The sequence below is a fragment of the Rhodobacter capsulatus SB 1003 genome (assembly GCF_000021865.1).
Taxonomy (GTDB): domain Bacteria; phylum Pseudomonadota; class Alphaproteobacteria; order Rhodobacterales; family Rhodobacteraceae; genus Rhodobacter; species Rhodobacter capsulatus_B.
Map to the genome: position 1 here is coordinate 607,598 of NC_014034.1, position 56,208 is coordinate 663,805.

At 66.7% G+C, this 56,208-nt stretch carries 52 protein-coding genes (2 of these 52 only partly in view); 30 read left to right on the top strand and 22 right to left on the bottom strand.

All coding sequences use genetic code 11. The features are described 5' to 3' along the window. From nifA to fdxD, 7 genes are all read right to left on the bottom strand, one after another. Positions 1-487 carry the 5' end (the start) of a nif-specific transcriptional activator NifA gene (gene nifA / locus RCAP_RS02860; RefSeq protein WP_013066311.1) on the bottom strand. It extends 1,262 nt beyond the left edge of the window, so the window shows 487 of its 1,749 coding nt (coding positions 1-487); its start codon is at positions 485-487; its stop codon lies off the left edge, out of view. A 293-nt stretch (positions 488-780) separates the two neighbouring features. Beyond that, entirely contained in the window at positions 781-2,067 is a 1,287-nt protein-coding gene (rpoN, locus tag RCAP_RS02865; protein ID WP_013066312.1) for an RNA polymerase factor sigma-54, read from the bottom strand. Between the two features lie 138 nt (positions 2,068-2,205). Beyond that, a complete protein-coding gene (locus RCAP_RS18255; protein ID WP_013066313.1) occupies positions 2,206-2,634 on the bottom strand; it encodes a NifU family protein in 429 nt (142 codons plus the stop codon). 228 nt (positions 2,635-2,862) lie between these two features. Then, complete coding sequence (gene nifK, locus RCAP_RS02875; RefSeq protein ID WP_013066314.1) at positions 2,863-4,401, bottom strand: nitrogenase molybdenum-iron protein subunit beta; 1,539 nt, start codon at positions 4,399-4,401, stop codon at positions 2,863-2,865. A gap of 93 nt (positions 4,402-4,494) precedes the next feature. Then, complete coding sequence (gene nifD, locus RCAP_RS02880) at positions 4,495-6,000, bottom strand: nitrogenase molybdenum-iron protein alpha chain (RefSeq protein WP_013066315.1); 1,506 nt, start codon at positions 5,998-6,000, stop codon at positions 4,495-4,497. Between the two features lie 65 nt (positions 6,001-6,065). Continuing rightward, the gene (gene nifH, locus RCAP_RS02885; protein WP_013066316.1) at positions 6,066-6,953 is read right to left on the bottom strand and encodes a nitrogenase iron protein; all 888 of its coding nucleotides are present in this window, start codon (positions 6,951-6,953) and stop codon (positions 6,066-6,068) included. Between the two features lie 264 nt (positions 6,954-7,217). After that, the gene (gene fdxD, locus RCAP_RS02890; RefSeq protein WP_013066317.1) at positions 7,218-7,589 is read right to left on the bottom strand and encodes a ferredoxin FdxD; all 372 of its coding nucleotides are present in this window, start codon (positions 7,587-7,589) and stop codon (positions 7,218-7,220) included. Positions 7,590-7,728: 139 nt separating this feature from the next. Here fdxD and RCAP_RS02895 point away from each other — a divergent pair, with 139 nt between their 5' ends. Both RCAP_RS02895 and cowN read left to right on the top strand, forming a co-directional pair. Continuing rightward, a complete protein-coding gene (locus RCAP_RS02895) occupies positions 7,729-8,355 on the top strand; it encodes a Crp/Fnr family transcriptional regulator (RefSeq protein WP_013066318.1) in 627 nt (208 codons plus the stop codon). Between the two features lie 57 nt (positions 8,356-8,412). Then, complete coding sequence (gene cowN, locus RCAP_RS02900; RefSeq protein ID WP_013066319.1) at positions 8,413-8,691, top strand: N(2)-fixation sustaining protein CowN; 279 nt, start codon at positions 8,413-8,415, stop codon at positions 8,689-8,691. 58 nt (positions 8,692-8,749) lie between these two features. Here the strand turns inward: cowN and RCAP_RS02905 are convergent, their stop codons facing one another. The 4 genes from RCAP_RS02905 to RCAP_RS02920 form a co-directional block, all read right to left on the bottom strand. After that, positions 8,750-10,993, bottom strand: a complete 2,244-nt coding sequence (locus tag RCAP_RS02905) for a VWA domain-containing protein (RefSeq protein ID WP_013066320.1) — start codon at positions 10,991-10,993, stop codon at positions 8,750-8,752. Between the two features lie 8 nt (positions 10,994-11,001). Continuing rightward, on the bottom strand, positions 11,002-11,805 hold the full coding sequence (locus RCAP_RS02910) for a CbbQ/NirQ/NorQ/GpvN family protein (RefSeq protein ID WP_013066321.1): 804 nt from the start codon (positions 11,803-11,805) through the stop codon (positions 11,002-11,004). Between the two features lie 99 nt (positions 11,806-11,904). Further along, positions 11,905-12,261, bottom strand: a complete 357-nt coding sequence (locus RCAP_RS02915) for a ribulose bisphosphate carboxylase small subunit (protein WP_013066322.1) — start codon at positions 12,259-12,261, stop codon at positions 11,905-11,907. A gap of 22 nt (positions 12,262-12,283) precedes the next feature. Then, positions 12,284-13,705 (bottom strand): form I ribulose bisphosphate carboxylase large subunit, encoded by a 1,422-nt coding sequence (locus RCAP_RS02920; RefSeq protein ID WP_013066323.1) that lies wholly within the window; start codon positions 13,703-13,705, stop codon positions 12,284-12,286. Positions 13,706-13,814: 109 nt separating this feature from the next. Between RCAP_RS02920 and RCAP_RS02925 the strand changes: the two genes are divergently transcribed. Continuing rightward, positions 13,815-14,711 carry a LysR family transcriptional regulator gene (locus RCAP_RS02925; RefSeq protein WP_013066324.1) on the top strand — a complete coding sequence of 299 codons (897 nt, stop codon included), beginning with the start codon at positions 13,815-13,817 and terminating at the stop codon, positions 14,709-14,711. A gap of 191 nt (positions 14,712-14,902) precedes the next feature. Beyond that, the gene (locus RCAP_RS02930; protein ID WP_013066325.1) at positions 14,903-15,454 is read left to right on the top strand and encodes a DUF2087 domain-containing protein; all 552 of its coding nucleotides are present in this window, start codon (positions 14,903-14,905) and stop codon (positions 15,452-15,454) included. Here RCAP_RS02930 and RCAP_RS02935 read toward each other — a convergent pair. Both RCAP_RS02935 and RCAP_RS02940 read right to left on the bottom strand, forming a co-directional pair. Next, a complete protein-coding gene (locus RCAP_RS02935; RefSeq protein ID WP_013066326.1) occupies positions 15,451-15,771 on the bottom strand; it encodes a DnaJ family domain-containing protein in 321 nt (106 codons plus the stop codon). The genes RCAP_RS02930 and RCAP_RS02935 overlap by 4 nt on opposite strands. After that, the gene (locus RCAP_RS02940; RefSeq protein WP_013066327.1) at positions 15,768-16,385 is read right to left on the bottom strand and encodes a TetR/AcrR family transcriptional regulator; all 618 of its coding nucleotides are present in this window, start codon (positions 16,383-16,385) and stop codon (positions 15,768-15,770) included. The genes RCAP_RS02935 and RCAP_RS02940 overlap by 4 nt, the downstream gene beginning before the upstream one ends. A gap of 210 nt (positions 16,386-16,595) precedes the next feature. Between RCAP_RS02940 and RCAP_RS02945 the strand changes: the two genes are divergently transcribed. From RCAP_RS02945 to RCAP_RS02980, 8 genes are all read left to right on the top strand, one after another. Further along, positions 16,596-18,212 carry a sigma-54-dependent Fis family transcriptional regulator gene (locus RCAP_RS02945; RefSeq protein ID WP_013066328.1) on the top strand — a complete coding sequence of 539 codons (1,617 nt, stop codon included), beginning with the start codon at positions 16,596-16,598 and terminating at the stop codon, positions 18,210-18,212. Between the two features lie 263 nt (positions 18,213-18,475). Next, on the top strand, positions 18,476-19,303 hold the full coding sequence (nifH, locus tag RCAP_RS02950; protein WP_013066329.1) for a nitrogenase iron protein: 828 nt from the start codon (positions 18,476-18,478) through the stop codon (positions 19,301-19,303). 56 nt (positions 19,304-19,359) lie between these two features. Next, positions 19,360-20,943, top strand: coding sequence for a nitrogenase iron-iron protein, alpha chain (gene anfD, locus RCAP_RS02955; protein ID WP_013066330.1), 1,584 nt, complete (start codon positions 19,360-19,362; stop codon positions 20,941-20,943). A 7-nt stretch (positions 20,944-20,950) separates the two neighbouring features. Next, a complete protein-coding gene (anfG, locus tag RCAP_RS02960; RefSeq protein ID WP_013066331.1) occupies positions 20,951-21,298 on the top strand; it encodes a Fe-only nitrogenase subunit delta in 348 nt (115 codons plus the stop codon). Positions 21,299-21,311: 13 nt separating this feature from the next. Continuing rightward, positions 21,312-22,694 carry a Fe-only nitrogenase subunit beta gene (gene anfK, locus RCAP_RS02965; RefSeq protein WP_013066332.1) on the top strand — a complete coding sequence of 461 codons (1,383 nt, stop codon included), beginning with the start codon at positions 21,312-21,314 and terminating at the stop codon, positions 22,692-22,694. Positions 22,695-22,764: 70 nt separating this feature from the next. Continuing rightward, a complete protein-coding gene (anfO, locus tag RCAP_RS02970; RefSeq protein ID WP_013066333.1) occupies positions 22,765-23,445 on the top strand; it encodes a Fe-only nitrogenase accessory protein AnfO in 681 nt (226 codons plus the stop codon). After that, complete coding sequence (locus RCAP_RS02975) at positions 23,442-23,963, top strand: gamma-glutamylcyclotransferase family protein (RefSeq protein ID WP_013066334.1); 522 nt, start codon at positions 23,442-23,444, stop codon at positions 23,961-23,963. Before anfO ends, RCAP_RS02975 begins: the two co-directional genes overlap by 4 nt. Before the next feature lie 11 nt (positions 23,964-23,974). Then, positions 23,975-24,625 (top strand): pyridoxamine 5'-phosphate oxidase family protein, encoded by a 651-nt coding sequence (locus RCAP_RS02980; protein ID WP_013066335.1) that lies wholly within the window; start codon positions 23,975-23,977, stop codon positions 24,623-24,625. A gap of 35 nt (positions 24,626-24,660) precedes the next feature. Here the strand turns inward: RCAP_RS02980 and RCAP_RS02985 are convergent, their stop codons facing one another. Together RCAP_RS02985 and RCAP_RS02990 are read right to left on the bottom strand one after the other, a co-directional pair. After that, positions 24,661-25,434 (bottom strand): TIM barrel protein, encoded by a 774-nt coding sequence (locus tag RCAP_RS02985; RefSeq protein ID WP_013066336.1) that lies wholly within the window; start codon positions 25,432-25,434, stop codon positions 24,661-24,663. Further along, complete coding sequence (locus RCAP_RS02990; RefSeq protein ID WP_013066337.1) at positions 25,431-26,018, bottom strand: DUF1285 domain-containing protein; 588 nt, start codon at positions 26,016-26,018, stop codon at positions 25,431-25,433. The genes RCAP_RS02985 and RCAP_RS02990 overlap by 4 nt, the downstream gene beginning before the upstream one ends. A gap of 72 nt (positions 26,019-26,090) precedes the next feature. Between RCAP_RS02990 and RCAP_RS02995 the strand changes: the two genes are divergently transcribed. From RCAP_RS02995 to RCAP_RS03010, 4 genes are read left to right on the top strand one after another with little or no spacing between them, the layout of a single operon-like run. Beyond that, positions 26,091-27,104, top strand: a complete 1,014-nt coding sequence (locus RCAP_RS02995) for an AAA family ATPase (protein WP_013066338.1) — start codon at positions 26,091-26,093, stop codon at positions 27,102-27,104. Beyond that, on the top strand, positions 27,101-28,009 hold the full coding sequence (locus RCAP_RS03000; protein WP_013066339.1) for a DUF58 domain-containing protein: 909 nt from the start codon (positions 27,101-27,103) through the stop codon (positions 28,007-28,009). The genes RCAP_RS02995 and RCAP_RS03000 overlap by 4 nt, the downstream gene beginning before the upstream one ends. Continuing rightward, positions 28,006-30,750 carry a DUF4159 domain-containing protein gene (locus tag RCAP_RS03005; RefSeq protein WP_013066340.1) on the top strand — a complete coding sequence of 915 codons (2,745 nt, stop codon included), beginning with the start codon at positions 28,006-28,008 and terminating at the stop codon, positions 30,748-30,750. Before RCAP_RS03000 ends, RCAP_RS03005 begins: the two co-directional genes overlap by 4 nt. Then, positions 30,747-32,846, top strand: a complete 2,100-nt coding sequence (locus tag RCAP_RS03010; RefSeq protein ID WP_013066341.1) for a membrane protein — start codon at positions 30,747-30,749, stop codon at positions 32,844-32,846. The genes RCAP_RS03005 and RCAP_RS03010 overlap by 4 nt, the downstream gene beginning before the upstream one ends. On the opposite strand, the gene RCAP_RS03015 is transcribed toward RCAP_RS03010, so the two are convergent. After that, positions 32,834-33,985, bottom strand: a complete 1,152-nt coding sequence (locus tag RCAP_RS03015) for an amidohydrolase (RefSeq protein WP_013066342.1) — start codon at positions 33,983-33,985, stop codon at positions 32,834-32,836. The two genes, RCAP_RS03010 and RCAP_RS03015, sit on opposite strands and share 13 nt — an antisense overlap. Beyond that, complete coding sequence (locus RCAP_RS03020) at positions 33,985-34,407, bottom strand: DUF1489 family protein (RefSeq protein WP_013066343.1); 423 nt, start codon at positions 34,405-34,407, stop codon at positions 33,985-33,987. Before RCAP_RS03020 ends, RCAP_RS03015 begins: the two co-directional genes overlap by 1 nt. A gap of 194 nt (positions 34,408-34,601) precedes the next feature. Between RCAP_RS03020 and RCAP_RS03025 the strand changes: the two genes are divergently transcribed. Then, positions 34,602-36,869 (top strand): adenosylcobalamin-dependent ribonucleoside-diphosphate reductase, encoded by a 2,268-nt coding sequence (locus RCAP_RS03025; RefSeq protein WP_013066344.1) that lies wholly within the window; start codon positions 34,602-34,604, stop codon positions 36,867-36,869. 433 nt (positions 36,870-37,302) lie between these two features. Here the strand turns inward: RCAP_RS03025 and RCAP_RS03030 are convergent, their stop codons facing one another. Beyond that, the gene (locus RCAP_RS03030; protein ID WP_013066345.1) at positions 37,303-38,598 is read right to left on the bottom strand and encodes an Nramp family divalent metal transporter; all 1,296 of its coding nucleotides are present in this window, start codon (positions 38,596-38,598) and stop codon (positions 37,303-37,305) included. Positions 38,599-38,751: 153 nt separating this feature from the next. Here RCAP_RS03030 and mntR point away from each other — a divergent pair, with 153 nt between their 5' ends. Beyond that, entirely contained in the window at positions 38,752-39,180 is a 429-nt protein-coding gene (gene mntR / locus RCAP_RS03035) for a manganese-binding transcriptional regulator MntR (RefSeq protein ID WP_037096522.1), read from the top strand. Between the two features lie 208 nt (positions 39,181-39,388). Here the strand turns inward: mntR and RCAP_RS03040 are convergent, their stop codons facing one another. After that, positions 39,389-40,873: an alpha/beta hydrolase gene (locus tag RCAP_RS03040; RefSeq protein ID WP_013066347.1), complete on the bottom strand. Its 1,485-nt coding sequence runs from the start codon at positions 40,871-40,873 to the stop codon at positions 39,389-39,391. 145 nt (positions 40,874-41,018) lie between these two features. Continuing rightward, the gene (locus RCAP_RS03045) at positions 41,019-42,008 is read right to left on the bottom strand and encodes a TerC family protein (protein WP_013066348.1); all 990 of its coding nucleotides are present in this window, start codon (positions 42,006-42,008) and stop codon (positions 41,019-41,021) included. A gap of 330 nt (positions 42,009-42,338) precedes the next feature. On the opposite strand from RCAP_RS03045, the gene RCAP_RS03050 reads away from it, so the two are divergent. The 7 genes from RCAP_RS03050 to nikR all read left to right on the top strand — a co-directional run bounded on the left by RCAP_RS03050 (position 42,339) and on the right by nikR (position 46,583). Then, entirely contained in the window at positions 42,339-44,252 is a 1,914-nt protein-coding gene (locus RCAP_RS03050) for a potassium transporter Kup (protein ID WP_013066349.1), read from the top strand. Positions 44,253-44,379: 127 nt separating this feature from the next. Next, positions 44,380-44,835 (top strand): hypothetical protein, encoded by a 456-nt coding sequence (locus RCAP_RS03055; RefSeq protein ID WP_013066350.1) that lies wholly within the window; start codon positions 44,380-44,382, stop codon positions 44,833-44,835. A 219-nt stretch (positions 44,836-45,054) separates the two neighbouring features. Then, a complete protein-coding gene (locus tag RCAP_RS03060) occupies positions 45,055-45,261 on the top strand; it encodes a cold-shock protein (protein ID WP_013066351.1) in 207 nt (68 codons plus the stop codon). Between the two features lie 69 nt (positions 45,262-45,330). Further along, on the top strand, positions 45,331-45,492 hold the full coding sequence (locus tag RCAP_RS19135) for a hypothetical protein (protein ID WP_013066352.1): 162 nt from the start codon (positions 45,331-45,333) through the stop codon (positions 45,490-45,492). Between the two features lie 45 nt (positions 45,493-45,537). Beyond that, a complete protein-coding gene (locus RCAP_RS19140; RefSeq protein WP_013066353.1) occupies positions 45,538-45,744 on the top strand; it encodes a hypothetical protein in 207 nt (68 codons plus the stop codon). 116 nt (positions 45,745-45,860) lie between these two features. After that, positions 45,861-46,037: a hypothetical protein gene (locus RCAP_RS19495; RefSeq protein ID WP_013066354.1), complete on the top strand. Its 177-nt coding sequence runs from the start codon at positions 45,861-45,863 to the stop codon at positions 46,035-46,037. A 75-nt stretch (positions 46,038-46,112) separates the two neighbouring features. Then, positions 46,113-46,583, top strand: a complete 471-nt coding sequence (gene nikR, locus RCAP_RS03065; protein WP_013066355.1) for a nickel-responsive transcriptional regulator NikR — start codon at positions 46,113-46,115, stop codon at positions 46,581-46,583. 3 nt (positions 46,584-46,586) lie between these two features. Here the strand turns inward: nikR and RCAP_RS03070 are convergent, their stop codons facing one another. Together RCAP_RS03070 and RCAP_RS03075 are read right to left on the bottom strand one after the other, a co-directional pair. Next, positions 46,587-47,033 carry a YaiI/YqxD family protein gene (locus RCAP_RS03070; RefSeq protein ID WP_013066356.1) on the bottom strand — a complete coding sequence of 149 codons (447 nt, stop codon included), beginning with the start codon at positions 47,031-47,033 and terminating at the stop codon, positions 46,587-46,589. After that, positions 47,030-47,659 (bottom strand): TetR family transcriptional regulator, encoded by a 630-nt coding sequence (locus RCAP_RS03075; RefSeq protein WP_013066357.1) that lies wholly within the window; start codon positions 47,657-47,659, stop codon positions 47,030-47,032. Before RCAP_RS03075 ends, RCAP_RS03070 begins: the two co-directional genes overlap by 4 nt. Positions 47,660-47,764: 105 nt before the next feature. Between RCAP_RS03075 and RCAP_RS03080 the strand changes: the two genes are divergently transcribed. The 5 genes from RCAP_RS03080 to rbbA all read left to right on the top strand — a co-directional run. Next, a complete protein-coding gene (locus tag RCAP_RS03080) occupies positions 47,765-49,177 on the top strand; it encodes an efflux transporter outer membrane subunit (protein WP_023910968.1) in 1,413 nt (470 codons plus the stop codon). A gap of 26 nt (positions 49,178-49,203) precedes the next feature. Further along, positions 49,204-50,304, top strand: a complete 1,101-nt coding sequence (locus tag RCAP_RS03085) for an efflux RND transporter periplasmic adaptor subunit (RefSeq protein ID WP_013066359.1) — start codon at positions 49,204-49,206, stop codon at positions 50,302-50,304. A gap of 1 nt (position 50,305) precedes the next feature. Then, complete coding sequence (locus RCAP_RS03090; protein ID WP_013066360.1) at positions 50,306-53,431, top strand: efflux RND transporter permease subunit; 3,126 nt, start codon at positions 50,306-50,308, stop codon at positions 53,429-53,431. A gap of 151 nt (positions 53,432-53,582) precedes the next feature. Further along, on the top strand, positions 53,583-54,587 hold the full coding sequence (locus tag RCAP_RS03095; RefSeq protein WP_013066361.1) for an HlyD family secretion protein: 1,005 nt from the start codon (positions 53,583-53,585) through the stop codon (positions 54,585-54,587). A 4-nt stretch (positions 54,588-54,591) separates the two neighbouring features. Beyond that, positions 54,592-56,208: the 5' portion of a ribosome-associated ATPase/putative transporter RbbA gene (gene rbbA, locus RCAP_RS03100; RefSeq protein ID WP_013066362.1), read on the top strand. The gene runs 1,092 nt beyond the window's last position; 1,617 of the gene's 2,709 nt are visible here — the first part of the coding sequence; its start codon is at positions 54,592-54,594; the stop codon falls past the right edge of the window.

The following is a 56,208-nucleotide window of genomic DNA, read 5'->3' on the forward strand; positions in this document are numbered from 1 at the left end:
TGCGATAGGCGGCCAGGACGCCGAGGACGAAATGGCTGCGTTCGGGGTCGCGCAGCGGCACGGCGATCAGCGTCTGGCCCGCGTCGCGCAGCCGTTTCGGCACCGCCTCGGCGCCGAATTCGGCGGCCAGATCAAAGCTGACGAAAGGCACGCCGGAGCGAAAGACGATCCGCGCCACGGCATCGGGCAGCACATCCGCGGCGGGGGCCTCGGGGCTGCGCTGAAAGGCCGTCGCGGCGATGACATAGGGGTTCACCCCCGCGCCCTCGCCCGGCTCGGCCAGAAGCGCCAGCACCCCATGGCGCAGATCGAGGAAAGACGACAGCACGTTGAAGATCTGCGGCACCTCCGCCACCGGATCCGGCGCCGCCGCAAAGGTCTTCGCGATCTCGTAAAGCGCATCCAAGGCAAGGCGGTCGGCCGTGGCCCGCGCCGAGCGATGTCTTGCCTGCGGTTGGGGGACGAGCCGGTCCCGGATGTCGATCATCACTGTTCTCCCTCGCTTGCCCGGCGCCGGGGGATCAAACGACGATCACCCCCTCCCATGGGGTGCCGCAGTCTGCGCTGCGTGGATCGTTCGATCGCGGTTGGGTGCCGTGGCGGACATGTCGAGACTTGGTCAAGCTTGCGCCCGGATGCACGGCGCAAACAGTCTCAGGTGCCAATATGTCGCAACTTGGGGGTGATTGAGGCTTCGTTAAGATCAACTTTGAGGCGGGAATGGCCGGAGCGCCGAAAAAAATGGCGCTTCCGGTCTGGCAGAGGTCGCGTTTCGCAGACTCAGCGCGCGGCGGCGGCGCGGCGACGCTCGTAGGAGGAGGCAAGGCCCAGCGTCGAGCGGTATTTCGCCACCGTCCGCCGCGCGATCCGCAGCCCGGCGCGTTCGGCGAGCGTCACGATCGCATCATCCGACAGCGGGTTTTGCGGATCTTCGCCGCCCACGGTGCGCTGCACGAAATCAAGGGCGCTGTCGCGCGACACCGCCTCGCCACCGCCCTGGGTCGAGACCGCGCGGGAAAAGAACGCCCGCAGCGGCAGCGCCCGGGTCTGGGTCTGGATCATCCGCCCCGAGACCGCGCGCGAAATCGTCGAGGCATGCAGGCCCAGTTCCGAGGCCACATCCTCCAGCGTCAGCGGCACCAGATGGGCGGGCCCCTTGTCGAGGAAGGCCGATTGCCGCGCCACCAGCACGGCGGCGGTGCGCAACAGCGTATCGCCGCGTCGCTCCAGCGCCTGCGCCAGCGCCCGGGCCTCGGCCAGCGCCTTGCGCCGTTCCGCGCGCGCCTTCGCATCGGCGGTGCCATCGGCGAAACGATCTTCGCGCACGGTGATCGTGGGCGAGGTGGCGCGGTTGAGTTCCACCGTCCAGCCCTCGGCGCCGCGCACGGCGATCAGATCGGGCGGGAAAACGGGCGTCGGCTGATGGTCGAAAGCAAGCCCCGGCTTCGGGTTCAAGTGCCGGATCTGCTTGATGATTTCGGGGATGTCGCCGATGTCGCAATCGCAAAGATCGGCCAGATCGGACAGCCGGTTTTCCGCGATCAGCCGAATGTTGCGGATCAGCGTTTCGACTTCCCAGGTCAGGATGTCGGCCTCGCGCGCCTGCAGGATCAGGCAATCCGACAGGTCGCGGGCGAAAAGGCCGGTAGGCTCGAAGCCCTGCAGGACCGCCAGCATCGATTCGGCGCGCGAAAGCGACACGCCCGCCGCCAGCGCGATGCTGTCGAGGCTCTGGCCCAGCCAGCCGCTCGGCTCCAGCGCCTCGGCAAAGCGCAGCGCCAGCAGCCGGTCGGGGGTCTCGGTGAAGGCCATCTCGATCTGATCGACCACATGGGCCATCAGGCTGGGCTTGTGCGCGGCCACCGCGGCCACGGCGTCGAAATCCTCGCCGCCGCGGGCGATGAAGGCGGGCGGGGCGCGGTAGGTCAGAAAGGGGTTCGATGTGGCCTGTTCGGTCAGATGCTCGGACAAATCCTGCGACGACATGCCAAGGATGGCGAGGGAATGGAGCATCTGCCCCGCCATCTGCATCGTCTGTCTTTGGGAAAGCGTCTGCGCGAGTTCCATGGGGACAACCTATCTCAAACTCGGGTCATTGCGTGGGGCGGCAGGGCGCCGCAGGTGAAGAAAGGGTCAGGTGCCGAAATCCGCGCCGCGCCACCCTGGGTTGTGCCGTGTTTTTGGGCGGGGCGGCGGGCGATCATCTCAGTGCCGGATCTCGGGGACGACCCGGACCGGGCGGCCCAGGGTTTCGATCAGCTGGTGTTGCACCGTGGAAAGCGTGCGCGCCGACATCATGCAGCCCGCGCAGCTGCCCGAAAGCCGCACCTGAACGGTGGCGCCGGTGAGGCCGATCAGCTCGATGTCGCCGCCGTCGCGCTGGAACATCGGGCGCATCTCGGCGATCAGCTCGGCGACGACCGCGGCTTCTTCCTCGGGCGGAAACAGCGGCGCGGCCGGGGGTTTCGGGGCGGCGATCTCTCCGATCCTGACGAAATTCGCAAGGAAGGCGGCGGTGTCGGGGGCCTTGCCGCCCGCGGCCTGCCGGGCGGCCAGGGCCGCGGCGGCGGGCGGTGCCTGGGGCCGCGGCAGCGCGGTGTCCAGCGTCAGGCTTTCGTCGAAGAGATCCTTCATCGCATCCCCCTTTTTGATCGGTTGAGGCTTCAGAAATGATCCAGCAAGAAGCGTGCCAACCGTAACGGGCCCCGCAAGCAAGCTTCAGGCCCACATTGGGGGATTTGCGACAGACATTGTTGTAAATGCGGAAAATCGGGTCGGGGGCGGTGGACCTTGCCGAACGTCGGGCCGAAACGAAAAAAGCCGGCAGTCGAAACTGCCGGCCCAGGTCGAGAGAAAGCGTGCTCAGCGGGTCAGATCGAAGCTGATGTCGGTCTTGCCCCAGTCACCGGCGCGGGCGTCGGCTTTGACGAAGATCGCGTCGAGGATCTTGACCAGAACCGTCAGGCCGCCCTGATAGCCCCAGGTCGGGAAGCGGTGGTGGTGGTGACGGTCGAAGATCGGGAAGGTCAGACGGATCAGCGGGATGCCGGTGTCGCGTTCCAGATATTTGCCGTAGGACGAGCCGATCAGGAAATCGGTCGGTTCGGTCATCAGGAAGCTGCGCATGTGCCACAGATCCTTGCCCGCCCAGACCTGACCCTGCTTGCCGAAGGGCGAAGCGGCCAGAACTTCTTCCATCTGCTTGGCCCATTTCTTCGAGCCGTTGGTGGCGAGGCAATGCACCGGCTCGCCGCCCATCTCCATGATGAACTTCGCCATGCCCAGAACGAAGTCCGGGTCGCCGAAGATCGAGAAGGTCTTGCCGTGCAGATAGGCCTGGCTGTCCGCGATCGCGTCGACCAGACGGCCGCGTTCCAGCTTGATGCTGTCCGGGATCGCCTTGCCGGTCAGTTCCGAGACTTTCATCAGGAAGCTGTCGGTGGCGGAAACGCCCATCGGATAGTTGAAGACGGCGGTTTCCTGACCAGTCGTTTCGACATATTCGAGCGTCTTCGGCGTGCACCATTCCTGCATCGAGAGCGTCGCCTTGGCGTTCACCGCGGCTTTCGCGTCTTCGAGTTTCGTGCCGCCCGCATACATGCGGTAATGCCCGTCCGAGGGGGTGTCATAGACTTCCGACACATCCGACAGGAAGGTGAAGCTGACGCCCATCGTATCCAGCAGGCGCTTGATTTCGCGGTTGTTCGCCACGGCGTAACCGTCGAAGCCCGGGATGATGTTCAGGCTGTCATTCGCCACGCGCTCGGCCCCGGCCCAGAACAGCGACAGGATGCCTTTCTGGGTGTTGTCATAGCCGTCCACATGCGAGCCGACAAAGGCCGGGGTGTGGGCGAAGGGCACCGGGAAATCGACCGGCACGCTTTCGGCCTCTTTCGCCTTGATGATGAACGAGCTGAGGTCGTCGCCGATGACTTCGGCCATGCAGGTGGTCGAAACGGCGATCATCTTCGGCTTGTAAAGCGCATAGGCGTTGGCCAGGCCCTCGACCATGTTGGTCAGACCGCCGAACACCGCGGCATCTTCGGTCATCGAGGACGACACCGCCGCCGAAGGTTCCTTGAAGTGACGCGACAGGTGCGACCGGTAATAGGCCACGCAGCCTTGCGAGCCATGCACGAAGGGCAGGGTGCCTTCATAGCCCTGCGCGGCAAAGACGGCGCCGACCGGCTGGCAGGCTTTCGCCGGGTTGATGGTCAGGGCTTCGCGGGCGAGGTTCTTTTCGCGGTATTCCCAGGACGCCGTCCAGTCGCCGATCTGGGCGAGGGTTTCGGCGGAATGGCCGCATTCGAAGGTCGCCTTCTTGTTGGCGAGCATCTCTTTGTATTCAGGCTCGAAGAACAGTTTCGAGTGGTCGAGCACCTTGTCAGCCGACTGGGGCATGGGTCAATTCCTTGTCAAAGGCCGTCCGCATTCCGGGACGCACCGACGGGGGGAAGGGAGGGTGGGGGCGGCAGTGCACCGCCCCCCTTGGGCTCACTCGGCGGCGATGGGGGCTTTGTCCCAGGGCGCGTCGAACAGGCCCCAGACGGGGTTGTTGATCGCCATGTCCATGTCGCGCGCGAAGATCGCGAAGCCGTCGTAGCCGTGATAGGGGCCCGAGTAGTCCCAGCTGTGCATCTGACGGAACGGAATGCCCATCTTCTGCACCGGATACTTTTCCTTGATGCCCGAGCCGACGAGGTCGGGGCGGATCTTCTCGATGAACTTCTCCAGCTCGTAGCCGGTGACGTCATCATAGATCAGCGTGCCTTCCTTGACGTAATGGCCGGTGCGCTTGTAGTCGTCGTTATGGGCGAATTCATAGCCCGTCCCGGCGATCACCATGCCCAGATCGTCATAGGCGGTGACGACGTGGCGCGGACGCAGGCCGCCGACGTAAAGCATCACCGACTTGCCTTCGAGCCGCGGCTTGTACTTGGCCAGGATGCCATCGACCAGCGGCCGGTATTTGGCGATGACCTTTTCGACATTGGCCTGGATGGTCTCGTCGAACTTGGCGCCGATGGCGCGCAGGCTGGCTTCGATCTGGGTCGGGCCGAAGAAGTTGTATTCCATCCAGCCGATCGAATACTTTTCTTCCATGTAGCGGCAGATGTAGTTCATCGACCGGTAGCAGTGGATCAGGTTCAGCTTCGCCTTCGGCGCCCGTTCCATTTCCGCCAGCGTCGCATCGCCCGACCAGCAGCCGATCACGTTCAGACCGATTTCCTCGAGCAGGATGCGCGAGGCCCAGGCGTCGCCACCGATGTTGTAGTCACCGATGATGTTGACGTCATAGGGGCCGGGCTCGAAGGCCTTGGTCGCTTCCGACTCGGGCTGCTCGAAGATCCAGTCGCGCACGGCGTCGTTGGCGATGTGGTGGCCCAGCGATTGCGACACACCGCGGAAACCTTCGCAACGCACCGGAACGATGGTCTTGTTGATTTCCTTGTTCTTCTTCTTCGAAACGGCCTCGATGTCGTCGCCGATCAGGCCGATCGGGCATTCCGACTGGATCGTGATCCCTTTCGACAGCGGGAACAGTTCGTTGATCTCGTCGATCGTCTTTTCCAGCTTCTTGTCGCCGCCGAAGACGATGTCCTTTTCCTGGAAATCGGTGGTGAACTGCATCGTCACGAAGCTGTCCACGCCGGTTTTCCCGGTGTAGTAGTTGCGGCGCTGGCTCCACGAATAGTGGCCGCAGCCGACCGGGCCGTGGCTGATGTGGACCATGTCCTTGATCGGACCCCAGACCACGCCTTTCGAACCGGCATAGGCGCAACCACGAATGGTCATCACGCCCGGGACCGATTTGATGTTCGATTTGACGGTGTCGCATTTCGACGCGATGCCGGTGACGGCGTCGGCGTCTTCGCTGGTCGCACCGGCCACCGAGAGGTGTTTGGCGCGTTTCTTCTGAGCTTTCGCCGGATAGGCTTCGAGAACTTCCGCAATCAGGTTCTCGAGGTCTTCCGGGCCGCCCGCGTGATCTTTGGCCATTCTTTTGGCTCCCTCACTTCAGGTTTCGAAAAGGTGGGCAGGCTGCCCACCTGAACTGTCAGGCCTCAGGCCTTCATCGCGGCTTCCATCTCGGCGATCTGCTTTTCGCGATCTTCTTCCGATTGCATGATGCCGAAATCCATCAGCATCTCTTCCAGCTCTTCCATCGTGATCGGGGTCGGGATGACGCCCTTGCCCGAGTTCTCGTGGATCTTGCGGGCCAGTTCGCGGTATTCCTGCGCCTGGCTGCAGGTCGGATCGTATTGGATCACGGTTTCGCGGCGCAGTTCGGCATGTTGCACGACGTTGTTGCGCGGCACGAAGTGGATCATCTTGCAGCCCAGCTTGGCGGCCAGCGCTTCGGCCAGTTCCAGCTCGCGGTCGGTCTTGCGTTCGTTGCAGATCAGCCCGCCCAGACGCACGCCGCCCGAGTTCGCATATTTCAGGATGCCCTTGGCGATGTTGTTGGCGGCGTAAAGCGCCATCATCTCGCCCGACATGACGATGTAGATTTCCTGCGCCTTGTTTTCACGGATCGGCATGGCGAAGCCGCCGCAGACCACGTCGCCCAGAACGTCATAGGACACATAGTCCACATCGTCATAGGCGCCGTTTTCTTCAAGGAAGTTGATCGCGGTGATGACGCCACGGCCGGCGCAGCCAACCCCCGGCTCCGGACCGCCGGCTTCGGTGCATTTGATGCCCTTGTAGCCGATTTTCACGACGTCTTCGACTTCCAGATCTTCGACCGAACCGGCCTCGGCGGCCAGGTGCAGCACGGTGTCCTGCAGCTTGGTGTTCAGGATCAGACGGGTGCTGTCAGCCTTGGGGTCGCAGCCGACGATGAGGATCTTCTGACCCATCTCGACCAGCGCGGCGAGGGTGTTCTGCGAGGTGGTCGACTTGCCGATACCACCTTTGCCGTAGAAGGCGATCTGACGGAGTTTGCCCATGTGTGGCTCCCTTGGGGGTTGGTGCTTCACGAATATCGAGACGGTTCCTAACCGGGCTCACAGCTTCTACAGCAGCCATCGTGCCAACCGGAATTTTCGCAAATAATGACGCGAAATCATGGTGTTGAAGGTTTTGTTCGAAATGGAACAAGGCCGACAAATTGTAGGGCCTGCGGTGTCGGGCGGGGTTTTGTCGGGCCCTCTGTCGGGAGGAAATGAAAAACCCCGCCAGCGCGGCGGGGTTTTCCGGTCCTTGCGGCGGTTTCAGACCGAGCCGCCGGGGGTGCCGGTGAAATGCACCATCACGTCTTCATCGCGCGGGATGAACTGGCAGGCCAGACGGAAGCGCGGCGGCAGGTCGCTGACCTCGGCCGCCTCGATCTCCTCGGCGGTGATCATCTGCAGCTCTTTCAGCCGCGCCTTCTCCTTTTCGGTCAGCATCATCGCCATCGCGGGCTTGTTGTCGAGATGGGTGACCTCGATCAGACAGGAGGCGCAATCGCCGTCGCCGCATTCGAACGGGATCGGGATCGCATGTTCCTTGGCCAGCGCCAGGATCGTCGCGGTGTTGCCCGCCACCGCGTAGATGGTCTTGTCCTTCTTCATGATGGGCGACGTAAAGGTGATGTTCGGCATCGCAGTCCTCTTTTCTGTCGTTGAGGGAAAGATCCCGAAAACCGCGCAGCAAGGGCCATGCCAGCGCCGCCGGGCGGGCTTGCCGGGGGGCGGGCGGGGGCCTAGCCTTGGCCCTGTTCCTCTCCTGCGCCAAGGTCCGATGCCCCCGCCCCCGCCCGCCTCTTCCGACTGGATTTCCCGCCTCGAAGGCGGTCTGCGCCGCCGCTACGCCGCGGGCGAGACGATCGCGCGGCCGGATGCGCCCTCGGACCGGCTGATCCTGATCGAAAGCGGCACGGTGCGGCTGAGCCTGACCGGGGCCGGGCGCGAGGTGACGCTGGCGCAGCTGCGCAGGGGCGGGCTTTTCGTCACCCACACCCGGGTCTGGCTGGTGGCGGCCGAACCCGCGCAGGTGCTCAGCTGGCCGGTGGCCGAGATGCTGGATCTGGTGGCGCGGCACCCGGACCTTGGCGTGGCCGCCTTTCGCGAGGTGGGGCAGATCCTGCGCGGGGCCCTTGATCTGATCGAGGATCTGGCCTTCCGCCCGGTCGAGGCGCGGCTGGCGCGGCATCTTCTGGCCGAACGCGCGGCGCAGGGGGCCGACACGATCCGGCTGATCGGCCCGACCGAGGCCCTGGCCACCGCGCTGGGCACGACGCGGCAGACGCTGTCGACGCTGATCAACCGGCTGATCCGCGCGGGTGTCCTGTCCCGGCCGGGGCGGCATCAGCTCTGCCTGCACGATCCGGGCCATCTGGCGCGGCTGGCCGAAGTGTCATCCGGCTGACAGAAATTCCGTTTGGCCGGGCCTATGAAACAAGCCGCAATAGCCGAGGACCCCGCGATGAACGACCAGACCCCCGACCGTTACGTGACCTTCATGGGCATCGCCTGTGACACGAATGCCGACCGCCTGTGCGAGATGCTGGCGGCGCGGATGGCGGGCAATGACTCGCGCTGGGTCGCCTATTTCGAGAAGAAACTGGCCGAGAATGCGCAGATGGGCCACGACCGGCTGCGGTTCATCGGGGCGCAGGTGAATGCGCTGATGTCCTTCTTCGAAGAGGAAGACGACGAAGCGGCCTTGGCGCTGCTCTGGCATATCGAGCATCACTGCCTCTGACCGGGCGGGGATGTTTCCCCGGGGCCGCGGGGCGCAAGGGCGCCCGACCGCGGCGGCCTCAGCGGGCGAGCCCGGCGTAAAGGCGGGGCAGGCGTTCGGGCAGGCGCTCGACGCGGTCGAGGATCTGGTAGCCGCGCGGCCCGAAGATCTGCGCCACATAGGCATCCGCCTCGGGATCAAGGCTGAGGCAGAAGGGCAGCACGCCCTGCCGCGCCAGCGCGGCCACCGCGGCGCGGGCGTCGTGACGCAGATGCGCGGGGGCGCGTTCGTCGATATCGGCGGGCGCCCCGTCGGTCAGCACCAACAGCAGCTTGCGCGCCGCGCGCTGCTGGCCCAGATGCCAGCCCGCATGCCGGATCGCGGCGCCCATCCGGGTGGAAAGCTGCCCCTCCATCCCCGCCAGCCGGGCCTTGGGGCCGGGCCCCCACACCTCGGCAAAGTCCTTGAAACGCTGATAAAACACATTGTGCCGCCCGTCCGAGCAAAAGCCGTGCAGCGCGAAAGGATCGCCGACGCGGTGCACCGCCTCGGCCAGCAGCACGGTCGCTTCGCGGGTCAGATCCAGAAGCCGCCTGCCCCCGGGCCCCGCCGGATCATTGGTCGAGGCGGACAGATCGAGCAAGAGCAGCACCGCCACATCTCGCGTGACCTGACGTTGCCGCATCATCACCCGCGGGTCGGGCTGACGGCCCAGCCGCAGATCGACCGCCGCACCGATCGCGGCGTTCAGATCCAGCTCGTCGCCGTCTTCCAGCCGCCGCACCCGCTGCACGCCCTGCGGCTGCAGCGCCTCCAGCACCCGGCGCATCCGCGCCAGAACCGGGCGGTGCGCCTGCAAGATCGCCTCGGTCAGGTCCGGATCACCGGGGCGGGGGCGCTTGTCATGCACCGTCACCCAGTCGGGCCGGTCGAACCCGCTGCGGTGGTCGTATTCCGGATACCGGCGTGGCGGCGCGACGGGCGGGCGCCCCTCGCGCGCGTTGAAGCTGCTGCCGGCATCGTCAAACAGCTCGGTCGCGCAGACCAGGATTTCCTGCGCATCGTCCCCCGCGGTTTCGACCTCGACCTCGTTCACCAGCTCGGAAACCGAGACATGACGGCGGATCTGCGCGGGCGGTGCCACCCCGTCCGACCAGTCGCTTTCGTCGCCTTCCCACAGCGCGCGGTTGTCATCGCGATAGGGCAGGGCGGGCGTGGGCAGGCGCGGATCAAGCCGCGCGGCCAGCGCAAGGCCGATGCGCAGCGCGGCCATCTCGTCGGCAAGATCGGCCCCGGCCAGCGCCGCCCGGGCCCAAAGCGCGTTCGGGTCGGTTTCCGGCGTCGCGGGCAAAAGCAGCGCGCGGGCGATGCGGTCGAGCGGCCCGGTGCCGGTATGAAACCGCGCCCAAAGCGGGCCAAGCCCCGGAAAGCGGGCAATCGCCAGCGCCTCGGCCCTTGCATCCTCGATCAGCCCGATGCAGGCGCGCTGATGCAGGTTCAGCCCCTCCATCAACAGCGGCCCCCGCCGCGCCGCCAGATGGGCGGCGGCATGGGCGGCGGCGGCGCGGTAAAGATCAAGCCCCGTCGCGCCCTGCGTATCATCCCAGGCATCGGGCAGATGGATCACCCCGGCTTCCAGACAGGGCCGCAGCCCCTCGCGCGTCTCGAAATCGCCCGAGGTCGGGCGCATCGGAAAATCCCGCCCCCAAAGCGCACGCAGATAGGCGCCGATGCGGCGGTGGATATCGACGAACAGCACGCCCTTGCGTTCGCGTTGAAGCACAGCCTGCGCCTCGGCGCTTTCGAGCGCAAAATAGCGCGCCTGTTCGGGGTAATTCGTGCGGTGCATCTCGGCGCCCCACAGCGCCCAGCGGCGCAGACCGCCCAGCGTCAGCACGGCCAGAAGCCTGTCGAGCTGATCCAGCATCGGCCGCACCCCCCGCGGCGCCTGCGCCAGCAGCAGATCCAGAAACCCCAGATAGGCGCGGAACAGATCGGCATCGCCCAGCCGCCGCGCGGCGAGCGGCGCCGTCGCCAGAACCCGCGCGATCACCGCGCCCGAGGTGCGCGCGGCCATCGCCAGACAGGCGCGCAAAAGGTCCGGCAGAACGTCTTCCCCCAGATCGCGGGCGACGGGCAGGGCCGCCTCGGCCCAGGCCTGCACCGCCTCGGCGCCCTTGCCGCTGCGGGAAAGCGCCGCCGCGCCCTCGTGCCAGACCGCGCGGCCCTGCGCCGAAAGCGCCCGCGCCGCCTCGGGGGCGAGGCGCGTCAGGGCGTCCTGCGCCGCATCGGGCAGGGGCTCGGGGGCAAGCGGGGCGGACATGGCGGGCCTCAGAAATAGGTGGTGACGGCGGCGTCAAGCGCGTCGCGCATGTCGGGATCGTCGGTGATCGGGCGCACCAGCGCCATCCGGCAGGCGGCCAGCGGCGCCACGCCCTGGGCGATCAGCCCGCCCGCATGCACCAGCATCCGCGTCGAAATCCCCTCGTCAAGGCCGTGCCCCTTGAGGTTGCGCGCCCGTTCCGCGATCGCCACCAGCTTTTGCGCCAAGGCCGGGTCGATGCCGGTTTCATGGGCGACGATCTCGACCTCGACGCCATGCTCGGGCCAGGTGAAATCGAGCGCGCCGAAGCGTTGCTTCGTCGATTGCTTGAGATCCTTCATCAGCGCCTGATAGCCGGGGTTATAGCTGATCACGAGCTGGAAATCCGGGTGGGCGCGCAGCAATTCGCCTTTCTTTTCAAGCGGCAGCACGCGGCGATTGTCGGTCAGCGGGTGGATGGCGATGGTCGTGTCCTGCCGCGCCTCGACCACTTCGTCCAGATAGCAAATCGCGCCATGCCGCGCGGCAAAGGTCAAGGGCCCGTCCTGCCAGCGCGTGCCCGTGGCATCCAGCAGGAAGCGCCCGACCAGATCCGAGGCGGTCATGTCCTCGTTGTAGGCGACGGTGACGAGCGGCTTGCCCAGCCGCCAGGCCATGTGCTCGACGAAACGGGTCTTGCCGCAGCCGGTCGGGCCCTTGAGCATCACCGGCATCCGCGCCGCATGGGCGGCCTCGAACAGCGCGATTTCATCGGCGACCGGGCGATACCAGGGCTCGGCCGGAATGCGGAAAGGCTGGGTGGGATCGGTCATGACAGCCTCGTGGATGGGGAAAGGGGCCCGCCGCAAGGAAGGTCGCGGCGGGCCGTGAACCGCCGCCAGGAGGGGAGGGGCGGCGGGCAGGGTGTCGGCTCAGACGGCGGTGCCGCGATAGACGATCATGTTGGCGCCCTGGCTTTGGGTGAAATTGTCATAGCCGATCAGCCGGACATGATGGCCGGGGTTCGCTTCGTGACAGGCTTTCAGCTCGGCCAGGATCGCATCGACATCGGTTTCGCCGAACATCGGCAGTTTCCACATGTACCAATAGATCTGCGCGGCGAAGTCGGGTTCGGTATGTTCGATCCCCGGGTTCCAGCCGTTCTTCACGATCCACTCGACCTGACGACGGATCTCGGCCTCGCCCATCGGCGGCAGATAGGAAAAGGTGCCCATCTTGCGGCTTTCCGGGCGCGAGAGGCGGGAGGGGTAGTCCTGAACGGTGCTCATCTGATGTCCTTTCGGGCCGGTCTCAGCGGTGCTGCACGTCGAGCTTGTCGACGGTGTCGAATTCGAACTTGATCTCTTTCCAGGTCTCCATCGCCATGCGCAGCTCGGGGCTCGATTGCGCGGCCTTGGTCAGGATCTCCTTGCCTTCCTTTTCCAGATGGCGGCCCTCGTTGCGGGCCTGCACGCAGGCCTCCAGCGCCACCCGGTTCGCACAGGCGCCCGCGGCATTGCCCCAGGGGTGGCCCAGCGTGCCGCCGCCGAATTGCAGCACCGAGTCATTGCCGAAGATCGAGACCAGCGCCGGCATGTGCCAGACATGGATGCCGCCCGAAGCCACCGGGAACAGCCCCGGCTGCGGCCCCCAGTCCTGATCGAAAAAGATCCCCCGCGACCGGTCGGCCTTGATGAAGCGATCGCGCAGAAGGTTGATCCAGCCGATCGTCGCCTCGCGGTCGCCCTCGAGCTTGCCGACGACGGTGCCCGAATGCAGGTGATCGCCCCCCATCAGCCGCAGGATCTTCGCCAGCACCCGGAAGTTGATGCCGTGATTGGGGTTGCGGTCCATCACCGCATGCATGGCGCGGTGGACATGCAGCAGCATCCCGTTCTTGCGGCACCAGCGCGACAGGCTCGTATGCGCCGCCCAGCCGACGGTCAGATAATCCGACATGATGATCGGCGTGCCGATTTCCTTGGCGAATTCCGCGCGTTCGTAGATCTCCTCCATCGTCCCGGCGGTGACGTTCATGTAATGGCCCTTGCGCTCGCCGGTTTCGGCCTCGGCCTTCTGGATCGCCTCCTGACAGAACAGGAAGCGGTCGCGCCAGCGCAGGAAAGGCTGGCTGTTGACGTTCTCGTCATCCTTGGTGAAATCCAGCCCGCCGCGCAGGCATTCATAGACCGCCCGGCCGTAGTTCTTGGCCGCAAGACCCAGTTTCGGCTTGATCGTGCAGCCCAGCAGCGGGCGGCCGTATTTGTCCAGAAGGTCGCGCTCGACCTTCATCCCGTGCGGCGCCCCGGGGCAGGTCATCACGAACCAGAGCGGAAACCGCACGTCTTCCAGCCGCAGCGCCCGCACCGCCTTGAAACCAAAGACGTTTCCGACGAGCGAGGTGAAGACGTTGACGACCGAGCCTTCCTCGAACAGGTCCATCGGATAGGCGATGAAGGCATAAAAGGCCTCGTCGCTGCCGGGGACATCCTCGATCGCATAGGCGCGGCCCTTGTAGTAATCGAGATCGGTCAGAAGGTCGGTCCAGACCGTCGTCCAGGTCGCGGTGGAGCTTTCGGCGGCGACGGCGGCGGCGGCTTCCTCGCGGCTGACGCCCGGCTGCGGCACCACCTTGAAGACGGCCAGAATGTCGCTGTCCTTCACCTGATATTGCGGTTCCCAATAGATCGAGCGGTAGTCTTTGACACCGGCGTCATAGGTCTTGGCGGCCATGGTTCCCTCGTTGGTTGGCCCGTTTGGCGGGGCTTGCGGGGACTATGCGGCCTTGCGGGACTTTACAAAACTGAATAGTTTTTAGTGATGAAATAGGGAAAAGCTTATCATGCGTTGCACGCTTCGCCAGTTGCAGGTCTTTGCCGCGGTGGCGCGGCACGCCAGCTACACCCGCGCCGCCGAGGAATTGCACCTGACCCAGCCCGCGGTCTTCACCCAGGTCAAGCAGCTCGAAGACGCACTCGGCGCCGTGCTGCTTGACCGGATCGGCAAGCGGCTTTTCCTGACCGAGGCGGGGCAGGCGGTGCTGGCCACCGCGCGCGAGACGCTGGAGGGGATCGAGCGGCTGGAGATGCAGCTGGCCGATCTGCAGGGGCTGCGGCGAGGGCGGCTGCGGCTGGCCATCGTCTCCACCGCGCAATATTTCCTGCCGCGGCTTCTGGGCGCCTTTTGCACCGAAAACCCCGGGATCGAAGTGGCGCTGACCGTCACCAACCGGCAAACGGTGATCGCCCGTCTGGCCGCGAACGAGGATGACCTGTGCATTCTGGGCCAGCCGCCCGAGGGGCTGGATGTGGTGGCCCGCCCGATTGCGCGCAATGCGATCCTCGTGCTGGCGCCGCCGGGCCATCCGCTGGCGGGCGTGACCGCGGTGCCCTTTGCCGCGCTGGCCGAGGCGCCCTTCATTCTGCGCGAGCCCGGGTCCGGCACCCGGGCTGCGGCGGAAAAGTTCTTTGCCGAGAACGGCATCCGGCCGCAGGTGCGGATGGAGCTGGGCTCGAACGAGGCGATCAAGGCGGCGGTGGCGGCAGGGCTGGGCCTGGCGATCCTGTCGCAGGACACGATCACGCTGGAGGCCGAGACCGGGCGGCTTGCGGTGCTGGATGTGCAGGGCTTTCCGCTGCTGCGGGTCTGGAACGTCGCTTATCCGCGCGGCAAGCATCTGTCGGTGGCGGCCAGAGCCTTTCTGGCGCATCTGGCGGCGGGCAGCGCGGGCCCGAGCTGACGCGCCGCCTGGCCCGCTTGCGAAAACACCGGTTTCATGCTAGCCCCAAGCCACGGTCGGCAGTTCACCGAGGCGTCGCTGTCCCGCAAGGGAAGCTAAACCTGCCCGATTTCCCGTGACAGACCCGGCTTCCCGGGGCCTTGTCGCAAGTCAGCGACCAGCGATGGATCGACGGCCCCCGAGGAACGATCATGCCGAGACAGTCCATTCCGCTTGCCATCGCGGATCTTTCGCAATTTTCCCGTGCCCTTGGCGCGCAGCTGGCCGTCCGCCCGGACAGGGCCCCCTCGCATCTGAGCCTGCTGAACATGCTGGCGCGGGCGGCGGGGTTTCGCAACTTCCAGCACCTGCGCGCGGGCGCCGTGCCCGCGGCCGACCCCGCACCGCCGCCCGCGGCCGCGCCCGAACCGGTCGATCTGCGCCGCATCGCCAAGGTGGCGGGGTTATTCGATGCCGAGGGGCGGCTGAGCCGCTGGCCCTCGAAACGGGCGCAGCAGATCCTGTGCCTTTGGGGGCTGTGGGCGCGGCTGCCCGCGGCGACGCCGATGTCGGAACGCGAGATCGGCGAGCGGCTCAGGGCGCTGCATCTTTTTGGCGATCCGGCGATCCTGCGCCGCGATCTGGTCGATCTGGGGCTGTTCCGCCGCGATCCCGACGGGTCGAATTACCTGCGGCTGGAACAGGCCCCGCCCGCCGAGGCGCGGCTTCTGATCCGCGACCTGGCGCCGCGCAGCCGCCCTTAACGGCCGTAAAACCGCCGCCGCGCCTCGGCCTCGATGTCGAGGCGCAGCTGCAGATCGGCCAGAACCCTGGCCTCGCGGCGGCGGTCCTCTTCGGTCGGGGCCGCGCGCAGCTTTTCGGTCTGCGCCTCGACCGCCTTGCGCAGCTCGATCTCGCGCGGCAGCGCCCCCGCCTCGGCCATGATGCGAAAGCCGATGGCATCGGAGCTGCCCGCATTGTCTCCCATGTTCAGGGGCTTGCCCGCGCCGCGCAGGTTTTCGAACTGCCCCTCGGCCTGCGCCTTCAGGATCTGCCGTTCCGCCATGTCGGAAAATTTCATCCCTGGACTCCTTGCGGACGGGCGATCAGCCCGCGTTCGATTTCGGTGAAAACCGGCCAGAACAGCGCCAGCCCCGCCGGGCCGCGCGGGCCGAAGGCGGTCAGCGCCCCGGTGATCATCAGCGCCGCCGGAAGCGGGTCCAGATCGGCGCGAAAGACGCCCTGCGCCCGGCCAAGGCCGAGAATCTCGGTGTAACGGCCGCACCAGCCGCGGGTGAACTCCGCGATCAGCGCGCCGATCTCGGGCTCTGACGGGGCGATCTGCGCCAGCTGCGCGAAACAGGCGGCCAGTTCGGGACGGTCGCGCAGGCTGTCGTGATAGGCCTGCACCTCGGCGCGCAGCTGATCCCGCGCCGGTCGGGCGGGGTCGGGCGCGGGCGGCAAAAGCGCGCAAAAGGCCGCGCGCGTCGTTTCGGCCACCAGCCGCAACAACCCGGATTTGGTGGCGACATGAAAGTGCAACGTCGAGATGTTGATGCCGACGCGGGCCGCCACATCGCGGGTGCGCAGCGCCGCCGCCCCCTTTTCCAGGATCAGAGCTTGTGCCGCCGCGGCGATCATCTCGCGTCGCCTGTCCTGACGCAGATAGGGCTGGAGAGGGGTCTGTTCGGTCATGACTCAATCATATGATTGATTTCGGCAAAAGGCAACCCCGCGCCGGACCATTCCCAAAGCGCCTTCGAGCGGGGCAGGCTTGCCCGAATAACGGGCAGGCGCGGGGTTCTTGCCTGCATCCGCGCACAGAGGCGGGCGCCGCCCTTGGATCGGTGTCCTTGTGCGGCGCAGCCTGTCGTTATATGGAATCACTATATAACGGAGTCGGTCATGTTCGGCGATGATCAGGTCGAGGCACTCGAGCTTGGGCAGGCCAGTCCCGAGGACGAATTCGGCCAGTGCTTCACCGGCGAATGCCGGGTGAACCTGCTGCCGACGCTTTACCGGCTCAATGCGGTGATTTCGCAATCCCCCGACCCGGGCGAGAGCCTGGGCATGATCCTGAAGACGATGCGCAGTGAAATGCGGATGGAGCGGGGCACGGTGTCGCTGATGGACCGCCGCCGCGGCCAGGTCTTCATTCATCAAAGCTTCGGGCTGACCGCGGAAGAGGAAAGCCGCGGCGTCTATGCGATGGGCGAGGGCATCACCGGCAAGGTCGCTGAGACGGGGCGGGTGATCATCGCGCCGCGGCTGCACGAGAGCCCGGATTTTCTGGATCGCACCGGGGCGCATGCCGGGGAATCCCGGCGCAGGGTCGCCTTCGTCTGCGTGCCGATCATGCTGGGCAAGCGGGTTCTGGGCACGATCGGCGGCGAGCGCAGTTACCTCAACCAGCGGCTTCTGAAGCAGGATGCCGAATTTCTGGCCGCCATCGCGCTGATGATCGCGCCGACGGTCGAGCTTTACCTGATCGCCAATGTCGAAAAGCTGGAACTGGAACGCGAGAACCGCGAATTGCGCGATGCCCTGCGCGAACGCTTCAAGCCCGGCAATATCATCGGCAATTCCAAGGCGATGATGGCCGATGTCTATGATCTGATCGGCAAGGTCTCGAAGACGCGGGCGACGGTGCTGATTTTGGGCGAAAGCGGGGTCGGCAAGGAACTGGTCGCCTCGGCCATTCATTATTCCTCGGACCGGGCGGCGAAACCCTTCGTGCGCTTCAACTGCGCCGCGATCCCCGAGACGCTGGCGGAAAGCCTGCTTTTTGGCCATGAAAAGGGCGCCTTCACCGGGGCCCTGGCCAGCCGCAAGGGGCTGTTCGAACAGGCCGATGGCGGCACGCTGTTTCTGGACGAGCTGGGGGAACTCAGCCCCTCGGTGCAGGCAAAGCTGTTGCGGGTGCTGCAAGATCGCACGCTGGAGCGGGTGGGGGGCAGCACCCCGGTTCAGGTTGATGTGCGGGTGATTGCGGCGACGAACCGGGAACTGGTGCGGATGGTGGCCGAGGGGCGGTTCCGCGAGGATCTGTTTTACCGTCTCAACGTCGTGCCGATCACCGTTCCGCCCCTGCGCGAGCGCGGCTCTGACATCATCCTGCTTGCCGATCATTTCGTCGCCAAGGCCTGCAAGGCGATGGAAAAATCGGTCAAGCGGATCTCGACGCCCGCGCTGAACATGCTGATGGCCTATCACTGGCCGGGCAATGTGCGGGAATTGGAAAACGTGATCGAGCGGGCGGTGATCCTGTCGGATGACGAAGTGATCCACGCCTGGAACCTGCCGCCCTCGCTGCAGACGGCGCGCGAAAGCGGCACGACGCTGGGGCTGGGGCTGGAGGAAAAGGTGCGTCTGGTCGAAAGCGAAATGATCGTCGAGGCGCTGAAGACGACCCAGGGCAATATCGGCCAGGCGGCCGAGCTTTTGCAGGTCTCGCGCCGGGTGCTGGGCCTGCGGATGGGGCGGCTCGGCATCGACCCGCACCGGTATCGCGCTTCGGCCTGATCGACGGCCAATGACCGAATACCGGCCCCGCTTCGGCGGGGCTTTTTCTTTGCGGCAGCCCGTTCGGAATTCCGTTTACCGAACGGTAATCGGTTACATAACGGTAAGGAGTTCCTGTCGGGCGACGGGGCGATGATTTCCATTAATATCATATGGTTGAGCGGGCATTTCGCCCCGAAGCCGCCTTGGCACGGGGGCTGCTCTATAGGGTTCAGACGGATGCGAAACGCCGTCGCAAGACATCCCTTCCCAAGGAGCGACCCATGACCCGCAAGATCGCCATTTACGGCAAAGGTGGTATCGGCAAATCGACGACCACCCAGAACACCGCCGCAGCCCTTGCCTTTTTCCACGAAAAGAACGTCTTCATCCACGGCTGTGACCCGAAAGCCGACAGCACCCGGCTGATCCTGGGCGGTCTGCCGCAGCAGACGGTGATGGACACGCTGCGCATCGAGGGCGCCGAGCGCGTCACCGTGGACAAGGTCGTGAAGACCGGCTTCAAGGACATCCGCTGCGTGGAATCGGGCGGGCCGGAGCCGGGCGTGGGCTGCGCCGGTCGCGGCGTCATCACCGCCATCGACCTGATGGAAGAAAACGAAGCCTACAGCGAAGACCTTGATTTCCTGTTCTTCGACGTGCTGGGCGACGTGGTTTGCGGCGGCTTCGCCATGCCCATTCGCGACGGCAAGGCGGAGGAAGTCTATATCGTCGCCTCGGGCGAGATGATGGCGATCTATGCCGCCAACAACATCTGCAAGGGTCTGGCGAAATACGCCCGGCAATCGGGCGTGCGTCTGGGCGGGATCATCTGCAACAGCCGCAATGTCGATGGCGAAAAGGAATTCCTTGAGGAATTCACCAAGGCCATCGGCACCAAGATGATCCACTTCGTGCCGCGCGACAACATCGTGCAAAAGGCCGAGTTCAACAAGCAGACCGTGACCGAATTCCAGCCCGAGGCCAATCAGGCGCAGGAATACCGCGAACTCGGCCGCAAGATCATCGAGAACGAGGATTTCGTGATCCCGAAGCCGCTCGCCATGGATGAGCTGGAAGCCATGGTCGTCAAATACGGCCTGATGGACTGATCCTCCGGGGCGCCGCGCCCGGCGCCCTTTCCCCGAATTTCCATGGAGTTAGGCCGATGCCCTACCATGAGTTTGAAGTCTCGAAATGCATCCCCGAGCGGCGCGAGCACGCGGTGATGAAGGCGGCGGGCGAGGATCTGACCTCTTGCCTGCCGAAAGGCTACCTGAACACGATCCCCGGCACGATTTCCGAACGCGGCTGCGCCTATTGCGGCGCAAAACACGTGATCGGCACGCCGATGAAGGACGTGATCCACATCTCCCACGGGCCCAATGGCTGCACCTATGACACCTGGCAGACGAAGCGCTACATCTCGGACAATGACAACTTCCAGTTGAAATACACCTTTGCGACCGACGTGAAGGAAAAGCACGTCGTCTTCGGCGCCGAGGGGCTGCTGAAGAAATCGATGCACGAGGCCTTTGACGCCTTCCCGAACATCAAGCGGATGACGGTCTATCAGACCTGCACGACGGCGCTGATCGGCGATGACGTCGATGCCATCGCCAAGGAAGTGATGGAAGAACGCGGCGATGTCGATGTGTTCGTCTGCAACTCGCCCGGGTTCGCGGGGCCCAGCCAATCGGGCGGTCACCACAAGATCAACATCGCCTGGCTGAACCAGAAAGTCGGCACGGTCGAGCCGGACTACCTAGGCGAACACGTCATCAACTACGTGGGCGAATACAACATCCAGGGCGACCAGGAGGTGATGATCGACTATTTCAACCGCATGGGCATTCAGGTGCTGTCGACCTTCACCGGCAACGGCAGCTATGACAGCCTGCGGATGATGCACCGCGCGCATCTGAACGTGCTCGAATGCGCGCGGTCTGCCGAATACATCTGCGACGAACTCCGCGCCCGCTACGGCATTCCCCGGCTGGATATCGACGGCTTCGGCTTCGAGCCGCTCGCCAATTCGCTGCGCAAGGTCGCGCTCTTCTTCGGCATCGAGGACAAGGCCGAGGCGATCATCGCCGAGGAATATGCGAAGTGGAAGCCGCAGCTGGACTGGTACAAGGAACGGCTGAAGGGCAAGAAGGTCTGCCTCTGGCCGGGCGGATCGAAGCTCTGGCACTGGGCCCATGCGATCGAAGAGGAAATGGGCCTCAAGGTCGTGTCGGTCTATACCAAGTTCGGCCATCAGGGCGACATGGAAAAGGGCGTCTCGCGTTGCGGCGAGGGGGCCTTGGCGATCGACGACCCGAACGAGCTGGAATCGGTCGAAGCCATCGAGATGCTGAAGCCCGACATCATCTTCACCGGCAAACGCCCCGGCGAATTCGTCAAGAAACACGGCGTCCCCTATCTGAACGCCCATGCCTATCACAACGGGCCTTACAAGGGCTTCGAGGGCTGGGTCCGCTTCGCTCGCGACATCTACAACGCGATCTATTCGCCGATGCGGCAGCTGGCGGCGCTGGATATTTCCGCCCCCGATGCGGCCATCACCTCGGGCTTCCGCACCGCCAAGATGAACGCCGATCTGACCGTTTCGGATGAGGTCAAGTTCAGCGAGGTGCTGCACGAATACACCGGCAAATACGACTCGATTGCCGAGATCCGCGCCCGCAATCAGGCCTATGCCGCCGAGCAGAAAGCGCTCCGCGACGCCGTTCAACCTGCCGCCGAATGAGGGACAGATGACCGATATCAGCGAAAAACTCGATCCGCTCGTCGATTACATCATGAAGAACTGCCTGTGGCAGTTCAACTCGCGCGGCTGGGACCGGCTCAAGCAGAATGCCGGGATCCTGTCGCAGACCTGCGAGATCCTGTGCGGCGAGGAGCCGGTGCATGAAACCGCGATGGACCGCTGCTACTGGGTCGATGCGGTGATCCTGTCGCGCGCCTACAAGGCCCGCTTCCCCTGGCTGATGGCCATGACCAAGCCCGAGATCAAGAGCCTGTTCAAGGCGTTGCACGAGAAGATCGACCATCTCACCGTTCACGGCTCGCTCAATACCGAGCTGACCGTCCCGCATTATTGAAAGGAAGACCCCAATGACTTGCCAGGTCACCCAGAAGGCGCGGGAAGGCACGATCAACCCGATCTTCACCTGCCAGCCCGCCGGGGCGCAATTCGCCTCGATCGGGATCAAGGATTGCATCGGCATCGTTCACGGCGGCCAGGGCTGCGTGATGTTCGTGCGTCTGCTGATCTCGCAGCACATGAAGGAAAGCTTCGAGATCGCCTCGTCGTCGGTCCATGAAGATGGCGCGGTCTTCGGCGCGCTCGACCGTGTCGAAACCGCGGTCGAGGTGCTTTTGACCCGCTACCCCGATGTGAAGGTGGTGCCGATCATCACCACCTGCTCGACCGAGATCATCGGCGACGACGTGGACGGGCTGCTTTCGAAACTCGAAGACGAGTTGCTGCCGACCAAATTCCCCGGCCGCGAAGTGCATCTGCTCACCGTGCATTGCCCGAGCTTCGTTGGCTCGATGATCACCGGCTATGACAAGGCGGTGCATGATTTCGTGAAGAAATTCGCGACGAAGGACGAGCCCAGCGACAAGATCAACCTGATCACCGGCTGGGTGAACCCGGGCGATGTGAAGGAGCTGAAACACCTTCTGGAGGTGATGGAGGTCAAGGCGAACGTGCTCTTTGAAGTCGAAAGCTTCGACAGCCCGCTGATGCCCGATCTGGAACACCATTCGCACGGCTCGACCACGATCGAGGATCTGCGCGACACGGCCAATGCGAAAGGCACCATCGCGCTCAATCGCTATGAAGGCATGAAGGCCGCCGATTACCTGAAGAAGAAGTTCAAGGTTCCCGCGGTGATCGGGCCGACCCCGGTCGGCATCCGCAACACCGATGCCTTCCTGAAAGCGGTCTCCGAGATGACCGGCCAGCCGATCCCGGCGCAGCTGGTCAAGGAACGGGGCCTTGCGCTCGATGCCATCGCCGACATCGGCCACATGTTTCTGGCCGACAAAAGGGTGGCGATCTATGCGAACCCCGATCTGGCCATCGGCCTGACCGAGTTCTGCCTTGACCTCGAAATGAAGCCGAAACTGCTGCTTCTGGGCGATGACAACTCGGGCTATGTGAAAGACCCCCGCGTGCTGGCGCTGCAGGAAAACGCGCCGGATCTGGAAATCGTGACGAACGCCGATTTCTGGGATCTGGAAAGCCGCATCCAGCAAGGGCTCGAACTCGATCTGATCCTCGGCCATTCCAAGGGCCGGTTCATCTCGATCGACTACAAGGTGCCGATGGTCCGCGTGGGCTTCCCGACCTACGACCGGGCAGGGATGTATCGCCATCCGGTGCTGGGCTACGGCGGGGCGATGTTCCTTGCCGAAACCATGGCCAACACGCTTTTCGCCGACATGGAGGCGAAGAAAAACAAGGAATGGATCCTCAACGTGTGGTGACGGCATCGCCGCGCAACCTGCCGGGCCGCCCCGTGGCCCGGCCTTTTCCCTTTCGCGTCAGGAGCTTCCCATGCAGATCGCGGTTTTTCTGGACGACACCGGCCAGCCCGTCAGCCTGAACGCCCCGGGTCGGCTGGTCCTTTACGAGGGCAGCGGCGATGACTGGCGGCTTGTCGAGGACTGGCCGCTGGAATTGCCGCGCGCGGGCGGCATCGCGGCCCTGCGCGCCGCCGTCGAACGCATGGTCTTCGCGCTTGCCCCCTGCACCGTGCTGATCTCGGCCGAGGTGCGCGGCTATGTCTATTCGCTCTTGCAGGAACAATACGGCTTTTCCGTCTGGCGCTCGACCGGGCCCGTCGAGGCGATGCTCGCCTCGGTCTGCGTGGGCGAGGAGGAACGGGCGCGTGAGGCCGCCTGTTGCGACACGAAACCCGAGGCCGGTTGCGGCAGCTGCGGCAGCAAGGTCACCGCGATTTCCCCGCCGCCCGAGGTGCAGGCGGAAGACCGCCCCGACGGCAGCCGCTTCATCGATCTGGCCGCGACGCTTGCCGCCGATGCGCGGCACAATTCGCGTTCGGTCCTGGGGCCGGTCCTTGCGGCCGAACCGTTCCGCCCGCTCTCGATCCGCATGGATCATCAACCGCGCTGGTTCGCCCGCACCCTGCGCGCCATGGGCCTGCGCTTCACCGAAGACCGCCGCGAGGGCGCGCTATTCGTGACCGTCACCTTGGAAAAGGAACTTGCGCAATGAAACAGGTGCTTGTTTTCGCTTACGGACTGGATCTGCACCCCGAGGAGATCGGCAAGCTTTGCCCTTCGGCCAAACCCCTCGCCCGGGCCAGTGCGCGCGGTTGGCGGATCGGGTTTTTCGGCCATTCGCGGGTCTGGGACGGGGCCGAGGAAAGCCTGATCCCCGATCCCGACGCCCATGTGCCCGGCGTGATCTATGCGCTGGCGCCGTCCGAGGCCGAGATGCTGGAGGCCGCGCGCGGGGTCAAGCTGAACGGCACCGGGCGGTATTTTCACACCCCCATCGATGTCGTGACCGAAGATGGCCTGTCCCTGGGCGCGGTGGCGCTGATCAAGACCGAACGGCGGGCGGAAAGACCGCCCAGCCGCCCCTATCGCGACCGCATCGCCGAAGGGGCGCGGCTGCACGGGCTTGACCCCGATTACATCGCCGCGCTTGCGGCGCTGCCCGCCACCGAGCCCGCCTATCCGGTGCCGATGGCAATCCAATTGCCGATCTTTGCCGGCTCCTGCTGTTGAAAGGAAAGATGATGACCGAGACCCAAGCGCCGACCGAGCGCACCCGCCTGAAGCGCTACCATTGGCTGGCCGCCTATGACCGCGCCACCATCGATGCGATCATCGATGCCGCGCTGGTGTGCCAGATCGGCTATGTCGTCGAGGGCGCGCCGATCGTGACGCCGACCTGCCACTGGCGGATGGGCGATCACGTCTATTGGCACGGCTCTTCCGCCAGCCGGATGCTGCGCGCTCAGGAAAGCGGCGTGCCGGTCTGTTTCTCGGTCACGCATCTGGACGGGGTGGCCTTTTCGCGCGCGGCCTTTGATCACAACATCCTGTATCGCTCGGTTATGGCATTCGGCAAAACCGAGCTGGTCGAGGGCGCGGACAAGAAGACCGCGCTGGAAGCTTTTGTCACCCGTCTGGCGCCCGGTCTGTGGGACTATGCCCGCCCGCCGACCGAACAGGAATGGAAAGCGTCAAAGGTGATCCGGATGAAGCTGGACGAGGTCTCGGCCAAGGTCGCCGCGGGCCTGCCCGAGGAAGACGAAGCCGATCTGGCGCTCGATCTCTGGGCCGGGCATGTGCCGGTGCGGATGGTGACAGAGGCCCCGGTGCCCGATCCGAAACTGCGCCCCGGCATCGCGATGCCCGATTTCGTCCGCGCCTTCGGGCTTTGAGGGCCGCTGCCTGGCGCGGCGCAGCGGGTTGATCCTCAGCCGCCAGGCTTCTTGCGTTTCTTCGGTGCCGCCACCGGCGCGGGCGGCATCCAGCCCAAGCCCGCCGCGGTCGTCAGCTTCGGCGTGTAATCGGCGCTGATCCAGCCCTTGTAGCCCGCCGCCGCAAGCTGGTTCAGGAAACCGGCCACATCGACCCCGTCCAGGCCCGGCTCGGCCCGGTCGGGCGCCGAGGCCAGCGCAACATGGCGCAGATCGGCGCCGAAGCGTTCGGCCACCGCCGCGGGGGCATCGCCCAGGGCCACGGCCGTCGCGGTATCCAGACACAGGCCCAGATTGTCCGCATCGACCTCGGCCAGCAGTTCGGCCAGCTGATCGTAGCTTTGCAGAAAACTGCCCCCGGGCCGCGGCGCCAGGGTGAAGACGCGCCTCGGCGCCTCGGCCACGGCCCAGCGCAGATTGCGCAGAAGCGTCCCGGTGTCGCCTTCGGGCCCGGTCAAAATCTCGATCGCGCCGGGTTTCAGCACCTCGGCATAGCGCAGCATCCGCTTGAAATCGCGCTGAAACCGCTCCTCTCCCCCCGGTGTTGCGGCAAAGCCCGGGGGGGCGCCGGTGTAATTCGGCGGCGGCGCCTGCATCGCCGCAAACATCAGCCCCGAGAGCACCAGCCGGTCGCGCAGATCCTGCACCGGCCCGTCATAGGGCGAGGCGAGGCTTACCCCCGCAAAACCCGCCGCCTGCGCCGCCGAAAACCGTGCCGCAAAGGGCAGTTCCTGAAACAGCACCGTCAGATCGGCGGCCAGTTTGATCATGAAATCTCCGCCATCCGCTGGATCGGAAAGAACACCCCGCCCGAGGTCAGCCCAAGCCAGTCCTCGCCCGCATGCGGGCCGGGCGCGGCCAGATCGACCAGCCGGTAAAAGGTCTTGCGGTCGATCCGCGCCTCAAGGCCCCGGCGCACATGCAGATAGGGCCGTGGCTCGCCATCCGCCGCGATCTCCACCCGGATCGGATGGTCCGGGCCTGCCACCACCTCGTCGCCCACATTGGTCACGAAGCGCAGATCCCCCGCCTCGGCGGTGCAATCGACGGCAAGGAAGGGCGCGTCCTGCACCCGGATGCCGACCTTTTCGACCGGGGTCACCAGATAGAACCTGCCGTCTTCCAGCTTCAGCACCGATGCGAAGAGCCGCACCAGAGCCTCGCGGCCGATCGGCGTGCCCAGATAGAACCAGGTCCCGTCGCGGCGGATCTCGATGTCCAGATCGCCGCAAAAGGGCGGGTCCCACAGATGCACCGGCGGCGGCCCCTTGGCCCCGGCTTTCGTCACGGCTGCGGCGATCCCCTCGGCACTCGGCGGCTTCACGGCGATTTGTGGCGCGGCTGTCTCGGTCATCTTCTCTTTGTGGTTGGGCTGCGGCGGTTTATCTGTTTCTCTACCCGTATAACGCGCAACCGGAGCCCTGTCATGACCGAGACCGATACCCTTCTGGCCGAGATCGAGGCTCTGGGCAGCAAACTGGGCGCCGCCCGTGCCTCGGTGAACCGCCGCTTCATCGGGCAGGAACGCGTGGTGGAGCTGACCTTGGCCGCGCTTTTGTCGGGCGGGCATGCGCTGCTGGTCGGCCTGCCGGGGTTGGGCAAGACGATGCTGGTGGACACGCTGGCCACGGTGATGGGCCTTGCCCCCGCCCGCATCCAGTTCACCCCCGATCTGATGCCCGCCGACATTCTTGGCTCCGAGGTGCTGGAAACCGCCGCCGACGGCAGCCGGGCGTTCCGGTTTCTGGAAGGGCCGATCTTCTGCCAGCTTCTGATGGCCGACGAGATCAACCGCGCCAGCCCCCGCACGCAATCGGCGCTGTTGCAGGCGATGCAGGAACGCGAGGTGACGGTGGCGGGCGTGCATCGGCCGCTCGGACCGCCCTTTCATGTGCTGGCGACGCAAAACCCGATCGAGCAGGAGGGGACCTATCCCCTGCCCGAGGCGCAGCTGGACCGCTTCCTCGTGCAGGTCGATGTCGACTATCCGACCCGCGCCACCGAACGCGACATTCTTCTGGCCACGACCGGGGTCGAGGCCGCCCGCGCCATCGCCGTCTTCACCCCGGCAGAGCTGATCGCGGCGCAGCAGCTGGTGCGTCGCATGCCGGTCGGCGATCGTGTGGTCGAGGCGATCCTGGATCTGGTCCGCGCCTGCCGCCCCGGCGAGCCCGAGGCGCTGCCCGTCATCCGCGACAGCCTGGCCTGGGGCCCCGGTCCGCGCGCGGCACAGGCGCTGATGCTGACGGTGCGGGCGCGGGCGCTGCTCAATGGTCGTCTGGCGCCGGGCATCGACGATGTGGCGGCGCTCGCCCGTCCGGTGCTCAGCCACCGCATGGCGCTGACCTTCGCCGCCCGCGCGCGCGGCGAAACCCTGTCCGCGATCATCGCCCGCGCCGTGACCGAGGTTCTGGGGACCGAAGCCGAGGCCGCCGCGTGAGCGACCCCCTTCCCGATGCGGCGGCACGCGATCTGCGCCGGGCCGCCGAGGCGGAAGCCGCGGCCCTGCCCGCGCTGCTGATCGCCGCCGAACATCTGGCCAACACCGTGCAGATGGGCGGCCATGGGCGCCGCCGCGCGGGTGCGGGCGAGGAATTCTGGCAATACCGCCCCGCCCATTCCGGCGACGAGGCCCGTTTTGTAGACTGGCGCCGCTCGGCCCGGTCTGACGCGCAATTCGTCCGCGACCGCGAGGCGCAGCTGGCGCAATCGCTCTGCCTTTGGGTCGATCCGGCGGCTTCGATGCGCTTTTCCGGCGCCGAGACCGGCCGCAAGGCCCGGCCCGAGAAACAGACCCGCGCCCGGCTTCTGGTGCTGGCGCTGGCGATTTCCGCGCTGCGGGCGGGGGAACGGGTGGGGCTTGCAAGCCCGCTGGCGCCGCCGCGGCCGGGCAGGGCGCAGCTGCTGACGCTGGCACAGGCGCTTTTGGCCGAAAGCTCGGCGCAGGACCATGTCGCCCCCGATCTGTCGGCCGTGGCGCCGCAGGCGCGGCTGGTGCTGCTGTCGGATTTCTTCGCCGATCCCGCGGCGCTTGAAGCCGCGCTTGCGGGCGTGGCCGGGCGCGGCGTGACCGGCGTCCTGCTGCAAGTGCTGGATCCGGCCGAGGAAGATTTTCCCTATGACGGCCGCACCGTCTTCACCTCGATGGCGGGCGGGCTGCGGTTCGAAACCCGCGAGGCGGGCGATCTGCGCGCCCGCTACCGGGCACGTCTGGCCGAGCGGCGCGACCGCATCGCCCGCATCGCCGAGCGCGCGGGCTTCGCCTTTTCCAGCCACCACACCGGCGTCCCGGCGCAGGCGGCGCTTTTGTGGCTGCATGGCGCGCTGGCGGGGGGCTGGCGATGACGATGCTGGGCCCGCTTGGCTTTACCGCGCCGTGGTTGCTTCTTGGCCTTGTCGCGCTGCCGCTGCTGTGGTGGCTGTTGCGCGCCACGCCGCCCGCGCCGGTCCGGCGCCGCTTTCCGGGCGTGGCGCTGCTGCTTGGCCTGACCGATGCGGCGGTGCAGGCCGAGCGCACGCCCTGGTGGCTTCTGGCGCTGCGGATGTTGGCGCTGGCCGCCGCGATCTTCGGCTTTGCCGGGCCGGTGCTGCATCCTGCGCCGCCTGATCCCGCGCGCGGGCCGCTTTTGATCCTGGAAGACGGCAGCTGGGCCTCGGCCGCGGATTGGCCGCGCCGGACCGAGCGGCTGGCCCGCGCCCTGACCGAGGCTGCCGCGGCGGGCCGTCCGGTGGCGCTGATCTCGCTGGCCGATCCGCCCCCGGCGCCGCCGCCCTTTGGCGATGCTCGCGATCTGCTGGCCGGCCTGCCCGGGGTGCAGCCGCAAGCCTGGGAGCCCTCGATCGACCTTGATCCGGCGGCGATCCTGCCCGCGGGCCGCCATGACACGCTTTGGCTGTCGGACGGGCTCGCCCGTGCCAGCCGGGCGCCGCTGACGCGCGCGGTGCAGGCACAGGGCGCGCTGACGGTCTGGCAGCCTGCCGCGCCGGTGCTGGCCCTTGGCGCGGCGAGCGTGGAAGGCACCAAGTTGCATCTACCGCTCTACGCCTCGGCACCCGTCAGTCGCACGTTTGAAATCGCCGCGCTGGGTGCCGATCCCTCGGGGTTGGAACGCGAGCTCGCCCGTCAGCCGGTCACGCTGCGCGATCAGGCGCAGGCCGAGGCCGTCTTCGATCTGCCGCCCGAATTGCGCAACCGCATCACCCGCTTCGAGATTTCCGGCCTGCGTTCGGCGGGGGCCGTCAGCCTGACCGACGATGCGCTGAAGCGGCGCAAGGTGGCGCTGATCTCTGGCAGTTCCGCGCGCGAGGGGCTCGAGCTGCTGGCCCCCACTCATTACCTGCATCAGGCGCTGGCGCCCTCGGCCGATCTGATCGAGGCAACGCTGGCCGATGCCCTGCCGGTGCAGCCTGATGTGATCATTCTGGCCGATGTCGGCGAGGTGGCGGAAACCGCCGCCTTGCAGGGCTGGGTCGAAAAGGGCGGCATGCTGATCCGCTTTGCCGGGCCGCGGCTGGCGGCGGCCGATAGCGCGGCCGATCCGCTGTTGCCGGTGCGGCTGCGTCAGGGCGGGCGGTCGGTCGGCGGCACGATGAGCTGGGGCGCGCCGCGCAAGCTGGCCCCCTTTGCCGGGACCTCGCCCTTTGCCGGGCTGATCCTGCCCGACGAGGTCACCGTGCGCGAACAGGTTCTGGCCGAGCCCGACCCCGATCTGGGCGCGCGCACCATTGCCGCGCTGGCCGATGGCACGCCCTTGGTCACCCGCAAGGCGCTGGGGCAGGGGGCGGTGGTGCTGTTTCACGTCACGGCGAATGCGGAATGGTCGAACCTGCCGCTCTCGGGGCTGTTTCCGCAGATGCTGGAGCGGCTTTCCGTCTCTGCCCGGCCCGTTGCCCCCACCGCCGAGGATCTGGCCGGGCAAAGCTTCACCCCGCGCAAGCGTCTGGACGGGTTCGGGCTTTTGACGCCGACCGAGGCCGAGGCGGGGGTGAGGGGCGAGGATCTGGCCGAGGGCCCGCCCGGCCCCGATCTGCCGCCCGGGCTTTACGCGACCGAGGATCAGGTTCTGGCGCTGAACGCGCTGCCGCGCGGACGGCAGCTGGCGCCTGCGCTCTGGCCCGCGGGGGTGACGCGCGAGGGCGAGACCGCGCCGAAGCAGAGGCCGCTGGCCGGGCTGGCGCTGGCCGCGGCGCTGATGGCGCTGATGGCCGATATTCTGGCGACGCTGGCGCTGTCGGGGCGGCTGCGCGGCCCGCGCGCGGCGGCGGTGATCGCGCTGGCCGTGCTGCTGCTGCCCAGCCCGCCGCAGGCGCAGACGATGCCCGGGCCCATGTCCGAGGCGCGGGCGATCGAAGCCGCGTCGAACGTGGTTTTCGCCACTGTGCCGAGTGGCGATGCGGGGGTCGATCAGGTCGCGATGGCGGGGCTGCGCGGGCTGGGCCAGACCCTGACGCGGCGCACCACCGTCGAGCCGTCCGAGCCGATGCAGCTCGATCTGGAAGCCGATGATCTGGCGCTGTTCACGCTGATCTACTGGCCGGTGACCGAGACCGCGCCGACGCCGTCGCCCGCGGCCTATGCGAAACTGAACCGCTATCTGCGCGGCGGCGGCATGATCCTGTTCGACACCCGCGACGCCGATCTGGCGGGCTTCGGGGCGGCGACCGGGGCCGGGCGGCGGCTGCAGGCTTTGGCCGCGCCGCTCGACATTCCGCCGCTGGAACCGCTGCCCGCCGATCACGTTCTGACGCGCAGCTTTTATCTGTTGCAGACGATGCCCGGCCGCCATGACGGCCCGATCTGGGTCGAGGCCGCCCCCGTGGATGCCGAACAGGCCGAGGGGATGCCGTTTCGCAACCTCAATGACGGGGTGACGCCGGTGGTGATCGGCGGCAACGATTGGGCCGCGGCCTGGGCGGTTGATGACGTGGGCCAGCCGATGTTCCCGGTCGGCCGCGGTCAGGCGGGCGAACGCCAGCGCGAGATTGCCGCGCGGTTCGGGGTCAATCTGGTCATGCATGTGCTGACCGGGAATTACAAATCCGATCAGGTGCATGTGCCTGCGCTTCTGGAAAGGCTCGGGCAATGAACGGGGTTTCGGTCGTCTTCGCGCCGCTTGTGCCCTGGCCGGTTCTGGCCGGGCTTGCGGCGCTGGCCGGGCTGCTTTTGGCTTTCGCGCTTTGGCGCGGGCTGAAAGGCTGGGCGCTGCGGGGCTTTGCGGCTTTGGCGCTTTTGGGCGGGCTGGCGCAGCCCTCGGTCCAGCACGAGGACAAGACGCCGCTGTCGGATATCGTGCTGCTCGTCGATGACCGCTCTGCCTCGCAGCGGTTGTCCGACCGCGGCGCGCAGACCGATGCGGCGCTGGCGCAGCTTTCGGCTGCCATCACCGCGCTGCCGAATACCGAATTGCGCCGCGCCACCGTGCCCGACGGCGCGCAGAATGCGGGCACGCAGCTGGGCGCGGTTCTGTCCGAGACGCTGGCGGCCGAGCCGCGCGGGCGGGTGGCGGGGGTGATCTTGCTCTCGGACGGGCGGCTGCACGACCCCGAAGCGCTTCCCGATCTGCCCGCGCCGCTGCATCTTTTGCGCACGGGGCATGCCGGTGACTGGGACCGCAGGCTGGTGATCGAGACCGCGCCCGCCTTTGGCATCCTCGGCGAGGAAACGGTGATCCGCCTGAAGGTCGAGGATAGCGGCGCCGTGCCGCAAGCGGCCGGGACCATGGCGCGGCTGACGATCTCGATCGACGGGGCGGCGGCGCAGGACTACCCGGTGATGGTCGGGCAGGATCTGGAGCTGCCCTTGAAGCTGGAGCATGCCGGGCAGAACGTGGTGCAGTTCCGCCTTGATCCCGCGCCGGGGCAGCTGACGGACCGCAACGACAGCGCCGTGGTCAGCATCAACGGCGTGCGCGACCGGCTGCAGGTGCTTCTGGTCTCGGGCCAGCCGCATGCGGGCGAGCGGACCTGGCGCAACCTTCTGAAATCCGATGCCGGGGTGGATCTGGTGCATTTCACCATCCTGCGCCCGCCGGAAAAGCAGGATGGCACGCCGGTGTCGGAACTGTCGCTGATCGCCTTTCCGACGCAGGAGCTGTTCCTCGACAAGATCGACGAATTCGATCTGATCATCTTCGACCGCTATGCCGAGCGTGGCATCCTGCCCGCCGCCTATTTCGAGAATATCCGCGCCTATGTCGAACGCGGCGGGGCGGTGCTGGTCTCGGCCGGGCCGGAATTCGCCACGGTGGAAAGCCTGTGGCAGACGCCCCTGGGCGATATCCTGCCCGCGCGGCCGACCGGGCGGGTGCTGTCGGCGGCCTATCTGCCGCGCCCGACCGAATTGGGGTTGCGCCATCCGGTCACTGCGGGGCTGACGGGGGCGCCGCCGCCCGCGGGAGAGGCGGGAGAGGGCCATTGGGGCCGCTGGCTGCGGCAGATCGAGCTGACCGGCGCCCGCGGCGAGGTGGTGATGAAGGGCGTCGGCGAGGCACCGCTGCTGGTGCTGGACCGGGCGGGCAAGGGGCGGGTGGCGCTTCTGGCCTCCGATCACGCCTGGCTTTGGGATCGCGGCTACGAGGGCGGCGGGCCGCAGCTGGAACTTTTGCGCCGCATCGCGCATTGGGCGATGAAGGAGCCCGATCTGGAAGAGGAGGCCCTGCAGGCCGAGGTCGAGCCGGGCAGCCTCTCGGTCACGATCACCCGCCGCACGATGCAGGACAGGGCCGACCCGGTGCAGATCACCAGGCCCGATGGCACGGTCGAAAGCCTGCCCCTGTCGCAGGTCGAGCCGGGGCGGTTCGCCGCCCTCTGGACCGCCCCCGCCGAGGGGCTTTACCGGCTGAATGCGGACGATCTGGAGCGCGTGATGGTGCTGGGGCCTGCCAGTGCGCGCGAATATGAAACCCCGGTCGCCTCTGGCGAAGCGCTGGCGCCCCTGATCGCCGCCTCGGGCGGCTCCGAGACGGCGCTGGAAGAGGGTATCCCCGATCTGCGGCAGGTGCGGCCGGGCCGCGTCGCCGCCGGGCGCGGCTGGATCGGCGTCACCCCGCGCGAGGTCACGGCCACGACCGACATCCGGCTGACGCCGCTTTTGCCGGGCTGGGCCTGGCTTGCCCTTGTTGCGGCGGCCATCACCGCCGCCTGGCTGATCGAGGGGCGGCGGCGGGCGGCTCAGCCCAGCTGATCGGCCAGGCAGCGCAGGAACAGCGCGGCGCCGACGGGGATCAGGCTGTCGGGGAAATCGTAATCGGAATTGTGCAGGCTGGGGCTGGCCTCGCCCGCACCCAGAAGCAGCATCGCCGCGGGGGCCAGCGCGCCGAAACGGCCGAAATCCTCGGAGGCGCGCATCGGCACCTCCGTGTCACCCTCGGGGATCGCCTCGGCCGCCAGTGCCGCGCGCAGGACCGCCACCGCCTCGGGCGCATTGGTGCAGGCGGTGAAGATGTCGTGATACGAAAGGCTTGTGCCCAGCCTCTCGGCGGCCTCGGCCACCGCGGCTTCGGTCGCGGCGACCAGCGCGGCCATGCCCGCATCGGTCTGGGTGCGCAGCGTCGCCCAAAGCTCGGCCTCGGCGGGGGCGATGCCGAAGGCGGGCTCGCCCAGCCGGGCATGGGTGACGGTGACGAGCGAAAACGCCGGATCGGTGACCGGGCCGCCCTTGCCCAGACCGGGCAGCCGCGCGATCAGCTGCGCCAGCGCCGGGCCCGGCGAAAGCCCCGTCTCGGGCTGCGCCGCATGGGCGGTGCGGCCGGTCAGCCGGATCCGGATCCCGCGGGAGGCGCAATTGGCAGGCCCGGGGCGCACCACCGCCTGCCCCAGCGCCAGACCGGGGTAATTGTGCAAGGACAGCGCCAGATCGGGGCGGATCTGCGCAAAAGCCGGATCGGCGATCACCGCCGCCGCCCCCGATCCGTCCTCCTCGGCGGGCTGGAACAGCAGCACCGCCCGGCCGCGCCGGGGTTTCTGCCGCGCAAGCCCCCGGGCGACGCCCGCGACAATCGCCATATGGCCATCATGCCCGCACAGATGCGCCTTGCCCGGCACGTCCGAGCGATGCGCGACGGTGCCGGTCTCAAGGATCGGCAGCGCATCCAGCTCGCAGCGGATCAGCACCGTCGGCCCGGGCTCAGCCCCCTCCCAGATCGCCGCGACGCCATGGCCGCCCAGCCCGGTCAGAAGCCGGTCGGGCCGGGATTTCATCAGCTCCGCCACGACGGCCCGGGCGGTCCCGGCCTCCGCGCCCGAAACCTCGGGCGCGCGGTGCAGCGCCTGGCGGAAGGCGGTCAGCGCGATCACGTCGGAATTGCTCAGCCGCGTCCGCATCAGCGCAGCCCGATCTCGGCCAGAGCTGCCTGCAGATCGCCGGGCAGGGGCTCCTCCTGTCCGCGCCCGGCCGCAAGATCGCGCGGCGCCTCGGTCGCGGGGAAATAGCGCCAGCCCTGAAACGGCCGCCGCGGCACGGCATCGGTGCGGATCACCGCCGGATCCAGCACCAGCGCGCAGCGGGCGACGCCATCGGCGCCGGTCACCGGCTGCAGATCCAGGATCGGCTGCCGCGCCAGGATCTGCCCCTTGATCACCCAGTAAAGCGAGCCGCCCGCCAGAACCTCTTCGGCGCGCTTGGGCCACATCCGCGTCACATGCCGCGCCGGGCCGGTGCCGAAATGCGCGCGCTGCCAGTCGGTCAGATCCTCGACGCTCTCTGCGCCAACACAAAGCTTGAGGATATGCAGCGGTTGTGTCATTGCCTTCTTTCCTGTCCCCGGCGCTTTGATCATTCGATCAAAAACGCTACAAGTGGTCTTCCGTTTCCCGTCACACCACAATATAGAGTGCGTCGCCCGAGGGCAACGCGGTTCACCCCGACGTTGACCCACTGCCCTCGTCACCGTATCTTTAACCCTCTTTCCGCCCGCCGGTCGCTGCCAAAGGATGCCTCATGACCCGTTTTGCCGCCCCCATCGCCGAACAGATCTGGGACATGAAATACCGGCTGAAAGATGCCGACGGCCTGCCGCTGGATGCGTCGGTCGAAGACAGCTGGCGCCGGGTGGCCCGCGATCTGGCCTCGGTCGAAGCCGATCCGGCGCATTGGGAGCCGAAATTCTACGCCGCGCTGGAAGATTTCAAATTCCTGCCCGCGGGGCGGATTCTGGCGGGCGCGGGGACCGGCCGGGCGGTGACCCTGTTCAACTGCTTCGTCATGGGCACGATCCCCGATTCGATGGCCGGCATTTTCGACATGCTGAAGGAAGCGGCGCTGACGATGCAGCAGGGCGGCGGCATCGGCTATGATTTCTCGACGATCCGGCCGCGCGGCGCGGCGGTGAAGGGGGTGGCGGCCGATGCCTCGGGGCCGCTGTCCTTCATGGATGTCTGGGATGCGATGTGCCGCACGATCATGTCGGCGGGCTCGCGCCGCGGCGCGATGATGGCGACGATGCGCTGCGACCATCCCGATATCGAGGCCTTCATCACCGCGAAACAGGATTCGGCCCGGCTGCGGATGTTCAACCTCTCGGTGCTGATCACCGATGCTTTCATGGAAGCGGTGAAGGCCGATGGTCCGTGGGAGCTGGTCTTTGACGGCAAGGTCTATCACACGCTGAACGCCCGCGATCTGTGGAACAAGATCATGCGCGCGACCTATGATTTCGCGGAACCCGGGGTGATCTTCATCGACCGGATCAACGCGATGAACAACCTCGCCTATCTGGAGCAGATCGCGGCGACGAACCCCTGTGGCGAGCAGCCGCTGCCGCCCTATGGCGCCTGTCTGCTGGGCTCGGTGAACCTCGCGCGGCTGGTCACGGCGCCTTTCACCGATCAGGCCCGGCTGGATCTGGCGGCGCTCGATGAGCTGGTGCGGACCTCGGTGCGGATGATGGACAATGTCGTCGATGCCAGCCGTTTCCCGCTGCCGCAACAGCAGGCCGAGGCCGCGAACAAGCGCCGGATCGGGCTTGGGGTGACGGGGCTGGCCGATGCGCTTTTGATGCTGGGGCTGCGCTATGGCGACGACAAGGCCGCGGCGCAGACCGAAGCCTGGATGAAGGCGATTGCCCGGGCGGCCTATCTCGCCTCGGTCGATCTGGCGCGGGAAAAGGGCGCTTTCCCGCTCTTCGATGCCGAGAAATATCTGAGCAGCGGCAACATGCTGCAGATGGACGAGGATGTGCGGCAGGCGATTGCCACGCATGGGATCCGCAATGCGCTGCTTACCTCGATCGCGCCGACGGGGACGATTTCGCTTTATGCGGGCAACGTGTCTTCGGGCATCGAGCCGGTCTTTGCCTATGCCTATACGCGCAAGGTGCTGCAAAAGGATGGCTCGCGGACCGAGGAAGAGGTGGTCGATTACGCGGTGAAGCTGTGGCGGGACATGAAGGGCGACGTGGCGCTGCCCGCGTATTTCGTCAACGCCCAGACGCTGGCGCCGATGGATCACGTCAAGATGCAGGCGGCGGCGCAGAAATGGATCGATTCGAGCATCTCGAAAACGATCAACTGCCCGGTGGACATTTCTTTCGACGATTTCAAGGATGTCTACATGGCGGCCTTTGAAAGCGGCTGCAAGGGCTGCACCACCTACCGCCCGAATGACGTGACGGGGTCGGTTTTGACGGTTTCGGAAAAGTCCGAAAAGACCCCCGAGACCGACAAGGGCGCCGAGGTGGTCTATCTGACCGAACCGCTGGATCGGCCCGCGTCGCTGGAGGGGGCGACCTACAAGCTGAAATGGCCGGGCTCGGAACATGCGATCTACATCACGGTGAACGACATCGTGCAGGGCGGGCATCGCCGTCCCTTCGAGGTTTTCATAAATTCCAAGAATATGGAACATTACGCCTGGACGGTGGCGCTGACGCGGATGATCTCGGCGGTGTTCCGGCGCGGCGGGGATGTGAGCTTCGTCGTGGGCGAGCTGAAGGCGGTCTTCGATCCGCGCGGCGGCGCCTGGATGGCGGGGCAATACATCCCGTCGATCCTGGCGGCGATCGGCGGCGTGATCGAGCGGCATCTGGTGGCGACGGGCTTCATCGCAGGCGAGGGGATGGGTCTGAAAAGCGATCCCCGCGCCGAGGTGATGGAAATGGGCGAGCCGCCGAGAGGAGAGGCCTGCCCGTCCTGCGGCAGCTACGCGCTGCGCAAGGTGGAAGGCTGCCTGACCTGCGCCGACTGCGGCCATTCGAAGTGCTCGGGTTGAAAACGCCTTACAAATCTCGATGCTCAGATAAATTGACCACTCTTGTCCACTGAGCGCGCCCTATCCCGCCGACTGAAACGTCGGCGGGTTTTCTTTTTGGTCGACGCCTTCCTTGAAAAAACGTTTTTAAATCAATGATCAGAATCTCTTGCAGTTGTCGTCGTCTCTGACCTTTTCCCCATTTCCCGCTCACCAACCGCACCAACTTTTTCTTCCAGGAATCCTTCAAGATGTAAGTCTCTGCCCGCAGGGCGGGAGGCGAAGACAGATCTCCTTTTCTGTCTCATGTCCGAGGCTCCCAGCCGGAAGCCGGGGGATTCGCCGGAAACCATATTCCTCGCCTCTCACCCTCAACGCAGCGAAGGACCTGCGTCTGCCGGGCCGCACCTTCCGAACGTGATCCGGCGCGGGGGAATGACGCTGTGACGGGGGCTCAGGACAGGAAGGGCATCTCGATGCCGAAGGCGCCCAGAAGCAGGACCATGTTGAGCGAGAGCACGAGGCAGGCGCCCAAGGCTGCCGCCGCCTGAACCTTGCGCGCTGGGACGAAGGCGCCCATCACCTCGGGCTTGCGGATCAGCCACAGCAGCGCCAGCATCGGCACCGGCAGGGCGATCGAGAGAACCACCTGACTCATCACCAGCGCATCCGTCGCATTCGCGCCCGAGGCGACGACGACGAAGGCGGGCACCATCGTCACCGCGCGGCGCAGCCAGAGCGGCAGGTTCACCCGCAAGAAGCCCTGCATGATCATCTGCCCCGCCATCGTGCCGACGACCGAAGACGAGATCCCCGAGGCGATCAGCGACAACAGGAAGGCCGAGGCCGCAAAGCCGCCCAGAAGCGGGGTCAGCGTGTGATAGGCGGTCTCGATTTCCGCCACCTCGGCATGGCCGGTGTGAAAGGCCGAGGCCGCCATCATCACCATCGCCATGTTGATCAGCCCCGCCCCCGCCAGCGCCACGACCACCTCGATGTTCGAGATCCGCACCATCCGGCGCCGGTCGCTGTCATTGCCCAGGATGGCGCGGTTCTGCGTCAGGCCGGAATGCAGGAAGATCGCATGCGGCATGACCGTGGCGCCGATGATGCCGACCGCAATCGTCAGCGCCCCCGCATCGGGCAGGCTGGGCGTGGTCAGGCCGCCCACCGCCTGACCCCAGTCGATCGGCGCGATCAGCACCTCGGCCAGATAGCTCAGCCCGATCACGCCCACCATCGACCCGATCGCCAGTTCCATCGGCCGGAAGCCCTGCGCCTCGAACAGCAGGATCGCATAGGTGATCACCGCGGTCAGCGCCATGCCCCACAGAAGCGGAATCCCCAGAAGCAGCGAAAAGCCGATGGCGCCGCCCAGAAATTCGGCCAGATCGGTGGCCATCGCGGCGATCTCGCTGACCGCCCACATGACGAGCACCAGCGGGCGGGGCAAGTGATCGCGGCTGAGTTCCGCAAGGTTGCGCCCGGTGACGATGCCCAGCCGCGCCGAAAGCGCCTGAAACAGCATCGCGATCAGGTTCGCCATCAGCACGACCCAGAGGAGCGCATAGCCGTAGCCCGCCCCGGCCTGGATGTTCGTCGCGTAATTGCCCGGGTCCATATAGGCGACCGAGGCGATCACCGCCGGGCCGACAAAGGCAAGCATCGCCAGCGGGCCGCGCCGTTCGCCGCCGATCACCGCCGACATCGTGGCCCGCGCCCGCCCGGACATGGAGTTTTCGTGGATCATTCTGGCCCCCGGAACCTGTTGCTGCAAAGTGTAGCCTTGGCTATATTTCTGTCAAGCGGCTTCCCGGCCCGGAACGGCAGTTTCGCTTTGTCGCGCCGGGGGGCGTTTCCAAATCCGGGGCAAGGCGATAAAATGGCGGCAAAAGGACCCAAGATGCCCGAAGATACCCCGCCTGCCGATCTGACGACGATGCGCTTTTCCCGGGCCCGGGAGGCGCAGAGCATGGCGGTGCTGGAAGATTACGCCGAGATGATCGACGATCTGGCGCAGCAGCTGGGCGAGGCGCGGATCACCGACATTGCGGCGCGAATGGGGGTGACGCATCCGACGGCGACAAAGGCGGTGGCGCGGCTCAAGCGCGAGGGGCTGGCGGTGTCGCGGCCCTATCGCGGCGTGTTCCTGACCGAGCTTGGCGCCGAGATGGCGGCGCGGGTGCGGATGCGCCATCGCGTCGTGGTCGATCTGCTGATCGCCGTGGGGGTGCCCGCCGAGACCGCCGAGATCGACGCCGAGGGGCTGGAGCATCATGTGTCGGAGGCGACGCTGAAGGCCTTCGAGGCCTATCTGGCGCGGCGGGGCTGACGTCCTGCGTTTGTTCGGGCGGAGAAGGAAAGGCATCGCCTTTCCCCGCCCGTCACGATCCGGTGTCGCCAGGACCGTTTCCGCAAGTCTGACAGAGGCCAGCGCCCGCCATGGGCGGGGCGGGCGCTGGCCGAGTGCCTGATGCACTCGGCGTCCAGGGGGCATCTGGCGCGCCTGGCCTCGGCGATGGCCTTGGCCAAGGGATGCGTCACGGGCTGAACAGCGGGAAGCAGACGCCCAGCACCCAGGCCAGACACAGCCCAAGCCCAAGGCCCGCCACCGTCGCCCCGGAGCGCCGCGCGATCCAGCGGCCCATCAGCCCGTGGACAAAGAAGAACAGCAGCAAAAGCGGCAGCGCGATCAGAAGGAACATCAGCCGGTCGAAATCCAGTGCGGCAGCCAAGGCAAACGAGCCGAACAGGAACACCCGCCCGACAATCCGCCGCCAAAGCGCGGCATGCCCGGCCTCGGTCAGCTGCGCATCGGCGATCAGCGCGGGCACGGTGCCAAAGGCCAGAACCGCGATCAGCACCAGCCGCTCGGGCGAGGGCCAGTAGCTGGCGGCGTAGCGATCGAGCGCCAGGCCGAAGGCGCCCAGCCCCCAGATCAGGAACAGCCCCACCGGCAGCAGCGACAGCCCGGCGCGCAGATGCCGCCAGCCGCGCAGAAGCGTGATCTGCAAAAGCCCGTAACAGGCCAGATGCACCATCAGGTAATCGGCGACCAGAACCGGCAGGAAATCGATGCGAAACCGTGTCAGCACCACGGGCACGATCAGCGCGGGCAGGATCGCGGCGAGCAGGAACCGCCCGACCGGCACCGGCGCGGGATCGGCGCGTTTGGGCTGCAGCACCGCCAGCGGATGCACCGCCAGAACAAGGCCGATCAGCAGCACCAGGATCCAGACCCCCATCGACGAGACCGCGCCGCCGGACATGCGGGCATAGGTGGCGTCAAGCCAGTCCCGCGCCGCCACGACCGCGGTCGGGCTGTAGAGCACGCCCACATGTTCCACATGCGGGGCGACGACGGCCATCCGCGCGACCGGACCGGCGCTGGCCAGTTCGCCCTCGCCCTTGCCCGGGTCGACCTGATGCAGATATTCAAGCGCGAAGCCGCGCAGGCCCCCCTCCCATTCGCCCGAGATCACCAGAAGCCGCGGCGGTTCCGTGGCCGTGACCGCCTGCGAAAACATCGAGATCGCCACCACGGCATCGACCGGATGCCCGGCCGCGGCCTCCTGTCGGGCGGCGCGGACCAGAATGTCGGTCGCCATCGAATGACCCAGAAGCGAGACGCCGGGGGCGCCGGGCAGGGCGCGGGCGGCCGCGATCACCCGGCGGACCTCGGCCACCAGAAACACCGTCGTGCCGTCGATCTTCGTCACGTCGCCGCGCATCGGCTGCGGATTGCGGCCGTGCCCCTCGCTGTCGAAGGCCAGGACGCGATAGCCCGCCTGCGCCAGCCGCAGCGCATAGGCCTGCATGATCTGCCGCGATCCGGCGAAACCATGCGCGATGACGACGGCGGGGCCGGTCGCGCCGGGCTGTTCGTAAAGCGTCACCGGGGTCGTGCCGACCGTGAAATCGGTGATGGCAAGCCCGGCCCGGTCGCGCTCCAGCATGAAGACCGAGCTCAGGATCAGGACAAGGGCAAGCGCGAAAGTGGCCAGATGGCGGAGGGGATGACGCAACGGGAACCTCGGGACAGACGGATGCCGCTTAATGTGCGGCAAGATCCGCCCGGATCAAGGCGACTGATGGCCCCGAAAGTGCGATGCCCCGACCGGAGGATCGGGGCACCGCGTTCGCAGTTTTGGAGGATTGACGGGGACGTCGTCATTCAGCCGGATGAGCCGGCCCTCTCGCTGTGCCCGTCTTCCACAGCGAGAAAAGGATGCCTGCGGCAAGGATCGCGAAGGTGATGCCAAGCGACCAGGCCGGAGGGAATTTTTCCCAACCCAGCGCCGCGGCCACGAAGACCTTGGAGCCGATGAACACCAGAAGCACCGAGAGCGCGTATTTCAGATAGGCGAAGCGGGCGAGGATCGCGGAAAGCGCGAAGTAAAGCGCCCGCAGGCCGAGGATCGCGAAGATGTTCGAGGTGTAGACGATGTAGGGATCGGTGGTGATGGTGAAGACCGCGGGGACAGAGTCGACGGCAAAGACGAGATCGGCCAGCTCGATCATCACCAGCGCCAGGAACAGCGGCGTCGCATGGCGCACCAGACGGCCGGTTTTCGTGTCGGGCTCGGTGACGAAGAAGGCATGGCCGCGCGGACCGTCCGTCACCCGCAGGCGGCGGCGCAGGAAGCGGATCAGCCCGTTTTCGGTGATCTCGTGCTCCTTGTCGGCCGAAAACAGCATCTTGATGCCGGTCACGATCAGGAAGGCGGCGAAGACGTAAAGCAGCCAGTGGTATTCGGCGACCAGCGTCGCGCCAAGGCCGATCATCAGCCCGCGCAGCACGATCACGCCCAGAATGCCCCAGAACAGCACCCGGCGCTGATATTGCCGCGGCACGGCGAAGAAGCCGAAGATCAGCGCGATCACGAAGATGTTGTCGATCGAGAGCGATTTCTCGACCACGAAGGCGGTCAGATATTGCGCCGTCGCGGTGGCGCCCATCTGCCAGAAGACGAAGCCCGCAAAGCCGAGGCCAAGCGCGATATACATCGCCGAAAGCTTCAGGCTTTCGGCGATGCCGATTTCGTGATCGTCCTTGTTCAGCACGCCCAGATCAAGCGCGAGAAGGGTCAGGACAAGACTGACGAAAACCAGCCACATCCACAGCGGCTGGCCAAGAAAAGACAGAAAGACGAGTTCCACGGGGCGACCTCTTGCGGTTTGCCGCCGTCTGGTCGCCCGGCTGATGACAGACCATCTGCCGGGCACGACCATCGAGCGGGTGTCGATGCGGTCCGACATCACGTGGAAGCTTGGAGGAACTTCCGACGCCAGAGGGGCCCGGCCCGCTCCTCCTATTTTGGGCAGGGCAAGCAGGAGTTCAACCCCCCGGGTGCGACATTTTTTCCATTTTTTCGCCGGACGGTTTTCGGGCGACGCCGGGGCAGGTACGAATCCGGTGGCGCATGCCGCCACGCAGCGTTAAGAAGCCAAGGCCGGAGATCACGTTCCGGTGACCCGAGTCACAACTGCATGACCAAAAACGAATCCGAGATCCCCGAGCAGGGAGATCGCAGCCAGAGCCACGCCAAGACGGGACTCGCGCTGACCTCCCTCGCCGCGATCGGTGTCGTCTATGGCGATATCGGCACCTCTCCGCTTTACGCCTATCGCGAAGCGATGGTGGCGTCGGGCGCGCATGGCGGCGGCGTCGACCCCGAACATGTGCTGGGCGTGCTCTCCGTCATCACCTGGGCGCTGATCATCGTCGTCACGATCAAATATGTCATCATCCTGATGATGGCCGACAATGACGGCGAGGGCGGGACCTTCTCGCTGCTGGCGCTGGTGCAGCGCGCGATGGGGCGGCCGACGCCGATCGTGCTGGCGCTGGGCATGCTGGGGGCGGGGCTGTTTTACGGCGATGCCGCGGTGACGCCCGCGGTCTCGGTTCTGGGCGCGATCGAGGGGCTGAAGCTGGTCACCCCCGCCTTCGAGCCCTTCATCGTGCCCTTGGCCGTCGTCATCATCGTGTTTCTCTTCGTGTTTCAAAGCAAGGGCACCTCGGCCGTGGCGAAATTCTTCGGCCCGGTGATGATGGTCTGGTTCACCGCGCTGGCGGTGGGCGGCTTCATGAACCTCATTCAGGCGCCGGTGGTGCTTGAAGCGCTCAATCCGGTGCGCGCGGCGGAACTGGTGATGTCGAACGGCCCGCTCGGCCTTGCGATTCTGGGCGCGGCCTTTCTTGCGGTGACCGGGGCCGAGGCGCTTTATGCCGATCTGGGCCATTTCGGCCGCCGTCCGATCCAGGTGTCCTGGCTTTTCGTCGTGATGCCGGCGCTGCTTCTGAACTACTACGGGCAGGGCGCGCTTTTGATGACCAATCCCGGCGCGATCGAGAACCCGTTCTTCCGGCTTTATCCCGAATGGGCGCTTTTGCCGATGATCGTCCTGGCGGCCGCGGCGACGGTGATCGCCAGCCAGGCGGTGATTTCGGGCGCCTATTCGCTGACCCAGCAGGGCGTGCAGCTGAAGCTGATCCCGCGGCTGCGGATCCGGCAGACCTCGGAGACCCAGCAGGGGCAGATCTACATGCCCGAGGTGAACTTCTGGCTGATGCTGGGCGTTCTGATGCTGATTGTCGTCTTCGGCTCCTCCTCGGCGCTGGCGGCGGCCTACGGGATCTCGGTCACCGGCGAGATGTGCATCACCTCGATCCTGGTGATGGTGGTGGCGCGCAAGCTGTGGAAGATGCCGCTGGTGCTGGCGATCGGCATGATGGTGCCGTTCCTTGCGCTGGATCTGGTGTTCTTCGGCGCCAATTCGATGAAGATCTTCTCGGGCGGGTATGTCTCGCTGGCGATTGCCGGGGGCATGATCCTGCTGATGTGGACCTGGCGGCGCGGCGCGGCGATCATCCTCAAGCTCGAACGCGAAAACGACGTGCCGCTGGACATGATCTTCCGGCAGATGGATTCGAAATCGATCTCGACCGTGCCGGGAACGGCCATCTATCTGACCGGCACGCCCGACATGGTGCCCGCGGCGATGCTGCACAGCCTCAAGCATTTCAAGGCGCTGCACGAGCATATCGTGATCCTGACCATCGTCACCGAGGATGTGCCGCGCGTCGCCCCGGAAGACCGGGTCAACATGGAAGAGCTGAACGAGCGCTTCCGCCGGGTGGAGCTGCGCTTCGGCTATGCCGAGGAACCCGACGTGCCGAAGGCGCTTTTGCAATGCCGCAAGCTGGGCTGGAAGTTCGACATCATGGCGACCTCCTTCATCCTGTCACAGCGCTCGCTGAAACTGTCGGGGCAGCGGCGGATGCCCGCCTGGCAAAGCCTGTTCTTCTTCTACCTTGCCCGCAACGCGACGCGGTCGTCGGATTACTTCCGCATCCCGGCCTCGCGCGTGGTGGAACTGGGCACGCTCGTGAACGTGTGATGCGACCGCCCCCCGGGCCCGGCAGATCCCGGGTTGACGGGGGCGGTCAAATCCATTCTAACGCCCGCGGTCGATGGCGCCTCGCGCCAGGCGACCTGCCCGGTGCACCGCCTCTGGAGAGATTCCCGTGACCTCGCGTCTTGCGCTTGCCCTGATCACCGTCACTGCGCTGTCGGCCTGCGGGTCGAACAGTTCGTTCCGGCTTTATCCGCTGAGCGGGCCGATCGCCGAGCAGAACCCCTCGACGGCGATTCCGATCTCGATCACCGAGGACAGCGAGACCTCGGGGCAGATCTGGTTCAAGCTGCCGAAGCCGAACAAGACCAAATGCAGCGGCACCTGGTCGAGCGTGCAGCCGCGGGTGAAGACGCATGAACGCGGCCTGTCGCTGAAGCTCAAGGATCTGGGCGGCAGCTACAAGAATTCGACCGAGGATGTCGGCGGCGTCAACACCGGCGAGGTCTATGCCGTGTGCAAGGACGGCACCCGGCTGCAGGGGACCTTCATCATGGGCTCGGGCACGCAAAGCGGCACCGGCACGGTGACCGACACGCTTGGCAACAGCTACAAGCTGCTGTTCTGAGCCGCGCCTTGGGGGAAACCGTGATCCGGCCCTCGCGGCGGGATTGTTTTGAAAACCCGAAACGAATCAGTGCAAAACCTGCAAACTCTGCTATGCAGGGTGGAGCGAAGTTCTTCTGACCGCACCCTGTCTCCTTCATCGGCTTCAGTCTGCTTTTAGTCACGACCAAGCCGAGCTGCCGCATTCCGTGGGCAGCATTCCCATGAAGGAGTGATCACGATGGCCAATGGCACCGTGAAGTTTTTCAACCAGAACAAAGGTTTCGGTTTCATCGAGCCGGAAGGTGGCGCGCAGGACGTGTTCGTGCACATCTCGGCCGTGGAACGGGCCGGGATCTCGCGTCTCGTCGATGGCGCCAAGGTGACCTTCCAGATCGAATCCGGCCGCGATGGCCGCAAGTCGGCCTGCGACCTGGCTCTGGTCTGATCCGCAGCGATTGCGGCGACAGCCATGTCCCCCCCACGCAAGTCTCCGTCTCCCGGCCTGTTCCGGGAGATGCCCCTTGCGCCGCAGACGCTGCATGACAAGACGGCAGCCGCGGCGAAACTGATCATCGAGACGGAAGCCGTGAAGCGCGCGGATCGCACTGCCGCGCTCAAGGCGGCCCGTCTTGCGCGCGATGCGGCGGCCCTGCCGGACGCGAAGCCCGCCCGATGACCCCCTTGCCGTCCCGGGAAGCCCCGGCGCGGCGGAAAGACCTGAATGACGCATTCCCGATCTGCCCTGGGCCCCGCGCCCATGGCCTCGTTCCCGCGCAGCCACCCGGCCCAGACCGGCCTTGGCTGGCGGGACTTTTTCGAACGCCTGGGGCAGGGCACGCTGCCGCAAGGCCCGCGGCGGTCCGACCGTCCGGCGCCCGATCCGATCCGGTCCTTCAACGGACAGGCGATCCGACCCGTTTCCCGGTGACGGTATCGAGGCGGGGGCGGCGCTGCCGCCTCCTGCTTCTGCCGGGTTTCTCACCGGGAGGGGAAGCGGCGCAGCCCCTGCGCGGCTTCCGCCCTTTCATCGCAAGGAGTTTGACCATGGGCTATTCCACCCCGAAGAAACAACTGGATCTGAAGGAATTTCTGGCGCAGCCGGCAAAGAAGCCGGCCTATCGCAACGGTCTTTCCTTCCGCAAGCTCGGCACGCAGGCGCGCGGCAGCACCGTGCCCGCCGCGACGGCGCCGAAGGCCGCGGACGGCGCGCAGGAGAGCTGACGCCCCGCCCCGGTGACAGAGCGGGGTGCTTGTGCCTGCGGCCCGGCCATGCAAGGCTTGCCGCAGGAGGGCCCCATGCAGCGCATCACCATCACCATCGAAGACGATCTTCTGGCCGCGCTTGACGGGTTCATGGCGCGGTCCGGGGCCTCGAACCGCTCCGAGGCGCTGCGCGATCTGGTCCGCCGCGGCCTGGCCGAGGACACCCCCGAGACCGCCGAATGCGTCGGCGTGATCACCTATGCGCTTGATCCCGCGCAGCGCGATCTGGGCCGCGTGGTGCCCGAAAGCCGCCAGCGCCATCACGACACCACGATCGCCGCGCTGTCGGTGCCGCTGGATCATCACGCCGCGGTCGAAGTGGCGGTGATGCGCGGCACGGTCGGCTCGGTGCAGGCCTATGCCAATTCGCTGTTTCTGCAACGCGGCGTGCTGCACGGACAGACCGCGCTGATCCCGGTCAAGACCGAGATCGAGTTCCATCTGCACGGCACCCGCGCCCATACCCATGAACATCTGCGCGTGCAGGAGCGCTGGAAGCCCTGAGCCTCAGCGGCCGATCTTGCGCAGCACGCGTTCGAGCGCATCCAGAAACCGGGTCCGGTCGGCCTTGGTGAAGCCGCCGCCGCGGCCCTGCAGGAACGGATCGGCGGCGCGCAGATCGGCCATCAGATCGCGGGTGGCGAGCACATTGCCGATATTGTCCGCCGTCAGCGGCTCGCCGGTCGGGCGCAGCACCTGCGCCCCCGCCGCGACGCATTTCGCCGCCAGCGGAATGTCCGAGGTCACCACGACATCCCCCGGCCCGGCCCGTTCGGCGATCCATTTGTCGGCCTCGTCCGGGCCCTGCGCCACGATCACCGTCTCGATCAGCGGATGGGGCGAGGGCCGGATCCCGCCATTCGACACCACCACCATCCGGGTGCCATGCCTGGTGCCGACCCGCTCGATCTCGGCCTTCACCGGGCAGGCGTCGGCATCCACATAGATCGTCATGCCCCGGTTCCTTCCGCGGCGGGTTTGCGCCGCATCGAGTCGATCAGATGGCGCACCAGCTTCGAGCCGGTCGCATGCAGCGGAAAGGCCCGCCCCGAGCGGTGCCATTCGCCGATCAGCCCGTTGAACATCACCATCTGCGCCACCGCCGCCTCCTGCGGGGTCAGCGCATCGCTCAAAGAGCCCTCGGCATGGGCGCGTTCCATCAGCCGCAGCAGAAGCCGGTAGATTTCCGCATTCTTCGATTCGCGCCATTGCTCGGTGCCGTCGTTCGGCGTGCCCGAGATCAGAATCAGATGCAGCCGCTGCTGCACCGGATCGGATTCGATCGTCTGCAGATATTCCGCCCCGGTGACTTCCAGCACGTCCAGCGGATCATCGGGCAATTCGCCCGCCGCGGCGGTTTCGATCCGGCACAGCTGCGGGTCTTCGTAACGTTCGTAGATCCCGCTCAGGACATCGTTCTTGTCCTTGAAATGCCAATAGATTGCGCCCCGCGTCGCCCCCGCCTCGCGGGCGATCTGCTCCAGCGTCGTCTGCGCGATGCCGCGCGTGCAGAACAGCCGTTCCGCAGCGTCAAGAATGTTCTGTCGCGTCTGTTCCGCATCCGCCTTGCTGCGCCGCATCCGTGCCGTCTCCCCGATGGGCCCGCCCATCGCTCCTGCCGCCTTCTTTCGCCTTGGGCGATCCCGGTCAAGCCTTGCATCTGCCCTCTTTACAAACATACGCGCATGTATGTAAATCCGCAAGAAGCGGTCCGGTCGGTCGGGCCGGAACGGGAAGGACAGGGCATGGTGCGGATCGGGCGGCGGGGATTTCTTCTGGGGGCGACGGCGGCGCTGGCGGGCTGCGCGCAGGTCGATTACGCGGCCCCCGCGGCCAAGGTTCCGGCCACTTTCGAGGCGGCGGCGCCGGGGCGGGCGGCCGCGGGGCCGTGGTGGTCGGCCTTCCGCGATCCGACGCTCGATCAGCTGATCGCGGCGGGGCGGGCGCGCAACCTTGATGTGCTGCAGGCCATCGCCGCGATCGAGGAAGCCCGGGCCAGCGTCTCGGGCGCGGGCGCGGCGGATCTGCCGCAGGTCTCGGGCACGCTGAAGGACACGCGCGGCAACACCTCCGGCACCGGCATCGCCGAGTCGCGCTCGGGGGCGCTTGCGGTGGGCTGGACGGCGGATCTGTTCGGGGCGAACCGGGCCAATCGTGCCGCGGCCTCGGCGCGGCTGGATGCGGCCTATGCCTCGGCCGATGTGGCGCGGCTGGTGATGGAGGGCGCCATCGCCCAGGCCTATGCAGAGCTGCGCTATCAGCAGGCCTCGATCGCGCTGACGCGCAAATCCCTGGAAAGCCGTCGCAAAAGTCTGGAACTGACGCGGGCGCAGGTGGAAAGCGGCACGGCGGGGCGGCTTGAACTGCTGCAGGCGGAACAGCTGGTGGCCGAGGGCGAGGCGCAGCTGCCGGGCTACGAGACCGCTTTCGATCAGGCGCTGGTGACGCTTGCGACGCTGACCGCACAGCCGGTCTCGGCGCTGCGCCCGCAGCTGAGCCGGGGGGCGGGCCAGCCGCGGCCGCGTTTCAAGGCCAGCGTCGGCGTGCCCGCCGATGTGCTGCGCACCCGGCCCGACGTGCGTCTGGCCGAGCGCAACTATGCCGCCGCGGTCTATGATATCGGCGTCGCCAAGGCGGCCTTCTACCCTTCGGTCACGCTCTCGGGCTCGGTCACGCCGACGCATGTGCGCGACGCCAACACCATTCGCTATTGGGCGGTCGGCCCCTCGCTCAATCTGCCGATCTTCACCGGCGGCGCCAATCAGGCGAACCTGCGCGGCGCCGAGGCGCGGGCGGTGCAGGCGAAACTGGCCTGGGAAAAGGCCGTGCTGACCGCGATCGACGAGGTCGAAAGCGCGCTGGCCGCCTATAACCGCGATGGCCGCAACATCGCCGCGCAGACGCATCTGGTCGCGACCAGCGCCGAAACGCTGGAGCTTTCGCGCACCAATTATTCCTTGGGCGAGGGCGATTTCATGACTGTCCTCGATGCCGAACGCAGCTATCTTTCGGCGCAGCAAAGCGCTGCCGCCGCCGAATGGAGCCGCGCCGCCGACTTCATCACCCTCAGCATCGCCGCCGCGGGCGGCCTGCGTTGACCCCTCTTGCTTCAGACAGGTTTGCCATGTCGTTTCCGAAATCCCTTGGGCTTTTGCTGCTGCTTCTGCCCATGCCCGTCCTTGCGCAGCAGGCGCAGGGCCCGGCCCCCGTCACCACCGTCATCGCCCATGCGCAGGATCTGACGCTGAACGCCCGTCTGCCCGGCCGGATCAAGGCCTCGACCGAGGCGGAGGTGCGCCCGCAGGTCTCGGGCATCCTGCGCGGGCGGTTGTTCGAGGAGGGTTCGGTCGTGACCGAGGGCCAGCCGCTCTACAAGATCGAGGACGAAAGCTATCAGGCCGCGGTGGCGGCGGCGCAGGCCGCGGTGGCGCAGGCGAAAGCCTCGCGCGATCTGGCGGTTCTGGAAGAAAAACGCGCGGTCGAGCTTTTCGCCTCGCGGGCGGGCTCGGCGCAGAACCGCGATTCCGCGGTGGCGACGCGGGCGGCGGCCGATGCGGCGGTGCAGGCGGCCGAGGCGCAGCTGAAAAGCGCCACGATCGAGCTCGATCGCACCACGATCCGCGCCCCCATCGCCGGGGTGATCGGTCTGACCCAGGCGACGCCCGGCGCGCTGGTCGCGGCGCAGCAGGCCAGCCCCTTGGCGACGATCCGGGCGCTGGATCCGGTGCATGTCGACGTGACGCAATCGGCGACCGACATCCTGCGCCTGACCTCGACCGCCGAGGGCCGGGCGATGCGGGCCCTGGGCGAGGCCGGGCTGATCCTGGCCGATGGCACGGCCTATCCGATCAAGGGCAGGCTTGAAGCCGCCGAGCCGCGGGTGGAACCCACGACCGGCATGGTTACCTTGCGGATGAGCTTTCCGAACCCCGATCACATCCTTCTGCCCGGGATGTATGTCGAGGTGGACCTGCCGCAGGCGCTGGCGCGGGGCGCCTTTGCGCTGCCGCAAAATGTGGTGATGCGCGAGCCCTCGGGCGGGGCCTATGTCTGGGTCGTCGAAGACGGCAAGGTGGCGCAAAAGCCGGTCACTGTGGCGACGGCGCGGGGCTCTGACTGGATCGTGACCGGGGGGCTGAAAGACGGCGATCAGGTGATTTCCTCGGGCTTTCAGAAGACCGGACCCGGGGCGCCGGTGACCGTCGTTCCGGCGGAGGCGCAATAACATGGCGCGTTTCTTCATTGACCGGCCGATCTTCGCCTGGGTCATCGCGCTGGTGATCATGGGGGTGGGGGCGCTTGCGATCCTGCGCCTGCCGGTGTCGCAATATCCCTCGATCGCCTCGCCCGCGGTCGTCATTCAGGCGGCCTATCCGGGCGCTTCGGCGGAAACCGTCACCGATACCGTGGTGCAGGTGATCGAAAAGCAGATGACCGGCCTTGACGGGTTGCGCTATCTGAAATCCGACACCACCGCGACGGGCCGGGCCACGATCACGCTCACCTTCGCGCTCGGCACCGATCCCGACATCGCGCAGGTGCAGGTGCAAAACAAGCTGGCGCAAGCCGAGGCGAGCCTGCCCGAAGCCGTCACCCGGCAGGGCGTGACGGTCGAGAAATCGACGACCGGCTTTTTGATGGTGGCGGCGCTGATTTCGCCCGACAAGTCCCGGTCTTCGGTCGAGCTGTCCGATTACATGAACGCCTCGATGGTCGAGAGCTTCTCGCGGCTCAAGGGCGTGGGGGCGGTCACCGTCTTCGGCTCGGAACATGCGATGCGGATCTGGCTCGATCCGGGCAAGCTCAAGGCCTATGACATGGCGCCCGCCGCGGTGATCGCCGCGGTGAAGGGGCAGAATGCGCAGATCTCGGCCGGGTCGTTCGGGGCCTTGCCCGCGCCCGAGGGGCAGATGCTGAATGCCACGATCACCGCGCAATCGCTGCTGAAAACCCCCGCGGATTTCGAGCGTATCGTGCTGCGCGCCGATACCGATGGCGGGCTGGTCTTGCTGCGCGATGTCGCGCGGGTGGAGCTGGGCGCGGAAAGCTACGACATCAACGCCTTTTACAACGGCACCCCCTCGGCCGGGATGGCGATCCAGCTGGCTTCGGGGGCGAATGCGCTCGACACGGCGAAGCTGGTCAAGGACAAGCTGGCGGAACTGGCGCCCTATTTCCCCTCGGGGATGGAATACGTCATTCCCTATGACACGACGCCCTTTGTCACCCTCTCGATCGAGGAAGTGATCAAGACCCTGTTCGAGGCCATCGTGCTGGTCGTGCTGGTCATGCTCGTCTTCCTGCACAATCTGCGCGCGACGCTGATCCCGACGCTGGCGGTGCCGGTGGTGCTTTTGGGCACCTTTGGCGTGATGGCGGCCTCTGGCTTTTCGATCAACACCCTGACCATGCTGGCCATGGTTCTTGCCATCGGGCTTTTGGTCGATGACGCCATCGTCGTCGTCGAAAACGTCGAGCGGATCATGGCCGAGGAACACCTTTCCCCGCGCGAGGCGACGCGGAAATCGATGGGGGAAATCTCGGGCGCGCTGGTGGGGATTGCGCTGGTGCTCTCGGCGGTCTTCGTGCCGATGGCCTTCTTTGGCGGCTCGACCGGCGAGATCTACAAGCAATTCTCGGTCACCATCGTTTCGGCCATGGCGCTTTCGGTTCTGGTTGCGCTCGTCTTCACGCCCGCGCTTTGCGCCACGATCCTCAAACCCCATGCCGAGGCCAAGGGCGGTTTTGCGAACTGGTTCGGCGGCCATTTCGAGACCCGCTTCGGGCGGCTGACGCGCGGCTATGGCGGCATCACCCGCTGGGTTGTCGCCAATCCGCTCAAGGGGTTGGTCGTCTATGCCTGTCTGGTGGCGGCGATGGGGGCGCTTTATCTGCGCACCCCCACCGCGTTCCTGCCCGACGAGGATCAGGGCGTGCTGATGACGCTCATTCAGACCCCCTCGGGCACCACCGCGGCGGAAACGAAAAAGGTCGTCGAACAGGTCGAGGGCTATTGGCGCGCGGCCGAGGCGGACAATGTCGAGGCGCTGTTCTCAGTCGTCGGTTTCTCTTTCGCCGGTCAGGGCCAGAACATGGCGATGATGTTCATCAAGCTGAAGGACTGGGAGGACCGGCCGGGGCCGCAAAACGGCGCACAGGCGATTGCGGGGCGGGCCTTCGGGCCGCTGATGGGCGGCATCAAGGAGGCGATCGTGATCCCGATCGTGCCGCCGCCGGTGCTGGAGCTGGGCAATTCGAACGGCTTCACCGCCTTCCTGCAGGCGCGCTCGGGCCAGAGCCACGAAGATCTGCTGAACGCCCGCAACCAGCTTTTGGGCATGGCCGGGCAAAGCCCGAAACTGATGGCCGTGCGCCCGAACGGGGTCGAGGATGCGGCGCAGTTCCGTCTGGATATCGACTGGGCCAAGGCGGGGGCCGTGGGGCTGACCGCGGCGGATGTGGGCGATTTCCTGAACACGATCTGGTCTTCGGCCTATGTGAACGACTTCCTGCACGAAGGCCGCGTCAAGCGCGTCTATGTGCAGGGCGAGCCCTGGGCGCGCTCCACCCCGGCCGATTTCGCGCTCTGGCGGGTGCCGAATGCGAATGGCGATTTCGTCTCGCTCTCGACCTTTGCCACCGAGAAATGGGTCTACGGGCCGCAGCAGATCGTGCGCTATGACGCGCTGCCCGCGATGGAGATCCAGGGCTCGCCGGTGCCGGGCCTGTCCTCTGGGGCGGCGATGACGGAGATGGAGACGCTTGCCGCGCAATTGCCGCCCGGTTTCGCGCTGCAATGGTCGGGCCTGTCGCTGGAGGAAAAAGAGGCGGGCAACAATGCCATGGCGCTTTATGCGCTCTCGCTCGCCGCGGTCTTCCTGTGTCTGGCGGCGCTTTACGAAAGCTGGGTCATTCCGGTGGCGGTCATTCTGGCGATGCCGGTGGGCATCATCGGGGCGCTGATCGGTGCCTGGCTGGGCGGTCAGGCGAACGGGGTCTATTTCCAGGTCGGGCTGCTGACTGTTGTCGGTCTGACCGGCAAGAACGGCATCATGATCGTGGAATTTGCCCGCGACCGCATGCGGACCCTTGGCGAAGACGCGCTGACCGCCGCGGTCGAGGCCGCCCGGCTGCGCTTCCGTCCGATCCTGATGACTTCGCTCGCCTTCACCCTGGGCGTCGTGCCGCTGATCCTGTCGACCGGCGCGGGCGCGGGGGCGCGCGAGGCGATCGGCTACACCACGCTCTTCGGCACGCTGACGGGGACGGGGCTGGCGATCTTCTTCGTGCCGCTCTTCTTCCGGCTGACGAACGCGATGTTCACGCGGCGCAAGAGCCCGGCCGCCGCCTGAACATGGCCGGCAGGGGCGTTCCGGCGCCCCTGCCACCGCCGGTTCTTCCGGGCGCAAATCGCCCGCCCCGCCCGTCCGGCGGCATTGTGCGCTTGACGCCGCCCCGCCACAGGTGAACCCTACGGTTCAGAGTCGTTTCGGAGTTGAAGTCATGTCCTTGCCCGCCGCCTGCCGCCTCTCTCTTGCGCTGTTTCTGGCCCTTGGCCTTCCCGCGCAGGCGCAATCGCCCTTTGCCGGGCTTCTGGCGCGGATCGAGGGGGCGGGGGATCAGACCGGCGTGACCGCCTCGAACGGGCGGCTGGAGGCGCAAAGCGTCGATGTCGCCGGGAAATATGCCGGGCGGCTGACCGAGGTCACGGCCGCCGAAGGGCAGATGGTCGAGGCGGGGGCAGTGCTGGCGCGGCTTGACGACCGCGATGCGCAGGCGAAATTGCTGGCGGCCGAGGCGGCGGTGCTGCAGGCCGAGGCGGCCAAGGCGGGCGCCGAAGCGGCGGTGATGCAGGCGCAAAGCGCGCTCGACGTGGCGGTGACGACCCGGACCCGCGTCACCACGCTGCATGCCGAGGGCCATGCGGCGCAGGCGGTTTTGGACGATGCGGTGAACGGGGCAACGGCGGCGGCGGCCTCGCTCGCCTCGGCGCGGGCGCAGGTGCAAAACGCCACCGCGCTGATCGCCGCGGCCGAGGCCAGCCGCGAACAGGCGAAGATCGCGCTGGAAGATCTGGTGATCCGCGCGCCGATCCGCGGCCGGGTGCTCTACCGGCTGCACGAGCCGGGCGAGGTGATCGCGGCGGGCACGCCCGTGGTGACGCTGCTCGATCTGACCGATGTTTACATGGTGCTCTATCTGCCCGCGTCTGTCGTGGGGACCTTGGCGCTGAATGACGAGGCGCGGCTGGTTCTGGACCCGGTGCCGCAATATGTGGTGCCCGCGCGGGTCAGTTTCGTTGCGCCCCAAGCGCAATTCACCCCGAAATCGGTTGAAACCAGCACCGAGCGCGCGGACCTCGTGTTCCGCGTCAAGCTGGCGATCCCGCGCGATCTGCTCTTGCGCTTTGCCGACAGCGTCAAGGTCGGCGTGCGCGGCATCGGCTTCGTGCGCGCGACGCCCGACACGCCCTGGCCCGCCGATCTGGCGGTGAAGCTGCCCGAGTAGGCCGATGCAGCCCGTTGCCCGGCTGAGCGGCGTTTCCCATCGCTACGGCGCGGTGACCGCGCTTGACGCGGTGACGCTCGATATTCCCGTCGGCGTGATGGCCGGGCTGATCGGCCCCGATGGCGTCGGCAAATCGACGCTGATGGCGCTGGTGGCCGGGGTGCGGCGGGTGCAGACCGGCCTTGTCGAAAGCCTCGGCGGGTCGATGGAGAGCCGCGCCCATCGTGCCGCCGTCGCCCCGCGCATCGCCTATATGCCGCAAGGTCTGGGGCGGAACCTTTACCCGACGCTGAGCGTGACCGAGAACCTGCAGTTCTTCGGGCGGCTGTTCGGTCAGGGCGCGGCCGAGCGGGCCGAGCGCATCGCGATGCTGCTGGACGCCACCGGCCTTGCGCCCTTTCCCGACCGTCCGGCGGGCAAGCTCTCGGGCGGGATGAAACAGAAGCTGGGCCTGTGCGCCGCGCTGATCCATGACCCGGATCTGTTGATCCTTGACGAGCCCACGACCGGCGTCGATCCGCTGTCGCGGCGGCAGTTCTGGGAGCTGATCGCCCGGGTCCGCGCCACCCGGCCCGGCATGAGCGTGCTGACCGCAACCGCTTACATGGAAGAGGCCGACCGTTTCGACTGGATCGCCGCGATGGACGGGGGCCGGGTCATCGCCACCGGGGCGCCCGCCGATCTGCGCGCGCGGACCGGGGCGCAAAGTCTGGAAGAGGCCTTCGTCGCGCTTCTGCCCGAGGAAATCCGCGCCCGGCACACGCCGGTGCCGGTGCTGCCGCGCCCGGCAAATCAGGGCCGCATCGCCATCGAGGCCGAGGGGCTGGTGAAACGCTTCGGCGCCTTCACCGCGGTCGATCACGTCGGCTTTTCGATCCCCGAGGGCGAGATCTTCGGCTTTCTGGGCTCGAACGGCTGCGGCAAGACCACGACAATGAAGATGCTGACCGGGCTTCTGGACCCGACCGAGGGCACGACGAAGCTCTTCGGTCGCGAACTGGGCCGGTCCGACATGGCGGCGCGGCTGGGCATCGGCTACATGTCGCAGGCGTTTTCGCTTTATGGCGAGCTGACGGTGCGGCAAAACCTGATCCTGCATGCGCGGCTTTACGGCGTGGCCCCCGAGCGGCGTGCGGCCCGGGTGGCCGAGGTGATGGCGGAATTCGATCTGGCCGCGGTGGCCGAGGCGATGCCCGAAAGCCTGCCGCTGGGGCAGCGCCAGCGGCTGCAACTGGCCGTGGCGATGATCCACGAACCGCCGATCCTGATTTTGGACGAGCCCACCTCGGGCGTCGATCCGGTGGCGCGCGACGGGTTCTGGACGGTGCTGATGCGGCTCTCGCGCGACAAGGGCGTGACGATCTTCATCTCGACCCATTTCATGAACGAGGCGGCGCGTTGCGACCGGATCTCGCTGATGCATGCGGGGCGCGTGCTGGAGTTGGGCACGCCCGCCGAGATCGTCGCGCGGCGCGGCGCCGACACGCTGGAGGCCGCCTTCATTTCCGTGCTGGAGGCCGAGGGGGACGGCGACGATGCCCCGCCCGAGGCCCGGATGCCCGCCCCCGCCGCGGCGCCGAAGGGCAGGGGGCTGGCCGCCCTCACCCGGCTTTACGCCTAT

Excerpts from the sequence above, each read along its gene's own strand:
- anfG (WP_013066331.1), top strand. The coding sequence starts at position 20,951 with ATGACCGATATCAGCGAAAAACTCGATCCGCTCGTCGATTACATCATG.
- anfO (WP_013066333.1), top strand. The coding sequence starts at position 22,765 with ATGCAGATCGCGGTTTTTCTGGACGACACCGGCCAGCCCGTCAGCCTG.
- RCAP_RS02975 (WP_013066334.1), top strand. The coding sequence starts at position 23,442 with ATGAAACAGGTGCTTGTTTTCGCTTACGGACTGGATCTGCACCCCGAG.
- RCAP_RS03050 (WP_013066349.1), top strand. The coding sequence starts at position 42,339 with ATGACCAAAAACGAATCCGAGATCCCCGAGCAGGGAGATCGCAGCCAG.
- RCAP_RS02920 (WP_013066323.1), bottom strand. The coding sequence starts at position 13,705 with ATGGCCGCCAAGACCTATGACGCCGGTGTCAAAGACTACCGCTCGATC.
- RCAP_RS02990 (WP_013066337.1), bottom strand. The coding sequence starts at position 26,018 with ATGACCGAGACAGCCGCGCCACAAATCGCCGTGAAGCCGCCGAGTGCC.
- RCAP_RS02980 (WP_013066335.1), top strand. The coding sequence starts at position 23,975 with ATGACCGAGACCCAAGCGCCGACCGAGCGCACCCGCCTGAAGCGCTAC.
- RCAP_RS02935 (WP_013066326.1), bottom strand. The coding sequence starts at position 15,771 with ATGAAATTTTCCGACATGGCGGAACGGCAGATCCTGAAGGCGCAGGCC.
- RCAP_RS02945 (WP_013066328.1), top strand. The coding sequence starts at position 16,596 with ATGTTCGGCGATGATCAGGTCGAGGCACTCGAGCTTGGGCAGGCCAGT.
- RCAP_RS02985 (WP_013066336.1), bottom strand. The coding sequence starts at position 25,434 with ATGATCAAACTGGCCGCCGATCTGACGGTGCTGTTTCAGGAACTGCCC.
- RCAP_RS03020 (WP_013066343.1), bottom strand. The coding sequence starts at position 34,407 with ATGACACAACCGCTGCATATCCTCAAGCTTTGTGTTGGCGCAGAGAGC.
- anfK (WP_013066332.1), top strand. The coding sequence starts at position 21,312 with ATGACTTGCCAGGTCACCCAGAAGGCGCGGGAAGGCACGATCAACCCG.
- RCAP_RS02910 (WP_013066321.1), bottom strand. The coding sequence starts at position 11,805 with ATGACCGATCCCACCCAGCCTTTCCGCATTCCGGCCGAGCCCTGGTAT.
- RCAP_RS02995 (WP_013066338.1), top strand. The coding sequence starts at position 26,091 with ATGACCGAGACCGATACCCTTCTGGCCGAGATCGAGGCTCTGGGCAGC.
- nifD (WP_013066315.1), bottom strand. The coding sequence starts at position 6,000 with ATGGCCAAAGATCACGCGGGCGGCCCGGAAGACCTCGAGAACCTGATT.
- RCAP_RS03025 (WP_013066344.1), top strand. The coding sequence starts at position 34,602 with ATGACCCGTTTTGCCGCCCCCATCGCCGAACAGATCTGGGACATGAAA.
- nikR (WP_013066355.1), top strand. The coding sequence starts at position 46,113 with ATGCAGCGCATCACCATCACCATCGAAGACGATCTTCTGGCCGCGCTT.
- RCAP_RS03080 (WP_023910968.1), top strand. The coding sequence starts at position 47,765 with ATGTATGTAAATCCGCAAGAAGCGGTCCGGTCGGTCGGGCCGGAACGG.
- rpoN (WP_013066312.1), bottom strand. The coding sequence starts at position 2,067 with ATGGAACTCGCGCAGACGCTTTCCCAAAGACAGACGATGCAGATGGCG.
- cowN (WP_013066319.1), top strand. The coding sequence starts at position 8,413 with ATGAACGACCAGACCCCCGACCGTTACGTGACCTTCATGGGCATCGCC.
- RCAP_RS02930 (WP_013066325.1), top strand. The coding sequence starts at position 14,903 with ATGCCGAGACAGTCCATTCCGCTTGCCATCGCGGATCTTTCGCAATTT.
- RCAP_RS02925 (WP_013066324.1), top strand. The coding sequence starts at position 13,815 with ATGCGTTGCACGCTTCGCCAGTTGCAGGTCTTTGCCGCGGTGGCGCGG.
- RCAP_RS03005 (WP_013066340.1), top strand. The coding sequence starts at position 28,006 with ATGACGATGCTGGGCCCGCTTGGCTTTACCGCGCCGTGGTTGCTTCTT.
- RCAP_RS19135 (WP_013066352.1), top strand. The coding sequence starts at position 45,331 with ATGCCCCTTGCGCCGCAGACGCTGCATGACAAGACGGCAGCCGCGGCG.
- nifH (WP_013066329.1), top strand. The coding sequence starts at position 18,476 with ATGACCCGCAAGATCGCCATTTACGGCAAAGGTGGTATCGGCAAATCG.
- RCAP_RS03010 (WP_013066341.1), top strand. The coding sequence starts at position 30,747 with ATGAACGGGGTTTCGGTCGTCTTCGCGCCGCTTGTGCCCTGGCCGGTT.
- RCAP_RS03075 (WP_013066357.1), bottom strand. The coding sequence starts at position 47,659 with ATGCGGCGCAGCAAGGCGGATGCGGAACAGACGCGACAGAACATTCTT.
- RCAP_RS03070 (WP_013066356.1), bottom strand. The coding sequence starts at position 47,033 with ATGACGATCTATGTGGATGCCGACGCCTGCCCGGTGAAGGCCGAGATC.
- RCAP_RS02915 (WP_013066322.1), bottom strand. The coding sequence starts at position 12,261 with ATGAGCACCGTTCAGGACTACCCCTCCCGCCTCTCGCGCCCGGAAAGC.
- RCAP_RS02895 (WP_013066318.1), top strand. The coding sequence starts at position 7,729 with ATGCCCCCGCCCCCGCCCGCCTCTTCCGACTGGATTTCCCGCCTCGAA.
- nifK (WP_013066314.1), bottom strand. The coding sequence starts at position 4,401 with ATGCCCCAGTCGGCTGACAAGGTGCTCGACCACTCGAAACTGTTCTTC.
- mntR (WP_037096522.1), top strand. The coding sequence starts at position 38,752 with ATGCCCGAAGATACCCCGCCTGCCGATCTGACGACGATGCGCTTTTCC.
- RCAP_RS19495 (WP_013066354.1), top strand. The coding sequence starts at position 45,861 with ATGGGCTATTCCACCCCGAAGAAACAACTGGATCTGAAGGAATTTCTG.
- RCAP_RS03085 (WP_013066359.1), top strand. The coding sequence starts at position 49,204 with ATGTCGTTTCCGAAATCCCTTGGGCTTTTGCTGCTGCTTCTGCCCATG.
- RCAP_RS19140 (WP_013066353.1), top strand. The coding sequence starts at position 45,538 with ATGACGCATTCCCGATCTGCCCTGGGCCCCGCGCCCATGGCCTCGTTC.
- RCAP_RS02940 (WP_013066327.1), bottom strand. The coding sequence starts at position 16,385 with ATGACCGAACAGACCCCTCTCCAGCCCTATCTGCGTCAGGACAGGCGA.
- RCAP_RS03030 (WP_013066345.1), bottom strand. The coding sequence starts at position 38,598 with ATGATCCACGAAAACTCCATGTCCGGGCGGGCGCGGGCCACGATGTCG.
- RCAP_RS03015 (WP_013066342.1), bottom strand. The coding sequence starts at position 33,985 with ATGCGGACGCGGCTGAGCAATTCCGACGTGATCGCGCTGACCGCCTTC.
- anfD (WP_013066330.1), top strand. The coding sequence starts at position 19,360 with ATGCCCTACCATGAGTTTGAAGTCTCGAAATGCATCCCCGAGCGGCGC.
- RCAP_RS03060 (WP_013066351.1), top strand. The coding sequence starts at position 45,055 with ATGGCCAATGGCACCGTGAAGTTTTTCAACCAGAACAAAGGTTTCGGT.
- RCAP_RS18255 (WP_013066313.1), bottom strand. The coding sequence starts at position 2,634 with ATGAAGGATCTCTTCGACGAAAGCCTGACGCTGGACACCGCGCTGCCG.
- nifH (WP_013066316.1), bottom strand. The coding sequence starts at position 6,953 with ATGGGCAAACTCCGTCAGATCGCCTTCTACGGCAAAGGTGGTATCGGC.
- fdxD (WP_013066317.1), bottom strand. The coding sequence starts at position 7,589 with ATGCCGAACATCACCTTTACGTCGCCCATCATGAAGAAGGACAAGACC.
- RCAP_RS03090 (WP_013066360.1), top strand. The coding sequence starts at position 50,306 with ATGGCGCGTTTCTTCATTGACCGGCCGATCTTCGCCTGGGTCATCGCG.
- RCAP_RS02905 (WP_013066320.1), bottom strand. The coding sequence starts at position 10,993 with ATGTCCGCCCCGCTTGCCCCCGAGCCCCTGCCCGATGCGGCGCAGGAC.
- RCAP_RS03095 (WP_013066361.1), top strand. The coding sequence starts at position 53,583 with ATGTCCTTGCCCGCCGCCTGCCGCCTCTCTCTTGCGCTGTTTCTGGCC.